Below are 54,483 nucleotides of genomic sequence, written 5' to 3' on the forward strand. Positions count from 1 at the left end.
CATCGTGCCCGTTGGCATCCTCCTCGCGGTCCGGCTGATTCCGCCCCCGGTGCTGGCCCGGCTGCGGGATGAGGCGACACGGATGCAAGCCCGGCCGGTGAGCCGGGCGGGACTTGTCGCCATCATCCTCATCTGGCTCGCGACCGCTGCCCTGCTCGTGAAGCTGCTGCTCGCCCGCGCTTGACCGGATCGCCCCGGCGGCGCTATCCCCCCACCCTGAAAGCGCGCCTCCGGCGCCAAGGCGGCCCGCCCTTCGGGCCGCTCCTCCCTTCCCCCGGCGCCCTGCCGTCCGCAGCGCGTGCCGCCAGATGGGACAGAGCCGGCCGCGCGCCTTGTTCGAGAGGCCGTTTCCTTCCCATGCACATCCTTCGATCGCTGGTCTTCGCAGCGGCGGCGGGCCTGTCGCTGTCCGTCGCCCCGGCCCTGGCCGAGACGCGAATCTTCATCATCGACAATTCGGACGGTTACGGGGTCGACGCCTGTCTGTCGTCCGGAGCTCCCTGCGGCGAGAAGATCGCCGCCGCCTGGTGCCACTCCCACGATTACGACCACGCCCTCGACTTCGGCCGGGTCACGGATACGCCGCTCACCCCGGCGAGCGCCCGCGCGCCGGAGCGCTTCTGCACCGGCGCCCTGTGCCCCGAGGCCGTCGCCATCACCTGCGCCCGTTGAGGCCGATGCGCCGCCTCCCGGCCCTCAGCGCAGGAAGTCGGCGCACTTCGGCACATCACCGCTCCCGCCCCATGGCATGATCGGAACGGTGGAGGTGGAGTTCTTCGGACTGCCGTCGATCAGCTTGTCGGAATAAACGAGGTAGACGAGCACGTTGCGCTTGGCATCGCAGCCCCGCACGATCTGCATCTTCTTGAAGAAGAAGGAACGGCTCTCGCGGAACACCACGTCGCCCTGATCGAACTTCGACTTGAACGAGATCGGCCCGACCTGGCGACAAGCGAGGGAGATGTCGGAGACTTCCTCCGCAACACCCACCATGCCCTTCAACCCACCCTTCTCCGGCGTCGTGTAGTGGCAGGCGACGCCCTCCACCACCGGGTCGTCGATGCCGTAGACGGCGAGCTTGTCGTCGGGGGTCAGGAACTTCCATACCGTCGACTTCTTGAAGATCAGGTTCGGCTCCTGCGCCGCGACGGAGCCCGTCCCGGCCATGGGCAGGAAAGCCAGGGCCGCGGCAAGAAGGGCGGCGGCACGCGTCATGGCTGCGGCAGGCGTCATCTCGATCCCCAAGGTTATGCTGCCCTGCATATGGGGTTTGCCGCGCCGCGCAACAGGGGGCGGAGCTGACGGGCGGCCCCGCGGCCAGCGAAATCGTGACCTCGCAACCCGCTGAACGGCGGCGCGATCATTGACGCGCGCCCTGCACCGTGACACCCCTGTCGCCCCATCCCGCACGACCATAAGAACAGGCCCGAGGAGTTTGGTCATGGACATCAAGCGCCGCCATTTCATTGGCGCCTCCGCTTCCGCGCTCGCGACCGGCGCGCTGGCCTCCACCGCCGTCGCCCAGCCGGCCGTGGTCTCGTCCCAGCCCGAGGTGAAGTGGCGCCTGACGTCCTCCTTCCCGCGCTCGCTGGACACCATTTTCGGCACGGCGCAGATGTTCGCGCGCTACGTCGCCGAGGCGACCGACGGCCGCTTCCAGATCCAGACCTTCCAGGCGGGCGAGCTGGTGCCGGGCCTCCAGGCGCTCGATGCGGTGTCCAAGGGCTCGGTGGAGTGCGCGCAGACCGCCACCTATTTCTACACCGGCAAGGATCCGGCGCTCGCCTTCGGCACCGGCGTGCCGTTCGGCTTCAACTCGCGCCAGCAGCATTCCTGGTGGTTCTTCGGCGGCGGTGCTGAGATCATCAACGGCGTGCTGGCAAAGTACAACGTCACCTCCATGCCCATGGGCAATTCCGGCTGCCAGATGGGCGGCTTCTTCCGCAAGGAGCTGACCGGCGTCGAGGATCTGAAGGGCCTGAAGTTCCGCATCGGCGGCATCGGCGGGCAGGTGCTGGCGAAGCTCGGCGTGGTGCCGCAGCAGATCGCCCCCGGCGACGTCTACCCGGCGCTGGAGCGCGGCTCCATCGACGCGGCGGAGTTCGTCGGCCCCTATGACGACGAGAAGCTCGGCCTGGTGAAGGTGGCCAAGCACTATTACTACCCCGGCTGGTGGGAAGGCGGCGCCATGATGCACCTGATCGTGAACAACGATCAGTGGAACGCCTTGCCGAAGCACTATCAGGCCATCGTCCGCAACGCGTCGGAAGCGGCCAACAACTGGATGCTCGCCAAGTATGATGCGGTGAACCCGCCAGCCCTGCGTCGCCTGGTTGAGCAGGGCGTGCAGCTGCATCCGTTCCCCGTGTCCATCATGGAAGCGGGCCACAAGGCGGCCTTCGAGCTTTACAACGAGCTCGCCGCCACCAACCCCGCCTTCAAGCAGGCCCTCGATTCCATGAACGCGATCCGTGCCGATCAGCTCGTGTGGTGGCAGATCGCCGAATATGCGTATGACGGCTTCAACATCCGCTCCCGCGGCAAGAGCTGAGGGTCTCGCCCCACGCCGGCCGTCCCCGGCTGGCGTGGGGCCGCAAGCCACAGTTTCGTCACCATTGACCGGCGCTGTCGGGCTATACAGATCAACGTGACGGTGCCCGCGGGCGCGTCTGCGGCCCCGATCCGGTTCCGGAAAGGACACCAGGGACGGCCCGCCGCAACAGGTTCGAGCGAGCGAGAAGGTTGAGGATGGGTCTTACGCGACGGATGGGCGCCTCGTTCCGCGCCTCGGCACGCAAGGTCGCGGTCGCGGCCGTGGTGCTGGCGACGGGCGTCGGCGTGGTGACCGAGGCCTTTGCCCAGGGCGCGAGCTGCCAGCAGCTGGAAGCCTCGCTCCAGGCGCTCGACCGCAACACCAATGGCGCCGCCCAGCAGGCGCAATCCAACAAGATGCGCGCCGACCTCGACCGGCTCTCCGGCCAGGCCCGCAGCATGGGCTGCGATGCGCCGCGCGGCTTCCTCATCTTTCAGGGCCCGCCCCGCCCGCCGGAATGCGACCAGATCAGCGACCAGATCTCCCGCCTGCGCTCGTCCCTCGCCGGCATCGAGCGCGGTGGCGCGGACCAGAGCGGCCAGCGCCGGGCGCTGATCATCGCGCTTGCCCAGAACAATTGCGGGCCGCAATACACCGCAGCCGTCCAGGCCTCCCGCCGGGCCGAGCCGCAGCGGCCCCGCAACTTCTTCGACGCCATCTTCGGCACGCCGCAGAATGAGCCGGACGAGACCGCCCCGGACCTTGCCACCATCCCGCTCGACCAGCCGAAGCAATATTCGTCGCGCACCGTCTGCGTGCGCACCTGCGACGGCTATTTCTTCCCCATGGCGAACTCCACCAATTCCAGCCGCTACGCGCAGGACGACCAGCTGTGCAAGCGCCTGTGCCCGGGCTCGGACGCGCAGCTGTTCACCTACAGCGGCGACATCAAGTCGGCGGTGAGCGTGTCCGGCCAGTCCTACATGTCGCTGCCCAACGCCCTGCGCTATCGCAAGGAGCTTGTGCCGTCCTGCACCTGCAAGCCGGTCGGCCAGTCCTGGGCGCAGGCGCTCGCTGGAATCGAGGATGAGACCACCCTGAAGAAGGGGGACATTCTCGTGACCGAGCAGCAGGCCCGCGAGATGTCGGCACCCAAGTTCAACGATCCCGCCCAGGGTGGGAAGGGCAAAGGGCAGGCCGGCAAGTCGCAGCCCGGCGCCGCCGAAGCCGCCGCCGGCGGCCCGGTGACCGCCACCGCCGATGCCCCGCTCGCCCCGGCCTCGGAACAGCCCGGCCAGCGGCAGGTGCGCATCATCCCGCTGCCCCGCTCGCAGAATCGCCCCCCGGCCACTCCAGCCACCACTCCCGCGGCTGGACAGGGCACCGCGCAGTAGTCCGTCGCGCCTGACGCGTCATCGGGCGTGTCGTGAACATCTCCTGCCATCCTCCGCGAGGGGTGGCAGGTTGACGTGCACCACGGGTTGATCCGCACCCCGACATTTCCGTCGCCGCGACCTCATCACCATACCATAGAACCACATCATTGATCCGCCGCGCCTTTCCTTGCGCCGCGGCGCCCGTCCCACGTCTCCTGCTACCTTCCCCGGCACCCGGCTCATCCATAAGTCTTAAGTCGCGCTGGTGCGGAAACAGTGCATGCTCTAAACGTTTCAGCCTTGTTCGGCCATGGCGCCGGGCGGAAACGAAAAGCCAGAAAAACAGGCATCCCTAGGGAGTAGAACATGCGACTGAGCGGAATGTTTGCGGCGGTTGCCGCAACCATCGCCATGGCCGGCGTAGCCGTGGCTGCGGACCCCATCAAGATCGGCCTCAGCGGCCCCTTCACCGGCGGCTCCTCCTCCATGGGCGTGAGCATGCGCGACGGCGTGAAGCTCGCGGTCACCGAGATCAACAAGAACGGTGGCGTGCTGGGCCGTCAGCTGGTGCTCGTCGAGCGCGACGACGAGGCCAAGAATGAGGTGGGCGTGCAGATCGCCCAGGAGCTCATCAACAAGGAAGGCGTGGTCGCCACCCTCGGCTACATCAACACCGGCGTGGCCCTGGCCTCCCAGCGCTTCTACCAGGAAGCCGAGATCCCGGTGCTCAACAACGTGGCCACCGGCACCGTCATCTCCAAGCAGTTCCTGCCGCCGGAGAACAAGGCGAACTACGTCTTCCGCACCTCGGCCAACGACGTCATCCAGAGCTCGATGATTGCGGACGAGGCGGTGAAGCGGCAGGGCTTCAAGAAGCCGGCCATCCTCGCCGACAGCACCAATTACGGCCAGCTCGGCCGCGCCGACCTGGAAAAGGCGCTCGCCGGCCTCGGCGTGAAGCCCGTGGCCACCGAGAAGTTCAATATCGGCGACACCGACATGACCGCGCAGCTGCTGCGGGCCAAGGAGGCGGGCGCCGACGTGATCCTCACCTACGCCATCGGCCCCGAGCTGGCGCAGATTGCCAACGGCATGGCGAAGCTCGGCTGGAAGGTGCCCATGATCGGCTCCTGGACCCTGTCCATGGCGAGCTTCATCGACACCGCTGGCCCCAACGGCAACGGCGCGATGATGCCGCAGACCTTCATCCAGCTGCCCGACACCCCGAAGCGCAAGGCGTTCATCGAGGCCTACCAGGCCGCCTACAAGATCGATCGCATGCCCTCTCCGGTCTCGGCCGCGCAGGGCTATGACTCGGTGCTGCTGCTCGCCGCCGCCATCCAGCAGGCCGGCTCCACCGACGGCCGCAAGGTCCGCGAGGCGCTCGAGAACCTCAACACGAAGGTCGAGGGCGTCGTCACCGTCTACGACAAGCCCTTCTCCGCCACAGACCACGAGGCCATCACCGCCAACATCCCGGTGTTCGGCCTCGTCAAGGACGGCCGCGTCGTCGCCGCCCATCCCGAAGACATCGCCGGCGACAAGGCGATCCGGGTGAAGCCCAAGAACTGACGCCTCAGGCACTGACGCTTCAGGCACTGACGCGACACTCAGAACCAGACGTTGCCGGATCGGCGCCCAGGGCGCGCCGATCCGGCAACTGACGGGCGGCGTCCCTTTTCACAGCCCCGAATGGCTTCCCCGTGCGCGGCGCGGGGCATGGCCCGGAGACTGCCATGAACATCCTGTTGCAGCTCATCGTGAGCGGCATCGCCGTAGGGATGATCTACGGCGTGATTGCTTTCAGCTACCAGCTCACCTTTGCCACGTCCAAGACGCTGAACTTCGGCCAGGGCGAGGCGCTGATGCTCGGCGCGCTGGTGGGCCTGACCACGGTCAATTTCCTCATCGGCCAGGCGCTCGGCACCCTCTGGGCCTACCTGATCATGCTGCCCGTCGTATTCGCCTTCGGCCTCGCGCAGGGCGCGGTGGTGGAATGGCTGGGCGTCCGTCAGGCGGTGAAGGCGAAGTCGGAAGCCGGCTGGATCATGGCGACCATCGCCCTCGGCATCATCTTCCGCAATCTCGCCGAGAACATCTGGGGCCGCGACGCCCTGCGCTTTCCCTCACCGCTGCCGGAAGCCGCCCTCACCATCGGCCCGGTGCGCATCCAGCCCATGGAAATCGCCATCGTGCTCGGCGCGCTCGCCATCATGCTGGCGGTGGAGATCTTCAACCGCCGCTCCATCTTCGGCAAGGCGGTGGTCGCCACCGCCAATGATCGCGACGCGGCTGGCCTCATGGGCATCGACACCCGTCGCGTGATCACCTTCTCCTACGCCCTGTCCTCCATGACCGCGGCGTTCGCCGGCGTGCTGATCGCCCCGGTCACCCTCACCGGCGCCACCATGGGCGCGGTGCTGGGGCTCAAGGCCTTCGCGGTGGCCATCATCGGCGGCCTCTCGAGCGGCATGGGCGTGATCGTCGGCGGCCTCATCCTCGGCATCACCGAGACGCTCACGGGCTACTACATCTCCACCGGCTACAAGGACGTGCCGGGCCTGGTCCTCCTCCTCCTCGTGCTGTCGCTGAAGCCGTCGGGTCTCTTCGGCCGCGCCACGATCAAGAAGGTCTGAGCCCATGCTGGCGCGCCGTCTCCTCTCTTCCTCGGGGTCGCTCCTTGGCCTTGCCGTGCTCGTCGTGCTGCCGTTCGCGGTGACGAGCCCCTATTACCTGCACCTGCTCGTCACCATCGCCATCTTCTCGATCCTGCTGCTCGGGCTCGACGTGGTGTTCGGCTACACGGGCGAGGTGTCCATCGGCCATGCCGCCCTGTTCGGCATCGGCGCCTACACGGCCGGCGGCCTCGCCATGCACTTCGGCATCGGCTTCTGGCCGGCGCTGCCGCTGGCGGTGATCGTCGCCGCCCTGTTCGGTATCGTGCTGGCGCTGCCGGCGCTGCGGGTGACGGGGCCCTACCTCGCCATGGTGACGCTCGCCTTCGGCACCATCGTGCAGATCCTCATCAACGAGATGACGGACCTCACCAATGGCCCGCTCGGCATCAAGCTGACCACCCCGCTGTTCCTGGACCTCAGGTGGCTCGGCGACACCATCCCGCTCTTCGACATGTCGCTCAAGCGCATGAAGGAGGTGGAGTATTTCTACATCGCCGCCATCGCGCTGGTGCTCACCCTGGTGGTGATCAACCGCATCCTCGCCTCGCACCTCGGCCGGGCGTTCGAGGCGCTGCGCGACAGCCCCATCGCCTCCGACTGCATGGGGGTCAGCGTCTACAAGCACAAGGTGCTGGCATTCGTCGTCTCCGCCGGCTTCGCCGGGCTCGCGGGGGCCCTGTTCGCCTATTCTGAGCAATATATCGCGCCGAACAATTTCGGCTTCGAGCTCTCCGTGCAGTTCCTGCTGGCGGTGACGGTGGGCGGGCGCAAGTCCCGCCTCGGGCCCATCCTCGGCGCCGTGATCATCGTGTTCCTGCCGAACCTGCTCTCGGACATCGAGCTGTTCCGCTACATCGCCGGCACCATCGCGGTCATCGCCCTGATCGCCGGGGCGCGCAGCTTCTTCCAGCATCCCGAGGAGCGGCTGAAGACGGCGATCCCGGTGGGGCTTTGCATCGCCTTCTTCGTCTTCTCGCTGCTGCTTCAGAAGATCACGGACTACAAGCTCGCCGTGTTCGGCGTGATGATCCTGTTCGTGGTCTACTATCTGCCGGAAGGCATCGTCGGTTTCCTGAAGAAGACCGCGGCCCAGCTCTGGCCGAACCTTGTGAAGACCCATGCGGTGATCCACGCGGAGGCGGCGAGCATGCCCGTCACCTCCGCCCGCGAGCAGGCGGCCGGCGTGCTGCTGCATGTGGACGGGGTGGTGATGCAGTTCGGAGGCCTGAAGGCCCTCGACACCGTGAGCATCGAGGTGAAGCGCGGCACGATCCACGGCCTCATCGGCCCCAACGGATCGGGCAAGAGCACCATGATGAACGTGCTGACCGGCATCTACGTGCCGACGGCCGGCGCCATCCGCTTCAAGGGACAGGACATCGCCGGGCGCACCTCGTCCGACATCGCCGGCGAGGGCATCGCCCGCACCTTCCAGAACGTGCAGCTCTTCGCCGAGCTCACCCTCATCGAGAACGTGCTGGTGGGCCTCCACCATACGTACCAAGCCACCTTCGTCGAGGTGGCGCTGGGCCTGCCGCGCATCCGGCGGGAGGAGAAGGCGGCGCGCGAGCGGGCCATGAGCCTTCTCGACTTCGTCGGCCTCGCGGATCTTGCCAACGAGGAGGCGCGCAACCTGCCCTATGGCAAGCAGCGCCTCCTGGAGATCGCCCGCGCACTGGCGCTCGACCCTGAGCTGCTGCTGCTCGACGAGCCCGCCGCCGGCCTTACCGCGCCGGACATCAAGCACCTGGTGGAGATCATCCGGAAGGTGCGGGACGCGGGCGTCACCCTCGTGCTCATCGAGCATCACATGGATGTGGTCATGGGCCTGTGCGACACCGTGACCGTGCTCGACTTCGGCCAGAAGATCGCGGAAGGACGGCCGGCCGCGGTGCAGGCGGACAAGCGCGTGATCGAGGCCTATCTCGGCGGCGCTGCCGCCGCTGCGGAATGAGGAGGACGGGATGCTCGAAGTGAACGATCTCGTCGCCGGCTACGGCAAGGTGAAAGTGCTGCACGGCCTCTCCCTGAAGGTGGAGGAAGGCCAGCTCGTCACCCTCATCGGCTCCAACGGCGCCGGCAAGACCACGACGCTGCGCGCGGTATCCGGCATGATCGCCCCCGAATCCGGCTCCGTGCGGCTGGGCGGGGAGGACATCACCGGCCTGCCCTCCTTCAAGATCACCAAGAAGGGGCTCGCCCACTCGCCCGAGGGCCGGCGGGTGTTCCCGACGCAGACCGTGCTCGACAACCTGCTGCTGGGCGCCTTCCCACGGCTCACCGGCGCCCGCCCGCGGGGAGACGTGGAAGCGGACCTGGAGCGCATGTTCGCCCTGTTCCCACGCCTCGCGGAACGCCGGGCGCAGCTTGCGGGCACGCTCTCCGGCGGCGAGCAACAGATGCTGGCCATGGCCCGCGCGCTGATGCTTGATCCGCGCGTGCTGCTGCTGGACGAGCCCTCCATGGGCCTCGCCCCGCGCCTGGTGGCGGAGGTGTTCGCCACCATCGCCCGGCTCAAGGAGGCGAAGATCACCATGCTGCTCGTGGAGCAGTTCGCCGCCGCCGCCCTCGATGTGGCGGACTTCGGCTATGTGATGGAGAATGGCCGGCTCGCCGCCCATGGTCCCGCGGAGACGCTGAAGAACGATCCCGCCGTGCGCGCCGCCTATCTGGGCCACGCCCACTGACATTTGCGCCGGGCGGCTCGCCAGGGGCGCCCGGTCCGCTGCACCGGAACGCGAGGAAGGCCAACGCCGGTCGGCCGCTTTCGTTCGCATCCCCGCTTGTTTCCGGCTCAGCCCGTCGGCACCCCCCAAGCGTCCGATCCGGGGACAGGCGCCGGGCGCCCTCCCCAGCCACCGCGGCGACCATCCAGGACCTCAGGATGCGCCCTCGCACAGCTCCAGAAGCGCGTCACGCGCCTCGGCGATGCGGCGGTATTGCTCGCTGCTGCCGCCGGCATCGGGATGGGCCACCTTGGCGAGCTTGCGGAAGGCGTTGTTGATTTCGGAGGAGGTGAGCGTGCCGTCCATGGGCAGGTTGAGCGCCTCACGATGCTCCTTGTCGTCGTCGTCGAGCCCGGCCTGGAACAGGAAGGCCCGGCGCTTCCTCATGGCCTCGACGCGCAGCTCGACCTGGTCCTCCTGCCACCTGAGGCGCGACATGACGAGGCACTCGCCGAAGGAAATCCGCCCCTTCTCCTCCAGCTCGTCCATGCTGAAGGGGCCGACCACGCCATAAGGCGGGGCAAGGAAGCCGCTCCTTCCGCCGTCCGCCTCCTCGATCCTGCCGATGGTCACCATGTCGAGGATCCCGAGGGAGCCGTTCCAGATGACCCATTCCTCTGTGTCCGCCATGGCGCGCTTCCATGCCTCGGCCGGCGCCCTTCCCGCGCTTTTGTAGGAAAGGCTTCACGACCCGGGGGCCATCGGCCCGCCCATGCAGGTTCGGCGCCAAATGCACCGCCGGCACGGCGCCCCCGCGTGCGGCGCAGTTGAACCCGTGGCGCGAATCGATATGAGTCCCGCCATGATCTCCTGCCTCCCCTGCCCCGCTTCGGCGCCGCAATGACGACGCCCGCCAAGGTGTCCATCGACCTCGGCACCCGCACCGGCGGGAGCGCGGCCGTGCTGGACCTCGAGGAACTCCTGGCCACGCGCCTGCTGGTGCAGGGCAATTCCGGCTCGGGCAAGTCGCACCTGCTGCGCCGCCTGCTGGAGCAGAGCGCACCCTGGGTGCAGCAGGCGGTGATTGATCCGGAAGGCGATTTCGTCACGCTCGCCGACCGCTACGGGCATGTGGTGGTGGACGCCCAGCGCGGCGAGGCAGACCTCCAGCGCATCGCCGCGCGGGTGCGCCAGCATCGTGTGTCGGTGGTGCTCAACCTCGAAGGGCTGGACAGCGAACAGCAGATGCGCGCGGCCGCCGCCTTCCTCGGCGGCCTGTTCGATGCCGACCGGGATGTCTGGTACCCCATCCTGGTGGTGGTGGACGAGGCCCAGCTATTCGCCCCTGCCGCGGCAGGCGAAGTGTCGGACGAGGCGCGCAAGGTGTCGCTCGGCGCCATGACCAACCTCATGTGCCGGGGCCGGAAGCGCGGTCTCGCCGGGGTCATCGCCACCCAGCGCCTCGCCAAGCTCGCCAAGAACGTGGCGGCGGAGGCCTCCAACTTCCTGATGGGCCGCACCTTCCTCGACATCGACATGGCCCGCGCCGCTGACCTGCTCGGCATGGAGCGGCGGCAGGCGGAAATGTTCCGGGATCTGGAGAGCGGCAATTTCGTCGCCCTCGGCCCGGCGCTGGCGCGGCGCCCCCTGCCGGTGCGCATCGGCCCGGTGGAGACCTCCGCCCGCTCCACCAGCCCCAAGCTGTTGCCGCTGCCCGGGCCCGCCGCCGCCGAGGACGCCCACGACTTGATCTTCACGCCCGGCGCGGACGAGGGAAAGCTCTTCGTGCCCCGTCGCCTGCCGGCGGTGGCGCCGACAGCTGACGTGCTGGCCCAGCTGGCCCGCGGCACGCCGCCCGCCCTACCCTCCATCACCGAGCCCCCGCCCGGCTTTTCGCCGAGCCCGGCGCCGGCTCCCGTGCCCAGCCTCTCGCCCGAGCAGCGGCAGGCCGCCATCGACGCGGCGCTGCGCGAGATCCTCGCCGAGAGCGACGCCGGCTTCCGCACCATCGCCGTGCTGTACCAGGACTTCCTGGTCCGCTGCCGCATCCGCCGCGTGGGCGGCGAGACGCTGAGTCTGGCCGCCTTCCGCCGTCGGCTGGCGGTGGCCCATGCGGGCATCGACATTGCCGAGGCCGAGGCGGAGGACTCGCCCTGGGCCGAGGTGCTGACCATGGCCGGCGCCCTGCCGGAGGACATGCAGGGCGTGTTCCTCTCCCTTGCCCGCGCCGCGTTCGACCATCGCCCCTGCCCGTCCGACGCGGAGGTGGCGCGCGCCTATGGCAGCCGCTCGCCCGGCCGCGCGCGGCGGCTGCTCGCCTACATGGAGGAGCGGCAGGTGATCGTCTGCCGGCTGGACGGCCGCGGCCGGCGCATCGTCGCCATCCCGGGTCTGGCCTGGGAGACCGAACCCGGCGATCCCAACGCCACCAGCGCGCCCCAGTCGGAGCCGACGCCCGCCGACTGAGGTCTCCCCCGCTCCCCCTCCGTGACCCTCATACCCGCGTGGCGAACCCCTTGAGGTCGCTTCGCTTATGGGCATGATGGGGCGCTTTCGGAGGGAGGGGTTGCCTTGGTATCTGCTGTGACTGTCCTGGTGGTGGGGGCCGGCCCCACCGGCCTCCTGCTCGCCGCGGAGCTGCAACGCCGTGGCGTGGGCTGCCTCCTGATCGACGCGCACGACAAGCCGCTGGCCTGGGACCGGGCGACGGTGGTGCATCCAAGATCCATCGAGGTCTTCGAATCCCTTGGCATCGCCGAGCCGCTGCTCGCGGCCGGGGTGAAGCAGCGGCGGGCCCGCATCCATTCCAACGGGAACCTCCTGGGTGACATCGACCTGTCCCTGTGCCGAAGCCGCTACCCCTTCAACCTGGGGGTCTCGGAGGAGGTCACGGAGGCGATCCTGACCGACTATCTCACCCGGCTCGGCGGCGCGGTCACGCGCGCCACCCGGCTCGTCGACCTCGCCGAACGCGAGGACGGGGTTCTGGCAACCGTGGAACAGGATGGGACGCAGACCCACATTCTCGCCCAGTGGGTGGTCGGTTGCGACGGCCACCGCAGCACCGTGCGCACGCTGGCGGGTATCGGCCAGGACGGACACGACATCGAGGAGCCCTGGGCCGTGTTCGACGCCGCGGTGCGCGCATGGCCCCATTCCTTCGAGGCCAATTACGCCTATCTCGACGATCTGCCGGTCATCCTCACGGCCTTGCCGGAGGAGCGCTGGCGCATCTATCTGCGGCCGAGCTCGGAGACCTCCGACCTCGTTGCGGATGCCGCAGGCACGCTGGAGCGCTACCTGCCCGGCGTCCAGTTCGAGGCGGTGGCCAATCCCACGCGCTTCCACTGCCATTCGAAGGTGGCGCAGAAGTTCCGCGCCGGTCGCCTGCTGCTGGCGGGCGATGCCGCCCACACCTGCAGTCCTGCGCAGGGGCATGGCATGAACACCGGTCTGCAGGATGCCTTCAACCTCGCCTGGAAGCTCGCGCTCGTCTGCCAGGGGCAGGCGGCCGACGACCTTCTCGACAGCTATGAGGCGGAGCGCCGCCCCGTGGCCCAGAAGGTGGCGGCTTCCGGCGACATGGCCGAAAGCGTGCAACTGGTGAAGGATCCGGACGAGCGCCGGGCACGGGATGCGGAAATTCGCGCGGTATTCGCCGACCCCGCCACGCGTCACCTGGAGGCGGTGGCCGAGGCGGAGTTCGATATCGATTATGGCAGCTCCCCCGTCGTCATGGGGCACCCCAGCGAGCGGCTCGGGCCGGGGCAGCGCCTGCCCGACCGGCTCGAAGTGCAATCCGCTGACGGTGGCGCCCTCTACCTTCATGAGCTGGCCCAACGCCAGGGCCACACGGCTTTGCTCATCGCCGGGGCCTCGACCTGCAAGGAGGCGCTTGCGGGCCTCCACGGCGCCGTCGAGTCGGGCGCGGACCTTCCTGTGCTCGAAGCCGCCTTCGCCCTCACCGCCCACCCCGAGGGCGCCGACGGGCATGGCCGGATCGCGCCAGCGGCGGCCGACCGGCTGGGCGTCGGCGAAATGACGCTTTTCGTCGTCCGCCCCGACGGGCACGTGGGCCTGCGCGCGGACGCCGGCCACCTGGAGGCCCTCGCCGCCTATGGCGCGCTCCTCGCGGGGCAGACGTCGTGACGCCGCGGGGAACACGCCGCCCGACGCGTGGACGGCGGACGTGAACGGCTTCGAGATCCTCGACCAGCGCTTCCAGAAGCTGATGCTTGGCACGGCGATGCTGGAGCAGTTATGGACCGGCGCGCGATGGCTGGAGGGCCCGGCCTATTTCCCCGCCGGACGGTTCCTCTTGTTCTCCGACATCCCCAACGACCGGCTCCTGCGCTACGACGAGACCGACGGCGGCGTCTCCGTGTTCCGTGCGCCGTCGGCGAACAGCAATGGCAATACCGTGGATCTGGAGGGCCGGCTCGTGACCTGCGAGCATCGGGCGCGGCGCATCAGCCGCACCGAGCACGACGGCAGCATCAGCGTCCTCGCGACCCATTTCGAGGGCCGGCGCCTCAACTCGCCCAACGACATCGTGGTGAAGTCGGATGGGACCATCTGGTTCAGCGATCCTACCTATGGGATCGACACGGACTATGAGGGCGATGCTGCGCCGTCCGAGATCGGGGCGCAGAACGTCTATCGCCTCGATCCCCGCACCGGCGCCCTCGATGCGGTGGTGACGGACCTTTTGCAACCCAACGGGCTCGCCTTCTCACCGGATGAGCGTACGCTTTATGTCAGCGACACCGGAGTGAGCCATGCGCCGGGCCATCCGCGCGTGATCATGGCCTATGACGTCGAGCCGGATGGCACCGTGGCCGCGCCACGCGTGTTCGCAGCCCTGGAGGATGGGCTCTTCGACGGCTTCCGTTGCGACACATCTGGCAATGTGTGGACCTCGGCCTTTCGCGCCGTCGAGTGCCACGCGCCCGATGGCACGCGCCTCGGCCGCCTGCCCTTACCGGAGCGCGTTTCCAACCTGTGCTTCGGCGGACCGAAGCGGAACCGGCTGTTCATCACCGCACAGGCCTCGCTCTATGCGATCTATGTGAATGCGCAGGGCGCCCTTCGCCCCGCAGCCACGCCAGGGTGGCGCTGAGCCGCATGTCGCGACCCCCTGCCATGCCCCCGCGAGCCTAGACGCGGGCTGCAAAAACAGTAAGTTCTCGCCCGCCCGCGGGTGTTCCGCCCAAAGGGGCAGGACCCGCCGTTTCAAGCCGGCCCGGTTCCGGCTTTCTGACATTTTTCGCCGAAGGACGTCGAGATCGTGCACGACAGCCATTCCCAATTGCCGCAGCTCTCGCTGGCCAAGGACAAGATCCGTGTGCTGCTGCTCGAAGGTGTGAACGACAGCGCGGTCGAGCTGATGACCGCCGCCGGCTACACCAATCTGGAGCGGCTGACGAAGGCCCTCGATGGTGACGCGCTGAAGGAGGCCATCAAGGGCGTCCATATCCTCGGCATCCGCTCGCGTACCCACATCACCGCCGACGTTCTCGAGGCGGCGGACCGGCTGATCGCCGTGGGCTGCTTCAGCGTCGGCACCAACCAGGTGGACCTCGACGCGTGCCGCACCCACGGCATTCCCGTCTTCAACGCGCCGTTCTCCAACACCCGCAGCGTCGCCGAGCTGGTGATCGGCGAGATCGTCATGCTGCTGCGGCGCATTCCCGACCGCTCGCGCGCCGCGCATGATGGCAAGTGGGACAAGTCGGCCACCAACAGCCACGAGGTGCGCGGCAAGACTCTGGGCATCGTCGGCTACGGCAACATCGGCTCCCAGCTCTCGATCCTGGCGGAAGCCATGGGCATGCGGGTCATCTTCTATGACCTGACCGACAAGCTGCGCCACGGCAACACCGAGCCGGTGGGCTCGCTCGAGGAGCTCCTGGCCCAGAGCGACGTGGTGACCCTGCACGTGCCCGAGACCCCGGCGACCCACGGCATGATCGGCCGCGCGGAGATCGCGGCCATCAAGCACGGCGCCTATTTCATCAACAACAGCCGCGGCACGGTGGTGGATCTCGACGCCGTCGCCGACGCCCTGCGCGAAGGCCGGCTGCGCGGCGCGGCGGTGGACGTGTTCCCGGTGGAGCCTGGCTCCAACAGCGAGCGCTTCGTCTCTCCCCTCCAGGGGCTGTCGAACGTGATCCTGACCCCGCACATCGGCGGCTCCACCGAGGAGGCGCAGGAGCGCATCGGCGCCGAGGTGGCCCGCAAGCTCGTGGACTACAGCGACACCGGCTCCACGGTGGGCGCGGTGAACTTCCCGCAGGTGCAGCTGCCGGCGCGCCCCATGGGCACCCGCTTCATCCAGGTGCAGCGCAACCTGCCGGGCATGCTCGGCCGCTTGAACGAGGTGCTTGCGCGGCACTCGGTCAACATCGCCGCGCAATATTACGAGACCTATGCGGACGTCGGCTACGTGGTGCTCGACGCGGACGCCTCCGCAGCGGACACCCATAACGTGCTCGAAGACATCCGCGCGCTGGAAGGCACCATCCGCGCCCGCCTGCTCTACGAATACAAGATCTGAACGGCCGGCACCGCCGCCCGCGCCTCTATACCGGGCGCGCGGCGGCGTCAGCGCCTCCGCGGCAGTTCATTCGGAATGAGTCGCCGGCCAGCCCGCACGGCGCGGACCGCAAACAGGGCCGGCGGCATCAGATGCCTTCGCCGAGATTGACGAATTCGGCGATGAGGCCTGCGTCGGGCCGATGCGAGCGGCCGGAGGGACGGGAGAGCTCCTCCACCAGCCGGTGCACCTGCGCCGACACTTCCGGCACCGCCGTCACCTCCCAGAAGGAGGGGCGGGTGAGCGGGCCCAGCGCGAACAGCCAATCCGATGCATGGCCGAAGCGGTCGAGCACCGCCGAGCCTCGGGTCTCGAGGCCGAGGCCCAAGGCGTCCGGAACGATGCGCCCGGCCGCCATGAGCCCGTCGAAGGGCGGCAGGGCCAGACTTGCGAAGTCCGACCGCGGGCCGGTGCAATTCACCACCCGCGACACCTCCAGCGCCAGGGTGCGGCCGGAATGGCGCCGCCGGACGGTGGCGGCAACGCCCCCCGGCACCCGCTCCAGGCCACTGAGGCGGCCAGCCAGCACCTTGAGCCGGCCGGAACCGGTCAGGGCTTCCAGTCCGGTGGCGATGCGCGGCGCCATGCGGTGCCGATGAATGTCCCAATAGGTGCGGCCGTGGCGCAGGAAGCGCTCCCGCGCGGCCTGCGACCAGCCGGCCCAGACCGCTGCCAACGCGGGCCGAGCCGCATCCATGACCCGCTGCCACGGCACGCCCTTCTCCCCCGCCCGGGCCACGGCGGCGCGTATCACCCGCAGGGTCCGCACCGGATCGCGCGCCTCCGCCGGATCGAGGAAGGGCTCGACCCCGCCGCCGAGGCCGGCGACATCGGCATGGGTATGGGGCAGGAGGCCGTGGCGAGACACACTCCAGAGGGGCCCGCGATGGCCGCGCCCGGCAAGCATCAGGGCCACGTCCACCATGGTGAGGCCGGAGCCGATGAGCAGCACCGGCGCATCGGCCGGCAAAGCTTCGAGGTCCTCCCAGCGCCATGGATCCGGCACGAACAGGGGACTGTCGTAGACCCCATTGTCGCGGCACCGGGGGGGCTTCGGCGGCAGGTTGCCGGTGGCGAGGACCACATGGGTCCCCTCCAGGCGCCGGCCATCGGCGAGCTGGACGCAGGGCACCGGGCGATCGGAAACGCGCACCACCTCGCCGCGCACGCGCCTCAGCCGTTCCCCTCGACTGGCCAGCGCCTCCTCAAGGCGCTCGGCGAGATAGGCGCCGAACAAGGCACGGGGCACAAATGCGCGAGAGAGATCCCCGCCCGCCTCGTCGATGGCGTCGGACAGGTCGGCGCCGCAGCTCACCAGCCAATGGGCGAAGGTCGGCTTCAGCCCCACCTCCATCCGCGCCACGGGGACGTTGAGCAGGTGGCAGGGGGCACACGCACCATAAGCAAGGCCCGGCCCGGCGTCCCGCGCGCGTTCCACCAGCACCACGTCGAAGCCCGGGGCCGCGGCGGCTGCGAGCGCGAACAGCGTGCCAGTGAAGCCGCCCCCCACGACGATGATGGACTTGCGGGTTTCCCACACGTTCAGCATGGCGGAGCTCCTCGCCTTCCGGCCGCGTTCAGGAGGCCGAGACGCGCCGTTCCTCCGGGACGATGGTGTTGCCGATAATCTCCCCGAAGGGACCGCGGTGGTTGGTGACCACCCCCGGCGCCCCGGTGCCGGCGGCACGCGGCAGCAGCGGCAGCACGCTTTCGCCGAAGCGATAGGCCTCCTCCAGGTGGGGATAGCCGGACAGAACGAAGGTATCGATGCCCAGGGCCATGTATTCCCTCATGCGTTCCGCCACCGTCTCGGGATCGCCCACGAGCGCCGTGCCCGCGCCGCCGCGCACGAGACCAACGCCGGCCCACAGATTCGGGCTCACCTCAAGCTTGTCCCTGCGGCCGCCGTGCAGCGCGCTCATCCGCCGCTGGCCTTCGGAATCCATGCGCGCGAACACTTTCTGCGCTTCGGCGATGGTGGCGTCGTCGATGTAGCGGATCAGGTCGTCCGCCGCCGCCCAGGCCTCCTGCGCCGTGTCGCGGACGATAACGTGCAGGCGAATGCCGAAGGTGACCTCGCGCCCCACCGCCGCCGCGCGGGCGCGGATGTCGCGGATCTTGCCGGCCACCAGCGCCGGCGGCTCGCCCCAGGTAAGGTATTTTTGCACCTGCCGCGCCGCCACGTCATGGGCGGGGGCGGAAGAGCCGCCGAAGTACAAAGGCGGATGGGGCTGCTGCACCGGCGGATAGAGCAGCTTGCCGCCCTCCACCTGCAGGTGCTTGCCGGAGACGGTCACCTCCTCCCCCTTCAGCAGCCGGGTGTAGATGTCGAGGAACTCGGCGGTGATCTCGTAACGCTCCGCATGGTCCGCGAAGAAGCCGTCGCCGCGATTTTCCACCGGGTCACCGCCCGTGACCACATTGATGAGCGCCCGCCCGCCGGAGATGCGATCGAGCGTTGCCGTCATGCGCGCGGCCACCGCCGGCGAGAGCAGGCCGGGACGCACCGCCACGAGGAACCGCAGCCGCTCCGTGAGCCCGGCCAGGGCCGAGGCGACCACCCAGCTGTCCTCGCAGCTTCTGCCGGTCGGAATGAGCACGCCGAAATAGCCGAGCTGGTCCGCTGCCTGCGCGATCTGCCTGAGATAGGCGAGGTTCACCTCCCGCGCCTTGTGCGACGTGCCGAGATAGTGACCGTCGCCATGCGTCGGCAGAAACCACAGCACGTTGGCTTCCTTGGCGGCGGGCAGGGTCGGATCGGCGACGATCGCGGACGTGGACGAACTCATGGACAAGCTCCGGCTGAGGCGGCCCGGCGACGCCTCGCATCGCCCGACTTAAATCTATAAATTTGATAGAATTTATTGACGTAGTTTGCCCCGCCTGTCTATCCTTTTCTCCGATCCACCGCCTCCGGAGTCTTCCGGAGGTGCCTCCGACCTGCCCGCGGCGCTGCGGCCTGATTCCGCTCCGACGCGTCGCCGTCCGCCCTAGAAGGCCATCCGATGAACGCGCACGTCTCTTCCGCTGCCGTCGCCCCCTCCCCCGCCGCGAATGAGCTGACCCCGGCCGCCCTCGCCTTCCGCGCCGCCATGCGCAAGCTTGCCGGCGCCGTCAGCGTCCTCACCGTCGGCCAGGGAGACGAGCGCACCGGGCTCACCGCGACCTCCGTGTCGTCCCTGTCGGTGGAGCCGCCGACCCTGCTCATCTGCGTGAACCGCGCGGCCTCGTCCGTCGCGCCGCTGCTGAAGGAGCGAGCCTTCGCCATCAACGTGCTGCGCCCGCACCAGGAGGCGGTTGCGGATCGCTTCGCCGGCAAGGGCGGCCTCAAGGGGCCAGCGCGCTACGAGGGCGCCGACTGGGCCCGCCTGGAAACCGGCGCGCCCGTGCTGGCCGATGCCCTCGCCGCCTTCGACTGCGTGCTGGAGGACGCCATCGAGCGGCATTCCCATCTCATCGTCATCGGCCGGGTGGTGGCCTCCCGCATCACCGAGAATGCGGATCCCCTCCTTTACTGGGCCGGCGGCTATCGCGGCCTCGCCCTCTGATCCCTTCTGGCAGCAAGGAACCCGTCTCATGTCCCACGGCATCAGCCGCCGCCGCTTCGCCCTGCTCGCCGCCGGTCTTGCCGGCACGCTCGCCGCCGCGCCCGCTCTGGCGCAGGAGAAGGTGGTGCGCATCGGCTACCAGAAGTACGGCACCCTCATCCTGCTCAAGAACAAGGGCCTGCTGGAGGGCAAGCTGAAGCCGCTCGGCTACAGCGTGAAATGGGCCGAGTTCCCGGCGGGGCCGCAACTGCTGGAGGCGCTCAACGCCGGCGCCATCGACTTCGGCAACACGGGCGAGGCCCCGCCCATCTTCGCCCAGGCCGCCGGCGCCCCGCTCGTCTACGTGGGTTATGAGCCTGCCGCGCCGCAGGGCGAGGCCATCCTGGTGCCCAAGGACAGCCCGCTGAAGACGGTGGCCGACCTGAAGGGCAAGACGGTGGCCCTCAACAAGGGCTCCAACGTCCATTACCTGCTGGTGAAGGCCCTGGAGAAGGCGGGCGTTCCCTACACCGACATCAAGACCGCCTACCTCACCCCTGCCGACGCCCGCGCCGCCTTCGAGCGCGGCTCGGTGGACGCCTGGGCGATCTGGGACCCCTTCCAGGCCGCAGCCGAGAAGACCATCGAGGCACGGCAGCTGGCGGATGGCACCGGCATCGTCTCCAACTACCAGTTCTATTTCTCCACCAAGGCGTTCGTGGACCAGGCGCCGCAGGTGGTGGACGCGGTGCTCGCCGGCGTCGCCGAGATCGGCGCCTGGGTGAAGGCCAATCCGAAGGCCGCCGCCGCCGAGTTCTCGCCCCTCATCGGCATTCCCGCCCCCATCCTCGAGGTGGCCCTGGCTCGCCAGCAGTATGACGTGAAGCCGATCACCCCCGAGGTGGCGGCGGCGCAGCAGAAGGTGGCGGATGCCTTCCTCGCCCTCGGCCTCATCCCCAAGCCGGTCCGCATCTCCGACGCCCTGCGGGCGCCGAAATCCTGAGGGGACAGGTCATGAGCCCTACCGCACAGACGCAGGCCGTCGCCTTCGCCCAGGGCGCGGTTCCGCCCGTCTCCGCTGAGGAGGCGTCCGGTGGCGGGGACGGCGCGGCGGTCGGCGTCTTCGCCGCCACGCAGGCGGCGGCCATCGGCCGGGCGCTCCTGCCGTGGGCCCTGCCGCTCGGCGTGCTCGCTTTCTGGCAGGCGGCGGCGAGCCTGGGGTTCCTGTCCTCCCGCGTGCTGCCGGCGCCGAGCGACGTCGCCCTCGCCTTCTGGCAGACGCTGAAGGACGGCACACTGCTGGCCAACATCTACGTCTCCACCGGACGGGCGCTGACGGGCCTCGCCATCGGCGGGGCCATCGGCTTTGCGCTGGGGGTGCTCAACGGGGTGTGGCGGCCGGCGGAGACGGCGTTCGATTCGACCCTGCAGATGCTGCGCAACGTGCCACACCTCGCCATCATCCCCCTCGTCATCCTGTGGTTCGGCATCGGCGAGGAGGCGAAGATCTTCCTGGTGGCGGTGGGGGTGGCGTTCCCCATCTATCTCAACACCTTCCACGGCATCCGCACGGTGGACCGGGGGCTGGTGGAGATGGCGCGGGTCTATGGCCTGTCCAATGCCGCCCTGTTCTGGCGCATCGTGCTGCCCGGGGCGCTGCCGTCGGTGCTGGTGGGCCTGCGCTATGCCCTCGGCATCATGTGGCTGACGCTGATCGTGGCAGAGACCATCTCCTCCACCGAGGGCATCGGCTACATGACCATGAACGCCCGCGAATTCCTCCAGACCGACGTGGTGGTGCTGGGTGTCCTCGCCTACGCGCTGCTCGGCAAGCTGGCCGACAGCCTCACGCGCGCCATCGAGCACCGGGCGCTGGCCTGGCATCCCGCCTATCAGGGCGATACGCAGGGAGCTGCGTGATGGAGATCTTCGCCGCCACCGATGCCGAGATCGCCACCCGGGCGCGGCTGTCCCACGCCGGCACGCCTCCCGGCGCCCAGGCTGTTCCCGCCGCGCCCCGGCGCTGGAAGGGCGAGCCCATCCGTCTCTCCGGCGTCACCAAGAGCTTCGGTGCCCGCCCGGTGCTGCGCCGGCTCGACCTCGACGTCCCCGCCGGGCAGTTCCTGGCGGTAGTCGGCCGCTCCGGCGGCGGCAAGACGACGCTCATGCGCCTCATCTGCGGCCTCGATTCCGCGAGTTCCGGCGACGTGCTCGTGGGAGACACGCGCGTCGCCGGCCTGATGCCGCAGGTGCGCCTGCTGTTCCAGGATGCCCGCCTCGCCCCGTGGCAGCGGGTGCTCGGCAATGTGGGTATCGCCCGCGGCCCCGCATGGCGCGAGGAGGCCTATGCGGCGCTGAAGGACGTGGGCCTCGCCGATCGCGGGCGCGACTGGCCCTCGGTGCTGTCCGGCGGGCAGAAGCAGCGCGTGGCGCTGGCGCGCGCCCTCGTCTCCCGGCCCGGCGTGCTGCTCCTCGACGAGCCATTCGGCGCCCTCGACGCGCTGACCCGGTCGGAAATGCATCGCCTGACCGAGCGGATCTGGACAGAGCACGGCTTCACCGTGGTCCTCATCACCCACGACGTCGCCGAGGCGGTGGCGCTGGCGGATCGCGTGGTGGTGCTGCGGCAAGGCGAGATCGCCCTCGACGTGGAGGTGGACCTCCCCCGTCCCCGAGCCGGGACCGACGGCGCCGCCACCGCGGACCTGCAACGCCGGATCCTTGCCGCAGTGTGAGGCCGGCGGCCTCGGCGATCCCCGCCCCTCGGAACGATGAAGCGCCCGGTCGCCCTGCACCAGCGGCCGGGCACTTTTCCTCGGCCGGCCGGACTTCCCGCCGGCCGCAACCGGCCCGACGGAGCGCCGTGGGCAATCATCGCGGTTGCGCAGCCAGCAAAAGAAACGGGAGCCGAGGCCGGTTTGGCCTTCAGGAATGGCGCCCTGCCAAGCCTTAAGGAATGTGGCAAGCCCTGCAAGGGGCCAGGGTGTTCCGGCCGCGACGGCGCGAGCACGGCCGGATCGTCCGCGGGCCGCGGATGGGGAGAGGCCTCGGCCTCGCCCGATGTCAGCGCTGGAGACCCCAGCGAACGACCGTGCGCTGCTCCACAAGGCGGAACAGCACCTCCACCAGCAAGCCGATGAGGATGACGGTCACGAGACCGGCGAACACCTTGTCGGTGAGCAGCTCGTTGCGGTTGCGATAGATGAACCAGCCGAGGCCGCCGGAGCGGGAGGAGACGCCGAACACCAGCTCCGCCGCGATCAGCGTGCGCCAGGCGAAGGCCCAGGCGATCTTCAACCCTGACAGCAGGGACGGCAAGGCGGCGGGGATGAGAATGAGCCCCACGTAGGAGACGCCCTTCAGGCCGTAGTTCCGGCCGACGAGGCGCTGGGTCTCCGGCACCTGCTCGAAGCCGGTCAGCGCCGCAAGCGCGAACGGCCAGAGAACCGCATGCACCATCACCAGCAGCAGGCTCGCCTCACCCAGGCCCAGCCACAGCATGGCCAGCGGCAGGAGGGCGATGGCCGGAAGCGGATTGAACATGGCGGTGAGCGTCAGCAGCACCTCCTTCAGGAAGGGCACCGCGATGGCCGCCGACACGACGGTGAGCGCCAGCGCGACCGCCAGCACGTAGCCCTTCAGCAGCACCGTCAGCGAAGCGACGGAGGCGGGGAAGAGGTCCTCGTGCCGCAACGCCTCCACCAGCGCCGACATGGTATCGGTGAAGGTGGGAAAGAGGAGCGGATTGTTCTGCCAGAGCGCGGCCACCTGCCAGAGGGCGGCGAGGCTTGCCAGTACCACCGCGCGCCGCACCAGCGTGACCTGCCAGAGCGCCGCGAGCGCCGCCGAAGGCTCGAAACGGCGCCCCGATGCGGCCGGCGCGCCGGCGACGAGCCGGTCGGCGCGGGCGAGATCGGCGTCAGACATGGTGGCCTCCATCGGCAAAGAGCAGGTTGTGCACGTCTCGCACCACCTGCTCGAAGGCCGGGGTGCCGCGCTCGGCGAGGCCGAGGCAGGCGGTCTCGAAGCTGGCGATGGTGCGGCCGGGATGGGCGGCGAGCAGGTGCAGGCGGGTGCCGACCAGCACCGCCTCGTCGATGGCATGGGTCACGAACACCAGGGTGAAGCCCTGTTCCTCGGCCAGGGCCAGCAGGTCCTCCTGCAGGGTGCGGCGGGTGAGCGCGTCGAGCGCGGCGAAGGGCTCGTCCATCAGCAGCACGTCCGGCTCGGCGGCAAGCGCCCGGGCGATGGCGGCGCGCTGCTTCATGCCGCCGGAAAGCGTGTGCGGATAGGCATGGAGGGCACGGGACAGGCCCACCTTCACCAGTGCCGCCTCAGCTCGCGCGCGGGCCTCCTTCAGCGGGATGCCGCGGGCGACCCGCAGCGGGAAGGCCACGTTGTCGGTGACGCTCTTCCAGGGCAGGAGCTGGTCGAACTCCTGGAACACCACGATGCGGTCCGGCCCGGGGCCGGTCACGGCGGCGCCGCGGATGCTCACCGCCCCCGACGCCGGCCGGATGAAGCCCGCCAGCGCCTTGAGGATGGAGGACTTGCCGCAGCCGGACGGCCCCAGCAACACCAGCCGCTCGCGTTCCGCCACGCCGAAGCTGACATCCTCCACCGCCCGGAGGCGGCCGGCGGGGCTGGCATAATCGAGGGTCAGGCCGCGCGCCTCCAGCACCGGAACGGCACCGCGGACCTCGGGAGGCGGAGGCATGGAGAGCGCCGTCATGGGTGCCTCCTCAGCTGCCGGATGCCGAATGCAGGTCCTCGAACGTGAAGTCCCTGAAGCTGGTGGGCGCCGCCTTGATGGCACCGATACGGTTCATGAACTCGGCGAACTTCAGCGTGCCGAGGGGCACCAGCGTGTACTGGGTGTCGGGGTCGGAAAGCACCTCGGTGATGAAGGCCGGATCGAGCTTGGACTGCTCCACCTTCACATAGATCTCAGCGGCCTCTTTCGTGTTCTGCGCCACCCATTTGGTCGCCTCCTCGAAGGCATCGAGGAACGCCTTGTAGGTCTTCGGATTTTCCTTGCGGAATTTCACCGTCGCATAGGCCACGGTGGGGGTCACCGGGCCGCCGAAGATCTCGTAGGAAGAGAAGACCTTGCGGACCTTCGGATCCTTCAATGCATGGTTCTGGAACGGCGCGTTGGAAAGGTAGCCGGTGATCTCCGTGGAACCGGAGATGAGGGCCGCGGTGGCATCGGGATGAGGCAGCGTCACCATCAGTGAATCGAGCTTCTTCGCATTGCCGGGCCCGAAGGCCTGCTCCGCCGCCAGCTGCAGGATGCGCGCCTGCACCGAGACGCCGGCCACCGGCATGGCGATGCGGTCCTTCTCGGTGAAGTCCTTGATGGTCTTCACATTGGGATTGTTGGTGAGCAGGAAGTTGGGCTGCGCCCCGAACGCCCCGACGATCTTCACCTCGTTGGCGGTACCGCGCGTCTTGTCCCACAAGGTCAGGAACGGGCCGATGCCGGCCGAGGCGATGTCGATGTTGCCGGCAAGCAGGGCATCGTTCACCGCCGAGCCGCCGGACAGGCGCGTCCAGTCCACGGTGATGTCGATGCCCAGGGCCTTGCCGTGCTTCTCGATCAGCCCCTTCTCCTTCATCACATGGAAGGGCGTGTAGAGGGTGCCGAACTGCTGGGCGATGCGCAGCGTGCCCTCGGCGCGGGCCGGCCCGGCCGCAAGCGGACCGAAGGCGAGCACGGCCCCCAGCATCGCGCCCATCGCGGCGCGGCGGGTGGTGGTGGAGAGGCGTGCGGCGGGACGGCGGGTCATGGATCTGTCCTCTCGATCGAGATCAGGAAACGGCGGCAAGACGCCGTTCCGCGCTGTGGGAGCCCACAGCGAACTCGTTGACGATGTTGTCTGAAACCTTGCGGCGGCGGCCGTCGATGCCGAGCTCGGGGAACAGCAGCTCGGCGACGCGGTAGGCCTCTTCCAGATGCGGGTAGCCCGAGCCGATGAAGGTCTCGATGCCAATCTCCTGATATTCGCGAATGCGGGCCGCCACGCTCCTGGGGTCACCCACGAGCGCGGTCCCGGCGCCGCGGCGCACAAGGCCGATCCCGGCCCAAAGGTTCGGGGCGATCTCCAGCCGGTTGCGGTCTCCGGGCTGCAAGGCCGCCATGCGCGCCTGGCCGACGGAATCCATCTCGTCCTTGAAGCGCTTCTGGGCAGCGGCGATCTGCTCGTCGGAGATGCGCGAGATAAGCCGGTCCGCCGCCGCCCAGGCTTCCGCCTCGGTCTCGCGGACGATGAAGTGGATACGCAGGCCAAACTTCAGCTTGCGCCCGCGCTTGGCCGCGCGGGCCTGCACGTCGGCCAGCTTATCCTTCAGGATGTGGGGCGGCTCGCCCCAGGACAGATAGGTGGAGACGTGCTCGGCCGCGACCTCGTGGCCGGCGTCGGACGAGCCGCCGAACCAGAGCGGCGGATGGGGCTGCTGCACCACCGGGAAATCGAGGCGGCCGTGCTCCACCTGGTAGTACTGGCCATTGAAGTCCACGGTCTTGCCCGCCACCAGGTCGCGCCAGATGGCGAGGAATTCGTCGGCCTGCCGGTAGCGCGCGTCATGATCGAGGAAGATGCCGTCGGCCGCGAGCTCGGCCGGATGGCCGCCCACCACCACGTTGAGGAGAAGCCGACCGTCGCTCAATCGATCCAGCGCCGCCGCCTGCCGCGCCGCGAAGGCGGGCGAGGTGACCCCGGGGCGCAGCGCCACCAGGAATCGCAGCCGCTCGGTGGCCGTGGCAAGACCCGCGGCGGTGATCCAGCTGTCCTCGCAGCTCTGCCCCGTGGGCAGCAGCACGCCCTTGAAGCCGAGCCGGTCCACCGCCTGCGCCACCTCGCGGAAATAGGCGAATTCCGGCGGGCGCTGCCGCGTCTCCGAGCCCAGATATGCGCCATCGCCATGGGTCGGGATGAACCAGAAGAAGTCGGGGCTGGCGGCGGGGGACTGGAACGCACTCATCGGGGTCTCCGTCATTCCCCATAAAAATGACGGACATTATTATATAAAGTCAATGGATTTGATGTGATTAATTTTTCACACATGTTTTCAATGTGATGACATGGATAGCCACACACACCGGCAGGCAGGCTCCGAGCGGAGGGGAGTCGCTCGGCCCTGATGCACGGCGCCAGCCTGCGGGCAGGCCGGCGGGTGGCGGGACACGGATGAACGCGGCCACCGCACCGAGCCCTCAGGGAGAGAAGCCGGGCCATGACGCGGCGAAAGGGAGCGGCCGCTCCGGGCGGAGGATCATTCAAAGCAACCGCATGGCGGCGGCCGGCAGCCGTCACGACGGTGGCCCCGGGCGGTTTAGACGGCGCCCGCCACGACTTCCCGACGGATCGACGGGAGAACGGGCCGTCCAGCCGTATCCCTATCGCGGCTCGAAGCCCTGGCGCAGCAGGCGCACGACGGATGTGGCGAGCGCCCGGCGGTCGTCCACGGTCTCGCCCTCCTTCGGGCGATACCAGACGGACATCCAGTTGATCGCGCCGAGCGCCGCCTTGATGGCCACGGACGGGTTGCTCACCGTGGCGCTGCCGTCTTCCATGCCGGCTTCCAGCATCCGCCGGAACAGGCCCTCATAGCGACGGCGCATGTCCATCACCGCATCGAGGGTGCGCCTCTGGGCAGGGGTGGTGGCGGCCATGCGGTGCATGTGGACGCCCTGCACCACCACGGCAATGTAAGTGTGGTTCTCCATGGAGGCCAAAGCATGGGCCTCCAGCATGCGGCCGAGGCGCACGCCCGCAGGCCCCGGTGCGACGGCCGCGGCCTCCACCGCCGTGAACAGGCGGTCCATCCCCTCGCGATGGACGTCGAAGAACAGGTCCGTCTTCGAGGAATAATAATGGTAGATGCGGCCCTTGGTGGCCCCGAGCCGCCGCGCCACGTCGTCGATGCTGGTGGCGGAAAAGCCCTGCTCCATGAAGCACGCGGCGGCGGCTTCCAGAATATCCGCATTGCCGTTGCCGTCGCTTCGGATCTCCCGTTTCCGTCCGTCCACCATCGCCCCCCGGACCTTTCGCCATCCGTGACCTTCTTGCGGTCGCCGCCGGACACGCCGTGCGAGATAAGATGCGAACCACCCGCCGCGCAAGCAAACCGCAATGGCCAGCCACCGTCTCCCCTTCCCGGGAAGGCTGGACACTGGGCCCGCCAGATGCATACTACTGAGTATGTTGTAGCACGCACCTGCCAAGTGTGACTCCGGCGCCTTTCGGCGCCAGACCGAAGCGGCCGACGGAAGCGACGCCGGCTGCATTCATACAGGAAACGCCGCGAGACCACCCATGCCTTCACCCATCCCCGCGCCGGGCGCACCGCCTCTGGCGAGCCCTTGGCTCGACGTGACTCAGCCCCTCGTCAACCGCTTCGCCGACGCCATCTCTGACCACCAGTTCATCCATGTGGACCCGGAGCGGGCCGCGCGCGAAAGCGTGTTCGGCGGCACCATCGCCCATGGCTTCCTGGTGCTCTCCCTGCTGTCGAAGCTCGGCAGCGAGGTGCTGGCCCTGCCGGGACCCGGCGAGGTGGCCATCAACTACGGCTTCGACAAGGTGCGCTTCCTTGCGCCCGTGCCGGTGGGCCGGCGCATCCGTGGCGTCTTCAAGGTGGCCGCGCAGGAGCCGAGGAGCGGCGGCCTCCTCACCCGTTTCGACGTGACCGTGGAGCTGGAGGGCTCGGCCAAGCCCGCGCTCGCGGCCGAATGGCTGGTTCTGATTCTCAAGGGAGACAAGGCATGAGCATTTCGTTCGACGGCCGGGTAGCCATCGTGACCGGCGCAGGCGGAGGGCTCGGCCGGTCGCACGCCCTGGAGCTCGCCCGTCGCGGCGCCAAGGTGGTGGTGAACGACTTCGGCGGCGCCCGCGACGGCACCGGCGGCTCCAGCACCGCTGCCGAAGCCGTGGTGGAGGAGATCCGCGCCCTCGGCGGCACGGCCATCGCCGACGGGGGCAACGTCACCTCCGTCGCCGACATGGACGCCATGGCCGAGGCGGCCCTGAAGGCGTTCGGGCGCATCGACATCCTCATCAACAACGCCGGCATCCTGCGCGACCGCACCTTCACCAAGATGGACATGGCGGATTTCGCCGCCGTCGTCGCCGTGCACCTCATCGGCTCCGCCCACGCGACCAAGGCGGTGTGGGAGACCATGCGCGCGCAGAAATACGGCCGCGTGCTGATGACCTCCTCCACCTCCGGCGTCTACGGCAATTTCGGCCAGTCCAATTACGGGGCGGCGAAGGCCGGCCTCATCGGCCTCATGAACGTGCTGCACTTCGAGGGCGAGAAATACGGCGTGCGCGTCAACGCCATCCTGCCCACGGCGGCCACCCGCATGACGGGCGACATGATGGACGCGGAAACCCTCGCCCACCTCGCCCCGGAGAACGTGACCCCCGCCGCCCTTTACCTCGTGAGCGAGAAGGCCCCGAGCCGCACCGCGCTGCTCGCCGGCGCGGGCACGGTGGCCCGCATGGCCATCGTGGAGACGGAAGGCGTGTTCCTGCCGCCCGGCCAGCGCACCCCGGAGGCGGTGGCCGCGGCCTTCGACGACCTCGCGCGGCTCGACAGCCCCATCGAGACCGAGGCGGGCCTCTCCCACGTGGACCGTATCATCGCCCGTGCCAAGGCCGCCGCTGCGGCGATGGCCTGAGGGAGCGCACATGAGCGAGCCTCGTCCCGCCCCCGAGGGGCGGACGGCGTTCCGACGCTTCTACGGCATGGAGACGCGCTGGAACGACGTGGACCGGTACGGCCACATGAACAACGTGATCTATCTCGAATATTTCGATTCCGCCCTCAACCGGGCTCTCATCGGCGCCGGCGCGCTTGATTTCGCGGGCACGGGGCCCATCGGCATCGTCGCCAGCGTGGGTGCCAGCTATTTCTCGGAAGTGGCCTATCCGGACCGGCTGAAGGTGGGCGTGCGCGTGGAGCGCATCGGCACCTCCAGCCTCACCTGGGGCTTCGGCCTGTTCCGCGAAGGCGCCGCCCTCTCCGCTGCCGTGGGCCGCACCGTGCACGTCTATGTGGACCGCACCAGCCGCCGCCCGCAGCCGCTGACACCAGAACTCGGGGCGCTCGCCGAAGCGCTTTTCGCGCGCCCGCAGGAGATCGCATCATGAGGGAAGCCGTCGTCGTTTCAACCGCCCGCACGCCCATCGGCAAGGCCTTTCGCGGGGCGTTCAACGACACCAGCGCGCCGGAACTCGCCGGCCACGCCATCGCCAGCGCGCTGGCCCGCGCCGGCATCGAGGGCGGCGCGGTGGAGGACGTGATCATGGGGGCTGCCCTGCAGCAGGGCACAACGCACATGAACATCGGCCGCACCGCCGCCCTCCGCGCCGGCCTGCCGGCCCATGTGCCGGGCCAGAGCGTGGACCGGCAGTGCGCCTCCGGCCTCATGGCTCTGTCCATCGCCGCCCGGCAGATCATCGGCGAGGGCATGGAGGTCGCGGTGGGCGGCGGTGTCGAGCAGGTGTCGCTGGTGCAGAATGCGCGCATGAACATCGATCGCTGGCACGACGCCTGGCTCGATGCCCATGTGCCCGCCACCTACATGAGCATGATCGAGACGGCGGAGATCGTCGCCGAGCGCTACGGCGTTTCCCGCGATGCGCAGGACGCCTATGCCCTGCGCTCCCAGCACCTGACAGCGGAAGCCCAGGCCCGTGGCGCCTTCGATGACGAGATCGTGCCCCTCGACACGGTGAAGCTCGTCACCGACAAGGCCACCGGCGACACCCGCCGCGAGGCCGTCCGCCTCAGCCGGGACGAGGGCAACCGCGCCGACACCACGGCGGAGGGCCTCGCCGCGCTGAAGCCCGTGTTCAAGGGCGGACTTGAGGTGACGGAAGGCCGTTTCGTCACCGCCGGCAACGCCTCCCAGCTCTCGGACGGCGCCTCGGCCGCCGTGCTCATGGAGGCGAAGGCGGCGGAACGGCGGGGCCTGTCGCCCCTCGGCATCTACCGCGGCATGGCCGTGGCCGGCTGCGGGCCGGAGGAAATGGGCATCGGGCCCGTGTTCGCCGTGCCGAAGCTGCTGGAGCGGCACGGCCTGAGAATGGACGACATTGGCCTGTGGGAGCTGAACGAGGCGTTCGCCGCCCAGCTCCTCCATTGCCGCGACCGCCTCGGCATTCCCGACGAGCGGCTGAATGTGAACGGCGGCGCCATTGCCATCGGCCATCCCTACGGCATGTCCGGTGCCCGCATGGCGGGGCACGCCCTCATCGAGGGCAAAAGGCGCGGGGTGCGCTACGTGGTGGTCACCATGTGCGTGGGCGGTGGCATGGGTGCGGCCGGGCTGTTCGAGGTCGCCTGAAGGCAGCCCCCGCCGGGCGGGGGCCTGTGCCCGAGCCTCAGCGCCGCGGCAAGCCGATGCGGCGCTCCAGCCACTGGGGCCGCACCCAGCCGGAATGGGCCGCCGCATCGGCCGTGAGGCGCGCCTGGACCTCGGGCGGAAAGGGGGCCGCGCGCGGCGTGCCGGAGGCGCGCGCCACGTGCATCAGCACCTGCTCGCACAGGGCCAACTCCGCCCCCTGCGCATTGCGCAGGCACATGAAGATGTGCATGCGCTTGGCATCCGCCTCAAGCACCACCAGCTCCACCGCAAGAGCCGCGCCCTCGTGGCACTCCTTCAGATACCCGATGCGGCTGTCGAGCGTGTAAAGCGTGGCGGAAGACGCCTCGCGATAGGCCGCGCCGAGGCCGATCCGGTCCATATAGGCGGTGGCCGCATCCGAGAAGACGATGCCATAGGCGAAGTCGCCCATGTGGCCGTTATAGTCCACCCAGGCGCGCGCCACCTTGGTCTCGAGAATGGGGATGCCTGCCACCGCAGGCGGGCTCTGCTCGGGATTGCTCATCATCAGTCTTTCGGCGTCGGACCACTCTTCGGACACGGCAAGGGAGCCGGGGGCCTCAGGCGCCCCGGCTCCGTCTGGCATGCCGCTCAGCTCTTCGCCAGCGGGCAGGCGCTTTCCTCGATGGGCCGAAAGGCCTCCTTGCCGGGAATGGTGCGCAGGACCTTGTAATAATCCCACGGCCCCTTCGATTCCCTCGGCGCCTTCACCTCCACCAGATACATGTCGTGCACCAGCCGCCCGTCCTTGCGCAGCGTGGCGTTGCGGGCGAAGAAGTCGTTGATGGGAGCCTCCCGCAGCTTGGTCATCACCGCCGCGCCGCTCACCGTCCCAGCCGCCTGCGCCGCCTTCAGGAAGTTGGCGACCGCGGAATAGACGCCGGCATGCACCATGGTGGGCATCTTGCCGCCCATCCGCTCGGCATAACGCTTCGACCAGGCACGGGTCTGGTCATCATAGTCCCAGTAGAAGCCGGTGGTCAGGGTCAGCCCCTTGGCGATGTCGAGGCCGACCGCATGCACGTCCGTGAGGAACAGCAGCATGCCCGCGATGCGCTGGCCGCCCTGGGTGATGCCGAACTCGTTGGCCTGCTTCAGCGCCGTCATGGTGTCGCCGGAGGAATTGGCCAGCGCCACCACCTTGGCCCCGGAAGCCTGCGCCTTCAGCAGGTAGGAGGAGAAGTCCGAGGTCTCGCGCGGGTGGCGCACGGCGCCCACCACCGTGCCGCCGGCGGCTTTGACCGCCTCGCTCGTGTCCTTCTCCAGCGCGTGGCCGAAGGTGTAGTCCACGGTGATGAAGAACCAGCTGTTGCCGCCCTCCTGGGTGATGGCGCGGCCGGTGCCGTTGGCCAGCGCGTAGGTGTCCCAGGTCCAGTGGGCGGTGGTGGGCGAACACATCTTGCCCGTCAGCTCGGACGAGCCGGCGGTGGAGACCAGGAAGGCGGTGTCCGTGTTGCGCGTCACCTCCTGCACCGCCATGGCGACGGAGGAGGTGGGCACGTCGATGATGGCCTTCACGCCCTTCTCGTCGATCCAGCTGCGGGCGAGCGAGGCGCCCACGTCCGGCTTGTTCTGGTGGTCGCCGACGATGACCTCCAGGTCGCGACCCAGGAGCTTGCCGCCGAAATCCTCCACCGCCATCTTCGCCGCCGTGACAGAGCCGGGACCGGCAAGGTCCGCATTCATGCCCGACATGTCGGTGAGCACGCCAAGCCTGTAGGTCTCGGCCGAGGCCGGCGTGCCGGCGATGGCGAGCGCCGCCAGCGCGACGCAGCCGGAAAATCCGCGCATCATGAGGTATCCTCCCGTTTCAGCTTCCTGGTTTGCGTGGCCGGTTCATCCGGCCTTCTCGGACATCATGCGGGACAGAAGGAACTGGTCCGCCTCGTAGGATGCGGCCCAGTTGTCCCGGCTTTCGGCATCGACGGCGCGCTTGGTCATGGCCAGCGGCAGGGCCGGGCACCGGGCCATCTCAAGGGCCCACGCCTTCGCCATCTCCACCGCACCGCCCTGGGGTGCCAGCCGGTCGGCAAGGCCCATCTCCACGGCGGCTGCGGCGGGCACGGTCTCGTCGGCGAACAGGAGGCGCTTGGCGCGCGTCGGCCCCACGAGGGCCACCAGCAGCGAGAGCCCGCCCCAGCCCAGCGTCATGCCAAGCCGCACCTCGGGAAAGCGAAAGAAGGCGCCCTCCCCCGCCACGCGGAAGTCCGCCGCCATGGCGAGAATGCCGCCGCCGCCGATGGCCGGCCCCTCCACCGCCGCGATCACCACTTGCGGCAGGCGCCGCCAGCGCTCGATCAGGCGCCCGCCCGCCGCCATGGCGCGGTGGCGGGCGGCGAGGTCCGCGTCGGGCCGCCAGAGGTCCGCGTCCGCAAGGTCCACGCCGGCGGAGAAGCGGGTGGGCGTGCCCGTGAGCACCACGGCCTTCAGCGTGGTATCCGCCTCCAGCCCCGCCGCCACCGTGGTGAGTTCCTCGATGGCCGCGAAGCTTAGGGCATTGGCCTTTCCGCCACGGTCGTAGCGCACCACGCAGAGCGCGCCATCCCGTTCGATTTCCACCATTTTCATGGGGCCTGCGGCTCCTCCCAGAGCATGTTTCCCTTTACATACTACTGAGTATGTTGCATAAGGACCAAGTCTTTGCAACAGGCGCCAACGGCATCGAAAAGCATGCCGGAGAAGACCGGGAGGATGAGGATGGGAGAGCGGGAAGCCGCGCTTTCAGGCGCGCATGCGGTGCTGCGCACCATGCTGGAGCGCCACGCGGCGGAACGGCCCGAAGCACCTTTCGTGCAGTTCTGGCCCGGCCCTGCAGACGCCTCCACCTGGACCTATGCCGCCACCCTTGCCCATGTACGCCGGCGCGCCGCCACCCTCGCCCGCCATGGCGTGACGCGCGGCCAGCACGTGCTCTGCTTCATGGGCAACGGGCCGGACCTGCTCGCCACCTGGTTCGCCATCAATTACCTCGGCGCAGTCTATGTGCCCCTCAACACCGCCGTCCGCGGCCGGCCGCTGGAGCACATCCTCAACGATGCCGACGCGCCCCTGATGATCGCCGAGGCGGCCCTGCTGGACCGCCTGAAAGGCCTCTCCCCCGGCAGGCTGAAGACGGTTCTGACCGTGGCCGGCGCGCCCGCTGCGGTGGACGGCCTCGAGGTGCTGGCGCTGGAGGACCGGGACGATTACGACCCCGCGGTGCTGGAGCTGGACCGGCCCATCGCGCCGTGGGACACGCAGGCCATCATGTACACCTCGGGCACCACGGGGAACCCGAAGGGGGTGATATCCTCCTACACCCAGCTCTACACCATGGGGCCGGATGCCTTCGACGTCGCGGCGGATGACCGCTGTCTCATCTGCGGCCCCATCTTCCATTGCGGCTCGACGCTCTATGTCTATGCCCAGCTCGCCCGCGGCCTCTCCATCGGCATGATGCGGGAGTTCCGCACCCAGGAGTTCTGGCCGGCCGTGCGCGAGACCGGCTCCACCTATGTGCTGCTGCTCGGCGTCATGGCCAGCTTCCTGCTGAAGGCGCCCCCGTCCGCGGACGACCGCGCCCATCCGCTGCGCCGGGCCTTCATCACCCCCTTCGGCGAGGACGGCCCCGCCTTCGCCGAGCGCTTCGGGGTGGAGGCATGGACCATCTACAACATGACCGAGATCGCCAGCCCCCTGCATGCCGGCCCCGGCATCACCCGCAAGGGCATCGCCGGCGCCCCGCGGCCCTGGTTCGAGCTGCGCATCGTGGATGCCGACGACCTGGAGGTGCCGGACGGCGAGACGGGCGAGCTCATCATCCGCGCGCACCGGCCCTGGGCGCTGATGAAGGGCTATTACAACAATCCCGGCGCAACCGCCGAGGCGCTGCGCAACGGCTGGTTCCACACCGGCGACGGCTTCCGGCGCGACGCGGACGGCACCTATTTCTTCGTGGATCGGTTGAAGGATGTCATCCGCCGTCGCGGCGAGAACATCTCCTCCTTCGCTTTGGAAGCGGAGGTGCGCATCCATCCGGCGGTGAAGGAATGCGCGGCGGTGGCGGTGCCCAGCGCCTTTACGGAAGACGAGGTGCTGGTGGTGGTGACCCCGGTCGAGGGAGCAACCCTCGATGCGGCGGAGCTGATCTCCTTCCTCGCCGCCAGCGTGCCGCACTACATGGTGCCGCGTTATGTGCGGCAGGTGGAGGCCTTGCCCAAGACCTCCAGCGGCAAGGTGCAGAAACACGAGCTGCGTGCCGAGGGCGTCACGCCCGATACCTTCGACCGCGACGCTGCGGGCATCCGCATCAACCGCGCATCCTGAGGCACGCGGATAATTGCGCGCGCCCATCGCGAGGCCCCGCCCCACTTCTCTCCAGCGCCGATGGCGATGGGCGAACGCCGGGCGCGGTAGCGAAGGGCCATGGTACGGTAAAGGCGTTCCAGGCCCGCCGCTCAGGCCTTCGCGTCGAACGAAGGCGTCACCAGACCGTTCGTGGTGAGGCGCGGCTCGACCGCGGCGTGATGCGCTCCGTCCGTTGCCCGGCATAGGCACGCTCGACCGCGAAGGCGCGAGCCGTAGTGTGGCCGCATCGGACATGTGGTGCCAGGTCAGCTGCGGCGCGACCGCGGCTCCCCCGTCAACACTCCGGCTGATCCACCGCTTCCCTTTCCGCACAGTTTGCGAGCGCCTGGGGCAGCATGGCGGCGATGCGTGCGCCCCATTCCGCCTGCCCCTGCGGATGGGCGAGGAGGTCCTGCCGGATCTCGATGCCCACGTGAAGAAGGCCGCGCCGCTCCCCATGCTCGGGGATCGTCCAGTCGGTCGCGTCGCTCACGCTGTAGGGCTCATTGTCGCCGACGACGAGGTCCCGGTCCCGCCGGAGCGTGGCCAGCAGCGCGCCCGCAAACCGGGCATCGCGGTGATAGAGCACGCCCACATGCCAGGGGCGCCGCACGCCGCTGAAGACAGGCGTGAAGCTGTGCATGGCGACCAGCACGGTGGGCCGTCGCGCCGCCTGCCGGCGGTCGAGCTCGGCGGCGATGCGGGCATGGTAGGGCTGGAAGATCTCCCCTGTTCGCGCGGACCGTGCGGCAGCATCGAGGCCGCGATTGCCGGGCACCGGCGTGCCGTCGCTGGCCTCGGGGATGGAATCCGGCACGCCGGGCGGCCGATTGCAGTCGATCACCAGGCGGGAATAATTCTGTTGTATGAGGGTGGCATGAAGGATATCTGCCAGCCTGTGGCAGGCCCCGGCGATGCCGATATCCCACGCGATGTGACGTGCGCGATCCACGGCCGTGAGGCCGAGCGTGTCCAGCGCGCGTGGAAAGGCATTGCCCGCATGATCCGCGACGATGAGGAACGCGGATCCCCCATCGGCATTGATAACCGAGACCGGCGGCATGTCGCCCGCCGCCAGCAAGGGAAAAGTCCGGTCCACGGGAGATCCTCTCCGGCCGGCCGCGCCGTCGCGCGACGTTTCGATTTGCACGCACCATAGCCGACATAGCGGGCCCTGCCCGCACATCCCAGAGGTTCCAGATGCAAATCCACGCCGGCTACGAGATTTCCTACGCGTGCGCCCAGTCGACGCCCATGATCCTCACCCTGAGCGTGTATCCCTCGCGGATCGCCGACCTGGCGAGCTTCGACCGCATCCTGTTCGACCCGCCGCTGGTGGCCAATACCTACCACGACAGCTTCGGCAATTTCTGCCACGTCATCGAGGCTCCGGCCGGCCAGCTGACCATGCGCACCGATTTCGTGATCCGCGACAGCGGCAAGCCCGACGAAGTGGCCCACGACGCGGCCCAGCACGCGCTGGGCGACCTGCCCGTGGGCGTGCTGCAGTTCCTGCTCGGCAGCCGCTATTGCGAGACGGACCGGCTGACCGGCATCGCCTGGTCCATGTTCGGCCACTTGCCCAAGGGGTGGACGCTGGTGCAGGCCATCTGCGATTTCGTGCACAACCACATCGCCTTCGATTACGCCCATGCCAGCCCGCTGAAGACGGCCTTCGACGCCTACACGCAGAAGCAGGGCGTGTGCCGCGACTTCGCCCACCTCGCCATCACCCTGTGCCGCTGCATGAACATACCGGCGCGCTACTGCACCGGCTATCTCGGCGACATCGGCGTTCCGCCGGATCCGGCCCCGATGGATTTCAGCGCCTGGTTCGAGGTCTACCTGGGCGATCGCTGGTACACGTTCGATGCTAGGCACAACAGGCCCCGCATCGGCCGCATCCTCATGGCGCGCGGACGGGACGCCACCGACGTGGCCATCGTGACGTCCTTCGGACCCTCGACACTCTCGAGCTTCAAGGTCATGACCGTGGAAATGAGGGAAGCAGCGTAACCCATCGCCTTGGGCGGCCATTTCCCCTATACCATGACGTCAACCGGCTTCGGCCGGCCCATCCGAGCGAGCGGCCACAGGGTGGCCAGGGATTCGGGACGACCTTCGGATTGGAAATCTTTTGCAGGTTCTCGTCAGAGACAACAATATCGAGCAGGCACTCAAGGTTCTGAAGAAGCGGATGCAGCGGGAAGGTGTTTTCCGCGAAATGAAGCAGCGCCGCGCTTACGAAAAGCCCTCCGAAAAGCGTGCCCGCGAGCATGACGAAGCCATTCGTCGTCATCGCAAGGCAACCCGCAAGAAGGCACAGTGGGAAGGCCTGATCGCCGCCCCCAAGCGCCGGGTGAAGAAGCCGGCGACATCCGCGCCGCCCCGCTGAGAGGCCCATGCTGGGACGTGGGTTGAGAGGCCCTGTCCCAGCGTGCCCGAGGCCCTCACGCCCCCGTCAATAGAACGGCCTTGTGAGCTTCGCCGTCGCCAGGAGCCGGCCTTCGGCGTCGAGGGCATCCACATTCCAAGTATACATCCCCCCGACGCACGGGGGTCGGAACGACACGGCGCCACGCGGAACGGTTCCGCGCACCGGCAGCGGCACATCCGCCCCGCCGAGCTCGCGGCCGGCCTGGTTGACCAGCGCGAACCGGAGCTTCGTCGTTCCGGCCGGTACATTCTCCAGCAGAAATTCAGGGCTGCTTGGCTTCGGCGTGCACAGCTTCGTGCCGATCCAGGTAAAGTCGAGCGTCATGTCAGGGGAAAGCGCAAAGGCGCTTGAGGCAGTGCCGCAGAGAAGACACATCAATATACATAGTTTTTTCATGAGAACGCCTCTGGCTTCGATACAGAAGCCTCCGGCAAGCTACCACAGCGAAAACCGCAGCGTTGTCGCGGAATTGACATTTGATAAAAAAACGGCTCAGTCCACCAATATTAAAGCACCATCGACCGCAATGCGTGTTAGAAGAGCTTGATGAAAGCTAAATTCAAGCCTGACAATTGGGTCGAATTCGCCGAGGGCTTCCGCGCGCCGCCCGGGCGGTTCCGCATTCTGCGCGAGCTCCCGCCGGACAGGGGCGAGCCGAGCTACCGCATCAAGGGCGAACGCGAAGAGTTTGAGCGTGTCGCACGCGAGTCCGAATTGCGCCGCGCCTGAACAAAAAAGACAACGCGACTGATTAACGTATTTTGGGTCTTGCAATAAACACAATCCACCCCTAACTTCCATTTGTCTGATTTTGGCGGCTGATTTTTCTCTGATGCATTTCGGTGCATCTGGCGACGACTCCCTTCAATATCTAACTACCGTCCAACCTGATCCTACGGGTGGGACACTCTATGCACGATTGAAAGGAAATCGTCATGAATATCGGCACCGTGAAGTGGTTCAACGCCACCAAGGGTTTTGGCTTCATTCAGCCTGATGATGGCGGTGTGGACGTGTTCGTTCACATCTCGGCCGTCGAGCGGGCGGGGATGCAGACCCTTGCTGAAGGGCAGAAGCTCCAGTTCGACATTGTCCGCGACAACAAGTCCGGAAAGAATTCTGCAGGAAATCTTCAGGCCGCGTGATTATCCTGAACCATTGGCCACGGATGTACTGGCAATGGCTTGAGGCGATCTGAAGGTTGCAGTAGAAGGCCCCACCTCTTCGAGGCGGGGCTTTTTTGCTTTCGGCTTTCGGGCGACGTCCTACATGAAATATTTTGCAACCGCATGCATGTATTCGTGGTAGTACGTCCTATGACTCTTATCACGACACATCAGAACAACCTCTCCAGCGCCGAACGCCGACGCCAGCTAGAGGAATCCACCGCCCGCGCCATGGAGCGCTACAGGAGCGAATTCGAAGCCACCCGTGCCAAGACGTCCCGGCTGCGCGCCGAGCGCGAGGCCCGCCAGGAGGAAATCCCGGCAAAGCCCCGCAGCCGGATGCCCGCAAAGGGCCTTTGACGTCCAGGATCGTCCCGCCCCACCGCGCCGGAGGGGCACGATGGCACGGCCGAGGCGGACGGAGAAACATCAGGCTATCGCCTCACTCCACGGCCAGTCGCTCGGCCAATTCCGTCACATCATCCCAACCCAAATGGTGGCTTCCACCCGCCGTTTCCACATGAAGCCCGTCTTGCCTGACCGCCGCGGAGAATTCATCGTCGCTTCCGACCGGGCTCAAATAGATGAAGTCGGTACGCCGCCAGTCATAGGCCACGGCGGTGAATGCGCGCGACAATGTCCGCCCCTCTTCCAGGGTCAGGTCGAAATACACCTGCTCGCTCAACATCATCCGCAGCATTTCGCCGAGCATCCGATGCGGCACGCGTTTGACGAGGGGATAGCTCATGTATTGTCGCTCAATATCGCTTCTGGACAGGCCTTCGAGCGCCGGGCGTTTCCGGATGATGGGGCCATCGCCGGAGGCCAGACGGCTTCAGCTCCCTGCGATGGAGCCCGCATCCTGAAGAGCCGCGTTCCTGCCCCCAGCGCCCGGCCCCATCGTCGGACCTGTTCGCATCGGACCTGCCGGCTCCCTGCCTAAACAGCGCGAACCTCTTCCGGCTTCGCGATGAACTCCAATCGGTCAACCTGATCGAAGTCCGCGATCGGCACCTCGAATACGAAGCGGTTCGGATACCAGAAACTGGCATAGGGCAGGAACAGGCTGCCCGATGACAGGCTCGCCAATTGCCGCGGGCCCGCAAACAGATCCGCTTCGAAGCCGCCCCCGTTTGTCGGCGCCGCCGTGTTGTCGCCGAACACCTCGAACTGGACGAACAGCTTCGCCGAAGGAACGCCCGCCTCGACGGTCTTGATCGCGATGACGCGAAGATCCTGGAAGCGACGACCGATCTTGCCATCCGGCAGAAGTTGCAGGAACTCGTGCACGCGCCCCTTCTTGACCACGGTGGCTTCGACCAGAGGCACACCCAGATCAGCCAATCCGGCAGGCTTAGCGGGTGCCAATGTCACGACAGTGCGGGTTTCCTGCAACGCGGGCAAGATGAGCTCCTGTTAGGATTCAACGTCGCAAACCCGACCAAAAATCCGGGTCCGCCCCACCCCAAGCACATTGCGCGCCAAATCGGTGAGCCAACCCTAGGTGCGTCGGCGGCGGCAGAACCCTGACCCCGCCCCGCCTCGGATCACCGGAAGCGACCGGCCTATCCTGCACTCTCCGGAGTGCAGAAACCTACCTATGTCTTTGATTTTTCATAAAATCTAAATCAGCCGGCAGCAGCCGAGCCATGAATGGCGCCAGGGGCGGAATGAAATAACTATCAAGTTGATATCACTGCACCCGACAACCGTGCCGAATAAGGGTCGAATCCTGGTGCTGCCCGTCGAGATGGCGCAGGATGTCTCGGGCCGCGGCGAAGGCGATGTCCCGCCGCACGCTGTCCACCGCTGAGCCGATGTGCGGAGTGAGCACCGTGCGCGGGTGGGCGAGGAGGCGTGGCTCGATACCGGCCGGGCGATCGGCGCGGGCCCAGTCCTCGGTCTCGAACACATCGGCCGCATAGCCACCGAGCCGGCCAGCCTCCAGTGCATCGGCCACCGCCGCTTCGTCCACCAGAGAGCCGCGGGCGGGATTGATCAGCAGCGCACCGGGTTTCATGGCCGCGAGCGCGGCGGCATCGATCAGGTGGCGCGAGGCCTCCGTGAGCGGCAGAGCGAGCACCAGATAGTCGCTGCGCGCGATGATGTCGGCGAGGTCGCGCCGCAGCAGCCCCTGGGCATCCTCGGCGGCGGGCGAGAGGGGCTGCGCGTCGCAATAGGACAGGCGGCAGCGGAACGGCCGCAGCCGGTGGGCGATGGCCTGCCCCACCGCGCCCATGCCGACGATGCCGACCTCCGCCCCGTCGAGGCCCATGCCGTAGAGCACCGGCCGCCAGCCGGCGAAGGGCCGGTCGCGCACCAGCCGGTCGCCGGCGAGCAGGTTGCGCCCCAGCGTGATCATCAGCCCCACCGCCAGCTCCGCGGTGGGCGCGGTGAGCAGGTCCGGCACGATGGTCACCGCCACGCCGCGGGCGCGGCAGGCTTCTCTGTCGAAATTGTCGGCACCCTTCAGGGCGCAGGCGACAATCTCGAGGTCCGGGCAGGCGTCGAGGAAAGCCGCGTCCACATGGTCCGTCATGAAGGCGAGCATGGCATCCGCGTCACGGGCGCGGCGCAGGAGCTCGTCGCGCGGCCACGGTTCGCGGGTGGTATTGGCCTCCACCGGACCGCGTGTGGAAAGCAGGTCCAGCACCTCGGGATGCACCCAGTTGGTAACGAGGGTCTTGCGGGCCATGGCAGGTCTCTTCGTTGGTCTCTTGGCAGAGGTCTCTTGGCAGGTGTCTTGGCAGGTGTCTTGGCAGCTCTCTTGCGAGAACCGGGAAGGCTCAGACGGAGGCGGAGCAGAAGGCGGCGAAGCGCCGGGCCAGGGAGGATTGGGGGCTCTCCCGGCCGAGGCCGATGAACAGCGTCTTGAAGATGTCCGCCTCCTCCAGCTCCAGCATGGCGAGGATGCCGGCCTTCACCTCCTCGGCCACGGCGTAGGCGAACACCACTGAGAGGCCGAGCCCGGCCTTCACCGCCTCCTTCACCGCGGCGGTGCTGCCGAGCTGGCGAGCGACGCGCAGGCGCGCCGCATCGGGCCCGAACACGCCGGCAAGGGCCCGACCGGTGCCGGTGCCCGGCTCGCCGCCGATGACGGGATGGTCGAGCAGCACCTGGCGGGGAATGCAGCGCGCCTGCGCCAGCGGATGATCCGGGGCGGCGATGACCACCAGCTTCTCGCGGCGCCAGCCCTGCCATTCCACGGCGGGGTGCTCCTCGCTCCATTCGGTCAGGGCAACGTCGGCCTCGCCGCAGGCCAGCGCATCCACCGCATGGCGGTTGGTGGTGATGGCAAGGTCCACCGCCCCCGGCCGGCCGAGATCGCGCTCGAAGGCGGCGACGAGGCGGGGGGCGAGATAGACGCCCACATTGCCCGAGGCGTGCACCACCAGCCGGCGATCGGCGACGAGGGCGCGGGCGCGCTCGGCGGCGGCGACGAGGGAACGCGCCCTGGGCAGGAACAGCTCGCCGTCGCGGGTGGGCACCGCCCGGCTGCGGTTGCGCACCACCAGGGGCACGCCAACGAACTCCTCCAGCTTGCGCAACTGCTGGGACACCGCCGGCTGCGAGCAGGCAAGCCGCTCGGCCGCCGACTGGATGCCCCCCTCGTCGATGACCGCGAGAAAGGTCTGAACCTGCGACAGATTCAGCATGCCTGTGCGTCTCCCCTCACGCCGCCGCAGCGGCGGCCCGTTACCCACCCACCATATGCAATAAGTGAATAGTTATAGCAATTAGATAGTGAATTGGAATTTTTCTCTGTGCCACCCTGACGGGATCGATCCGCCGTGATCTGGTGTGAAAAGCGGCCTATCCCGGCGATCTTCCGGTGCATCAGGCGACCGCAGCGGCTCCATTGTCATCAGAGTGAAATATAATCGTTGTTTGAGTTTCATTGAGATTTGGAATTTTCACGACGCCGAGGCGGGAGTTGCCGCCGCAAGGCGGGCATCCCCGCCGGCGCGGCCATCGCGCCGCGCACCACCAACCCATGAGGTCGACATGATCACCCGTCGTCGGTTCGGGGCGCTCGCCGCCTCCGCGCTCTCGCTTCCGCTCGTCGCCCGGGCCGCGCACGGCCAGCAGATGCGCGACGGCAAGCTGCACCTGCGCTTCGCCATCGCCCCCGTGCGGCCGACCCCCGCCATCACCATCAAGGAGTTCGAGCCGGTGTTCCGCTATCTCGCGGGCGAGCTCGGCGCCACCTACGAGCTGGTGAGCCCGGAGAGCTGGGCCGCGGTGTCGGTGGCCATGAGCAATGGACACGTGGATGTGGGCTGGCTCGGCCCGTGGGGCTATGTGCTCGCCAACCAGCGCGTGGGCACCGAGGTGATCGCCACCGCCAAGTATCGCGGCAAGCCCTTCTACCACGCCATCATCGAGGGCCGGCCGGGCCTGCCGATCAAGACCTTCCCGCAGGACGCCAAGGGCATGAAGCTGTCCCTGAGCGACCAGGGCAACACCTCCGGCTGGCTCATCCCCTACGCCTTCCTGGTGAAGAGCGGCGTCGACCCGCGGGAGTATTTCCAGCTGCGCGAGGGCGCCACCTTCGGCAACAACGTGTCCATGATCCAGCAGGGGCTCATCGACCTCGGCTCCAACATGGACCGCGGCCGCTACGGCATGATCGAGGCCGGCGAGATGGATCCCGCCAAGGTGGTGGTCTACTGGACCTCCCAGGAACTGCCGAACGACGCCATCTGCGTGCCCAAGGGCTTCGACCCGGCGCTGAAGGCGAAGATCCGCGACATCCTCGTCTCCCTGCCGGAGGACAAGGCGCAGGTCCTTATGGGCAGCGGCTACAACGGCTTCGTGCCCGCCACCCATGCCGACTACGGCATCATCGAGGAGGCCGGCCGCGTCACCGGCAAGCTGAAGTCCTGATCCGCGCCGCCGGTGCCTGCGGGCACCGGCTTCCCGCGCCCGGCGCGCCCGGGCATCCCGCGGGAGACTGCCAGGAAACCGCCAGGAAACTGCCATGACCATCGCAAGCTTCGACGACACCCGCTACGCCGAGCCGGCACGGCCCTGGCTGACCTGGAGCAACCTGCGGCGCGCGCTGGTCTTCCTCGCCGTCGCCGGCTTCCTCGGCGCCTGCGTCTCGGCGGCCCGGGTGGACCCGGCCAAGCTGGTGGACGGCCTGCCGAAAATCGCCTCCTGGTTCACCCAGATGTTCCCGCCAGACCTGCGCGACTTCGACCGGGTGCTGCGCGACGCCTTCCAGACCCTGGCCATGGCGACGGTGGGCACCATCGGCGCCCTCGTGGTGTGCATCCCACTGGTGCCGCTGGCGGCGCGCAACACCACGCCCAACCTGCTGCTTTACCGCGCGGTGCGGGCGCTGCTGGGGGTTCTGCGCGGCACCGAGATTCTGGTGTTCGCGCTCATCTTCGTGGCCGCGGTGGGGTTCGGCCCGTTCACCGGCGTGCTGGCCATCCTATTCAACATGGTGGGGGCGCTGGGCAAGCTGCTCACCGAGGTGATCGAGCCCGCCGATCCCGGCCCTGTGGAGGCGGTGGAGCTCACCGGCGCCGGCCCGGTGCGCGCCTTCCGCTATGCCCTGCTGCCGGACGTGTGGCCGAACATCGTCGCCGTCACCCTCTACATCTGGGAGTTCAACGTGCGGGCCTCCACGGTGCTGGGCATCGTCGGGGCCGGCGGCATCGGCCAGACGCTGAAGGATTCCATCGACCTCCTGGACTTCCCCAAGATGGCCACCGTGCTCGGCGTCATCCTCGCCATGGTGATCGCCATCGACACCCTCAGCGCCTATCTGCGCCGCCTCGTGCTGAGCCCGGAGGCCGCCGCCACCCGCGCCGGAACGCCGGCGCGCCTCTCCGATGGCGAAGGCCGCGCCTGACCGGCCCGACGGGAGCCTGCCATGAACATCGTCACCTCCGGGCACCTTCCGCCCTACCGCTCGCTCGCCGCCGAGGACGGCGCCGCCATCGTGGTGCGCGACCTCAGCAAGGCGTTCCATGGCCGCACGGTGCTGGACCGCGTTTCCTGCACCGTGCCGGCCGGACAGTTCGTGGTGCTGCTCGGCCCCTCGGGCTGCGGCAAGTCCACCCTGTTCCGCTGCCTCACGCGGCTGGTGGAGCCGGACGCGGGAAGCGTCGCCATCCGCGGCACCGAGGTCACCGCGCTGAAGCCCGCCGCCCTCAAGGCGCTGCGGCGCGAGGTGGGCTTCGTGTTCCAGCAGTTCAATCTGGTGAAGCGCTTCAGCGCCATCGACAACGTGCTGGCGGCACGGCTCGCCGGCACCCCGCTGTGGCGCGTGCTGCTGCGCCGGTTCCACGCCCGGGACCGCCAGCTGGCGCTGGCCTGCCTCGACAGCGTGGGGCTGCTCGACCTCGCCTATCAGAGGGCGGAGCGGCTCTCCGGCGGGCAGCAGCAGCGGGTGGCCATCGCCCGCGCCTTCGCCCAGCAGGCGGAGCTGATCCTCGCCGACGAGCCCATCTCCAGCCTGGACCCCGACTCCTCCGAAAACGTGCTGCAGATCCTGCAGCGGGCAGCGCGGGAGCGCGGCTTCTCGGTGCTGTGCAGCCTGCACCAGGTGGATCTCGCGGTGCGCTATGCCGACCGCATCATCGCCCTGCGCGGCGGCCGGCTGTTCTTCGACGGGCCGGCCTCGGCCTTCACCCCGGAGCTGCGGGAGGAGCTGTATCGTGCCCCCCGCCCCTGAGGCCGCCCGGCCGCCGGCCGCCCCCGACGACCCCGTGGAGCGCGCCGCCATCGCCGCGGCGCTGGCGCGCGGTGCCACCCGCGGGCGGCTTCTGGAAATCCTCCTCGAGGTGCGCGACGCCAAAGGGGGATCCGGCATCTCCGAGCCGGGGCTCCGCGCCGTGGCCGACCGGCTCGGCCTGTTCCCCTCCGAGGCCTACGAGGTGGCCACCGCCTTTCCGGCGGTCAACTATGCCACTGCCCGGCCCTATGCCACCGGGGAGCGCTGCGGCGACCTCGTCTGTGCCCTGCTCCACGGGGCGGGCGGCACCGGCGTGTGCCGCAACCGCTGCGACGGCGAGCGGCCGCAGCCGGCCCCGCGCGGCTTCGCGGCCTACCGGGCAGCGGGCGGCTACGCCATGGCGGGGCGGCTCATGGCCGATCCGGCCGCGGCGGCGGAAGTGCTGGGCCGCATCGATGCCCACCAGGCGGTGGGGCGCGCCGGCGTCGGCTTCCCGGTGGCGGAGAAGTGGCGGCAGGTGATGGCGGCCGAGGGCACGCCGGTGGTGATCGTGAACGGCGACGAGGGCGAGCTCGCCATCTTCAAGGACCGTTTCATCCTGGAGAACGAACCCCACGGCGTCATCGAGGCGGCGCTGGTGGCGGCCCGCACGGTGGGGGCGGACCGGGTGTTCCTCTATGTGCGGGACGACTACGCCCCCATCCACGCCATCCTGCGCCGCGCCCTGGAGGAGGTGGCGGCGGCCGGCCTCGCCGAGGGCCTCGCGCTGGAGCTGCGGCGCAGCGGCGGCGCCTTCATCTGCGGCGAGGAAACGGCGCTCATCGCCAGCCTGGAGGGCCGCCCGGCGCGCCCTGCCGAGCGCCCGCCCTTTCCCACCGCGCGCGGCTATCTGGGCCGGCCGACCCTGCTGCACAACGTGGAGACCTTCTACCGCATCACCGCGGCATGGGGCGGCGCGCCCGGCGCGCCGGCCGCCGCTTTGCTCCATCCCGAAACGCGGCTCCACAGCGTCTCCGGCCGGGTGCGCGCGCCGGGGCCGAAGCCGGTGCGCCGTCTCGCCCGCCTCGCCGACCTGGTGGAGATCGCCGGTGGCATGGCGGAGGGGCACGCCCTCGGCGGCATGGTGATCGGCGGCTCGTCGGGCACGCTGGTGACGGCCGACGACTGCCGCCGGCCTCTGGCGGAGCTCCTGGCCGCCGGCCTGCGGCTCGGCACCGGCGGCGCCATCGTGCTCGGCGCGGCGGATGATCCGCGGGCCGTCGCGGCGCGCATGGCCGCCTATCTGGCGCGGGAGAGCTGCGGCCAGTGCGGGCCCTGCCGGGTGGGCACGGCGAAGGCCGCGCAGGCGCTGGCCGGAGCCGGGGCGCTCGACCGGCCGCTGCTCGACGACCTCGCCACCGTCATGGGCGAGGCCTCCCTGTGCGCCCTGGGGCGCAATGCCGGCCGCTTCCTCGGCCGCCTCTCCACCCTCGCCGATCCGACCCCGTGACGTGCCGCCCATGACAAGCTTCTCCATCACCATCGACGGGCGCGCCATCGCGGCCCGTCCGGGCCAGAGCCTGCTTGCGGCGGCCACCGCCGCCGGGCTCGACTTGCCCCATCTGTGCGCCACCCCGCGGGAGGGCTTCGCTCCCATCGGCAGCTGCCGCACCTGCCTCGTGGAGGTGGAGGGCGAAGCGGACCTCGTGCCCGCCTGCCGCCATGCCGCCACCACCGGCCTCGTCGCGCGCACCGACACGCCCCGCGCCACGCGGGTGCGCCGCCTCGCCACCGAGCTGCTCGCCGCCGACATGAGCGCGGAGGCGGCCGCGCGCCATCCCGCCTCGCCCTTCCGCGATCTCGTGACGCGCACCGGCGCCGACCCCGACCGCTTCGGCCACCGCGCGGGCGGGCACCCGGCGGATGCCAGCCACCCCGCCATCGCCCTCGATCCCGATGCCTGCATCCGCTGCGGCAAATGCCGGGCGGGATGCCGCGACGTGCAGGTGAACGGCGTCATCGCCCTCGCCGGGCGCGGCGAGGGTCTCCACGTCGCCTTCGACGACGGCAGCCCCATGGGGACGAGCCATTGCGCCTCCTGCGGCGAGTGCGCCCAGCTCTGCCCCACCGGAGCGTTGGCGCCGAAGGCGCTTCAAGCCGCCGGCGGACCGGCCTCGGTGACGGCCAGCGGGGAGACGGTGTGCCCGTTCTGCAGCGTCGGCTGTCGCGTCACCCTGCACCTCGCCGGTGATCAGGTGGTGGTGTGGGCGGAGGGCGCCGACGGCCCGGCCAATCACGGCCGGCTGTGCGTGAAGGGCCGCTTCGGCTTCCCCTATCTGCGCCACCCGGACCGCCTGACGACCCCGCTGGTGCGCCGGGCCGACGCGCCGAAGGATGCCGGCCTCTCCCTGCGGGGCGCGGACGTGCTGGCGCTGTTCCGCCCGGCGGGCTGGGACGAGGCGCTGGACATGGCCGCCCGCGGCTTCGCCCGGGCGCGGCAGGCCCACGGCCCGCAGGCGCTCGCCGTGCTCGGCTCGGCCAAGGGCTCCAACGAGGACGCCTATTTGCTGCAGCGGCTTGCCCGCGAGGGCTTCAGCACGCCCCACGTGGACCATTGCACGCGGCTGTGCGCCTCGGTGCCGCCGCTGGCGGAAGCCACCGGCTTTTCCGCCGTCACCGCGCCCATCGAGGAGATCGCCGCCGCCGACGTGGTGCTGATGGTGGGCTCCAACCCGGACAGCAACCATCCCGTAGCTGCCTCCTTCATGAAGAACGCCTTCCGCCGCGGGGTGAAGCTCATCCTGGTGGATCCGGGCATGCAGGCTCTGTCGCGCTTCGCCACCCACCACCTGCGCACCGCGCCGGGCACGGATGTGGCCCTGCTCTCGGCCATGACCCGGCTGGTGATCGCGGAAGGCCGCCACGACCAGGCCTTCGTCGCCGACCGGCTGGAGGGGTTCGAGGCGCTGAAGGCACGGGTGGCGCCCTACACGCTCGATGTGGCGGAGCGGCTGACCGGGGTTCCCGCGGCCGAGATCGCGGCGGCGGCGCGGCTGTTCGCCGGGGCGGGCGCAGCCATGACCTTCTGGGGCATGGGCGCCTCCCAGCACGCCTTCGGCGCCGACAACATCCGCGCCGTCATCGCCCTCGCCTTGGCGTGCGGGCAGGTGGGCCGGCCCGGCGCCGGGCTCCACCCCCTGCGCGGACAGAACAACGTGCAGGGCTCCTGCGACGCCGGCCTGCTGCCCGCCTATCTGCCAGGCTACCGCCCCCTCGCCGCGCCGGGCCACACGGTGGTGGAGATGTTCGATGCCGCCCGCATGGGCGAGGTGCGCGCGCTCTACGTGGTGGGCGGCAACCCGGCCATGGCCAACCCCGACCTCGCCGCCACCCGCGCCGGCCTCGCCCGGCTGGAGCATCTGGTGGTGCAGGACATCTTCCCCACCGAGACGGCGGCCTTCGCCGACGTGATCCTGCCGGCCGCGGCGCTGGCGGAGCGCGCCGGCACCGTCACCAACACCGACCGGCTGGTGCAGCGCATCGCGCCCGCCGTGCCCCCGCCGGGGGAGGCGCGGGCCGACTGGCGCATCATCCGCGATCTGGGCGTGCGCCTCGGCCTGCCCTGGGCCGAGCTGACGGTGGAGCGCCTGTTCGACGAGATGGCGCGGGAGGTGCCCGCCCTCGCCGGCTTCGACTGGCCGCTGATGGAGCGCGCCGGCCACGCCCGCTATCCGCTGCGCCCGGCGCCGGAAGGCGACAGCCTGTTCGCCGACGGATTCGCCCGCGGGCCGCGGGCCGCGGTGGTGCCCCTCGACGCCACCGGCGCCGACGAGGCGCCCGACCCCGCCTTCCCCTTCATCCTGATGACCGGGCGCCTGCGCGAGCATTGGCACACCGGCAGCATGACGCGCCGCTCCCCGGTGCTGGAAGCGCTGAGCCCCGAGCCGCGCGCCCACATGCATCCGGACGACATGGCACGGCTGGGCATCGCCGCTCGCGGAACGGTGGAGGTGCGCACCCGCCGCGGCACAGTGCGCCTCGCCGCCTGGCCCGACGCCGCACTGCGGCCGGGGGTGGTGTGGATGGCCATGTCCTTCTTCGAGGCCGCCGCCAACGAGCTCACCGTGAACCGCCTCGACCCCACCACCCGGGTGCCAGAGTTCAAGTGCTGCGCTGCGGCGGTGAGTCTCGCGTAATGGCTGCGGCCGTCAGGCGCGAGGCGGGGCCTCTTGCGCAACGTCGACCTCACGATGCTCGCCGTCCACGTTGGTCGTGATCCGACAGGCCTTCAGATCGCCTGTGGCCTCGCACCTGAGCACCTTCTCGCGCGCTGTTCTCACCGCGATATCAAGCGATGTCCGGATGTGGCTCGTGACCATGGCGCCAATCCCCTCATTAGGGAGCGGTAGCCATGCATCCGCCCGGTCCGTGGGCCGCAAGGATAAGGTGGCGCCTTTGCAGGGCACGCGCACGGAGGCGGCACGGTCGAAGGCATCCTTCCCCCATCGTCCTGATGAAATTTAGCGGGGCGCCCGGTAGATATCGGCGGGCGCATCACCTCGCCCGCGGCACCTCTGGGGATGCCAAGGTCCGGTCATCACGTCGCGGCACAGGAACAGCCGTATCGCCCTCATCGCTCGTAGAGGCCAACCACCAGCGCTTCCGCAAGGAGGTGCTTGCGCGCGACTCGCTCCACCTCGGTGCAGGACGCGCCTTGCAGGATCGGCAGGTGCTCGACATCGACCGCCAGCGCGTGGAAGCGGTAGCGATGCGCCTTGTGCCCGTGCGGGGGACAGGCGCCGCCATAACCGATGCGACTGAAGTCGTTGATGCCGTGCCGGAATCCGAGCTGCTCCGCATGGCGGGCGGCATCCGGCCCCAAGGCCGTCACTTGAGGTGGGATGTCATAGGCCGCCCAGTGGTGCCAGGTGCCGGAAGGGGCGTCGGGATCCTCGCACAGGACCACGTAGCTTTTCGTGCTCGACGGCGCGCCGGTCCAGGCCAGAGGCGGCGAGATACCCTCCCCATCGCAGGTGAAGCTGCGCGGAAGGGGGGTTCCGTCGATGAATGCGGAAGACATGAGGCGCATGTCAGGGCTCTCCGTATTGCCCGCCCCCGTTCACAGCCTCCTTATTGGAGACACCGGAGGACGCCAAAGGCAAATGAACAGGTCCTGAGCCGCAGCCCGCACATCACGGCGCAGGCTTCGCGCTGCCGCCGGAGGCCTTCGCCGCATGGCTGGACGGCGCAACCGGCAAGGAAACGCTGCTGGAGTAGGCGCCGCCCAAGCTGCAGGAATGGGTCGTCTCGCAGCGCGTGAACAAAGCCGGTGTGGGTGATGACGATCCCGCGACCGTAGCACCGGCCGGTTGCCGATCTGGCCGCTGAAGCGCACGCTAGCGGCTCCAAGGGTGGCCATCCGAACAGGAGATACCTCACAAGGAGGAATTTTCGATGGAAACGCCGCTTAGAATCAGAAACGTCCTGTTCAAGGCCTTCGTCATCAATCTGGTGGTTATCACGTTGACGTGGCTGCTGTCGCTGGGCGGCGCCACGACAAACTTGATGACGGCGTTTTTCGGTTTCAGTGCCGATCAAACGCACATGTACATGGCCAACATCATCGGGTTCTGGAAGGTCCTGAATGTCGTCCTTTTCCTGGTCCCGGCACTCGCCATTCATTGGGAATATCGGACGAAGAGATAGCGCCTAAATCACTCCCCCATTGCCCCGATGAAGTGCTGTGGGGCGGCGTTACTTCCTTGCGCTTTTTTTTGCAAAGAAGTCGGCCACCTCTCCGGCCGCACCACCACCTTGCCCCCCACCGCCAAACGCCAATCGATCTCTTTTGCCTGTCCCAAGCCGGCAGAATCGTTGTGGGTCCGCCAATTGTAAAGAGCCCGAAACTGCACCCCGGTCACGGCTGCTTCCTGAGCCTCACGCCCGGCCCCTCGCCATTCTCCGCCACGAAGATCACGCCGGCAGTTTCAGAAGCAGCACGGAGGGGGCAATCAAGCTCGAACACCGCCCGCCTCATTCGCCGTGCGGATGGCGGCCTAAAATCGGCAACGATCAGCAAGCGGGCGGCCGCAGGCATCGCACAACATGCATACGAAAATTAGGAAGCGCGGCCCCATCGGTTCGTGCCGGACAACGGTGTTCTGGGGGCAGGTCGGCGGCCGATCACATGAAGCCGGGATTTCGCGGCAGATACTGCGTCCAGTCACCGTAGCCGTGCGACGCCATCAACAGCATCGGAAAGCTCATTCGCATGCCGCGATCGACCGCCAGGCTCAAGGCGCCGTCGCATGTGCCCGGCAGGAACGCCGATATCTTCTCGGCGGAGCCATCGGCCGCCAGCTTCAAGGCCGTCGCGAAGGCATCGCGCAGCATATCGGGCCGCGTGACCGCGAGGGGGCCGATGCGCCCGTTGGAGCCGACATAAGCGTAGCCGATGCAGGCGCCGCTGGCATGGAGCAAGGCCCCAGTGGTCGACGGGTCGTCGAGCAAGTAGCGGTGGTGCTTTCCCCGCGAGGTGCCGATGGCGCGAAGATCGATCTCGGCCAGCTTTTCCATGGTGGCGGGGCTGGCATCGATGGCGACAGCTTGCAACGACGGTTCGGGTAATCCCTGCGCTATCTGTTCGCGCGCGGCATGGAAAATGTAGATCGGCATCTTGGGAAAGAGGCCGTGCCGGATGTAAAGGCTCTGTGATACGCAGTTGAAGGTGAAGGTAATCAGCACCTTGTGAGCTGATCCCGACTGCCGGGCGTGCACCATGGCCCGCTCCAGCAGCTTGCCGCCGATGCCCTCGCCCTGCCGGGCCGGATCGACGAACAGCTGGGCGAGGAACCAGACATCCCCGCAAGCCCAGCTCCAGGCAAAGCCGAGAATCTCTCCCCCCTCCTCGGCGACCCACAGGCCGCCGGGATCGTCCCTGAGCGAGAACAGCTGAAAGTTGGGAGGGCCCGCCGTCACCATCGGGCCGAAGCCGTGCCGAACGGTAAGATCGTTAATGCTGGCGACCACCAGCGCATCAGCCGCAGCTAGATCGTCCGCCCGAGCCGGTCTGCAGACAAGCGACATTGGCCACCTCCGGCACCAGCTTCCCGCTCCGGGTATGAATTATAATTATAGCAGGTCCCGCAATCGCGGTCTCGGACCCAACGCCAGGGTAGGCGCCCAGCGCAAGCTGCTTCTGCTTTCCATCGAACCGGTAGACGAGGCGCCAGAGCTTTCCAGCGGCCGGAGTGACGAGCAGCTGAAGGCCCCCGCCATCGGATAATTTCTCAGCTTCGCAGCACGGACGGCAACGTCCGAAAGGGGCATCGTATTGGCATGATTATTGGCACCTGACGATGCCAACGGACACCCGATGACGCCTACCGACAGATAGCGCCCCGCCTTCGTTGATTTTTTTGATTCTTCGACGTGGATCGACGTCTTAAAGATGGGCAAATGGTGCCAGGGGCGGAATCACATAGACACAATATATGCATGAATTGAAAAGGAAATTTTTATTGTGGAAATTTTTCATGCCTACGAACGTGCCTACATATTCGGTTGCAGATGTGGTTCGATTCCCTTTTTGAAATATTATTGCGCGTTTTTGGCCTCGCGCGCACGAGGCGGAAGGAGGCCAGCCCCCTATTCGCCTTTGGCCTTCCGGGTGGCCTCCCTCTCGCCCTGGATGCGCAGGATGACTTCCACCTGCAGCACGGCGATCTCCAGCTCGTAGTCGCCCAGATTGTTCACCGCCGACACCATGCGGTCGATCAGCTGCGAGCGCGCTGTCGGCTCGGAGAGGTCTTCAGGCTCGCGCTTCACGCCGAGCAGCGCGTCGGGCGTGGTGCCCAGCGCCTTCGCAATCTTCACCAGCGTCGCCAAGTCCGGCTCCCTCGCCCCGCTCACATAGTGAAAGTAGCGACGCTCGTTCAGGCCGGCCCGGCGGGCGGCTTCGGCGTTGGACAGATTGAGCGCCGCGGCACGCGCTCGAAGATTGGCTGCAAAGAGATCCATAAGAACAAAATGTTCATGGCACCCCTTGTGCCGTATACGAACAAAATGTATATTAATATATGTCCATTATGTACGCAATCGCAACCATGACGAAATCAAACGCCTTCCATAATGCGACACTCGCCGCGCTCTTTCTCGCCACCCTCGCCCCCGTCCCCGCCTTGGCTCAGCACAGCGTCGAGTACGGCTACAAGGACCGCATCTTCGAGCAGAAGTATCTCCTCCCCGACAGCATCAACGCGTTCGAAGCGCGGAACTACCTGCTGATGTCCGGCATTCGCGCTCTGGCCACGGGCAGCGGGGACGTGCTCGATCGCCGCGTAATCGAGGCTGCCGGCGGCACATGCGCTGCGATTTTCATCAGAATGCAAGCGCCCCCCCCAAGCCGACGCCGGCTCAGGCCGCCATCGACAAAATGCCAAAGACAAGAGCGCCGGAGAGCGACGACGCCCTCATGCAGCAGCCTGCTTCGGAGAGCGAAAAGTGCATGGTTCAGATGCAGCTGTTCCAGGAGGCCTTCTCGGACAGCTTGTCCATGGACCATCAGCTCGCCGTACTGGCGCAGGTGATGCGCACGCGGTTCGCGGGCGAATGGCTGTCCCCATCCGAGCTAGCCGATCCACGGATGCAACGCGCGGCTGCGGGGCTTTACGCGATCGCCCAGCGCCTCTCCCGGCTCAAGGATCATGGCATCGACATCTCCTCCGAGGTCGACGGAAGTGCATCAGGGGAGAAGCAAGAAACGAAGCAGTCGTACAGGCGCCTTTTGCTCGAAAGCCATGACGCAGCCTTCCCTATGTACGATGCGGCGCTGACCGCTGCCGAGGAAGGCGCAGTCCGCGCCGTCGAGGAAGCACGTGAGCGGGAGGAAGCCGCCCGAAAGGAGGAAGTGCGCCACAGGTGGGAGCGGGAGCGTCAGGCGGCAGCCGCTTATGCACAGGAGGCGCGCAACCTTGAGATCGAGCGCTCCCGGCGCGAGAAGGAGGAACAGAACAAGCGGCAACGGGACGAACGCGACCGCCAGCCGCCTCCCGACACGGCGGAACGGCAGTCGCAGGTGGTCGCGGCCCTTCGCCGAACTCGTGCCGGGCACCCTCG

At 68.4% G+C, this 54,483-nt stretch carries 57 protein-coding genes and 1 pseudogene (2 of these 58 cut by a window edge); 33 read left to right on the forward strand and 25 right to left on the reverse strand.

What is annotated here, in order from left to right; translation table 11 throughout:
* Both V5F59_RS13600 and V5F59_RS13605 read left to right on the forward strand, forming a co-directional pair.
* Positions 1-184, forward strand: the final stretch of a protein-coding gene (locus V5F59_RS13600; RefSeq protein ID WP_393978225.1) for a YkvA family protein. The gene continues 206 nt to the left of window position 1, outside the view; the window shows 184 of its 390 coding nt (coding positions 207-390); the start codon falls outside the window, past its left edge; it ends in the stop codon at positions 182-184.
* Positions 185-357: 173 nt separating this feature from the next.
* Positions 358-672 (forward strand): hypothetical protein, encoded by a 315-nt coding sequence (locus V5F59_RS13605; protein ID WP_393978227.1) that lies wholly within the window; start codon positions 358-360, stop codon positions 670-672.
* 24 nt (positions 673-696) lie between these two features.
* Here the strand turns inward: V5F59_RS13605 and V5F59_RS13610 are convergent, their stop codons facing one another.
* Positions 697-1,233, reverse strand: a complete 537-nt coding sequence (locus V5F59_RS13610) for a CreA family protein (RefSeq protein ID WP_393978229.1) — start codon at positions 1,231-1,233, stop codon at positions 697-699.
* Positions 1,234-1,447: 214 nt separating this feature from the next.
* Between V5F59_RS13610 and V5F59_RS13615 the strand changes: the two genes are divergently transcribed.
* The 6 genes from V5F59_RS13615 to V5F59_RS13640 all read left to right on the forward strand — a co-directional run bounded on the left by V5F59_RS13615 (position 1,448) and on the right by V5F59_RS13640 (position 9,274).
* Positions 1,448-2,551 carry a TRAP transporter substrate-binding protein gene (locus V5F59_RS13615; protein WP_393978614.1) on the forward strand — a complete coding sequence of 368 codons (1,104 nt, stop codon included), beginning with the start codon at positions 1,448-1,450 and terminating at the stop codon, positions 2,549-2,551.
* Positions 2,552-2,748: 197 nt separating this feature from the next.
* Complete coding sequence (locus V5F59_RS13620; RefSeq protein ID WP_393978231.1) at positions 2,749-3,927, forward strand: DUF2865 domain-containing protein; 1,179 nt, start codon at positions 2,749-2,751, stop codon at positions 3,925-3,927.
* Positions 3,928-4,275: 348 nt separating this feature from the next.
* Positions 4,276-5,481, forward strand: coding sequence for an ABC transporter substrate-binding protein (locus V5F59_RS13625; RefSeq protein ID WP_393978233.1), 1,206 nt, complete (start codon positions 4,276-4,278; stop codon positions 5,479-5,481).
* Between the two features lie 164 nt (positions 5,482-5,645).
* Positions 5,646-6,545: a branched-chain amino acid ABC transporter permease gene (locus V5F59_RS13630; RefSeq protein ID WP_393978234.1), complete on the forward strand. Its 900-nt coding sequence runs from the start codon at positions 5,646-5,648 to the stop codon at positions 6,543-6,545.
* Between the two features lie 4 nt (positions 6,546-6,549).
* The gene (locus tag V5F59_RS13635) at positions 6,550-8,541 is read left to right on the forward strand and encodes a branched-chain amino acid ABC transporter ATP-binding protein/permease (RefSeq protein WP_393978235.1); all 1,992 of its coding nucleotides are present in this window, start codon (positions 6,550-6,552) and stop codon (positions 8,539-8,541) included.
* A gap of 10 nt (positions 8,542-8,551) precedes the next feature.
* Entirely contained in the window at positions 8,552-9,274 is a 723-nt protein-coding gene (locus V5F59_RS13640; protein WP_393978237.1) for an ABC transporter ATP-binding protein, read from the forward strand.
* A gap of 192 nt (positions 9,275-9,466) precedes the next feature.
* Here V5F59_RS13640 and V5F59_RS13645 read toward each other — a convergent pair whose 3' ends face one another.
* Positions 9,467-9,943, reverse strand: coding sequence for a J domain-containing protein (locus V5F59_RS13645; protein WP_393978239.1), 477 nt, complete (start codon positions 9,941-9,943; stop codon positions 9,467-9,469).
* Positions 9,944-10,153: 210 nt separating this feature from the next.
* On the opposite strand from V5F59_RS13645, the gene V5F59_RS13650 reads away from it, so the two are divergent.
* The 4 genes from V5F59_RS13650 (at position 10,154) to serA (ending at position 15,809) form a co-directional block, all read left to right on the forward strand.
* Positions 10,154-11,719 carry an ATP-binding protein gene (locus V5F59_RS13650; RefSeq protein WP_393978241.1) on the forward strand — a complete coding sequence of 522 codons (1,566 nt, stop codon included), beginning with the start codon at positions 10,154-10,156 and terminating at the stop codon, positions 11,717-11,719.
* A gap of 105 nt (positions 11,720-11,824) precedes the next feature.
* The gene (locus V5F59_RS13655) at positions 11,825-13,402 is read left to right on the forward strand and encodes an FAD-dependent monooxygenase (RefSeq protein ID WP_393978243.1); all 1,578 of its coding nucleotides are present in this window, start codon (positions 11,825-11,827) and stop codon (positions 13,400-13,402) included.
* An 82-nt stretch (positions 13,403-13,484) separates the two neighbouring features.
* Positions 13,485-14,372, forward strand: a complete 888-nt coding sequence (locus V5F59_RS13660) for an SMP-30/gluconolactonase/LRE family protein (RefSeq protein WP_393978616.1) — start codon at positions 13,485-13,487, stop codon at positions 14,370-14,372.
* Between the two features lie 168 nt (positions 14,373-14,540).
* Positions 14,541-15,809 (forward strand): phosphoglycerate dehydrogenase, encoded by a 1,269-nt coding sequence (serA, locus tag V5F59_RS13665; RefSeq protein WP_393978245.1) that lies wholly within the window; start codon positions 14,541-14,543, stop codon positions 15,807-15,809.
* 127 nt (positions 15,810-15,936) lie between these two features.
* On the opposite strand, the gene V5F59_RS13670 is transcribed toward serA, so the two are convergent.
* Together V5F59_RS13670 and ssuD (V5F59_RS13675) are read right to left on the reverse strand one after the other, a co-directional pair.
* Positions 15,937-17,397, reverse strand: coding sequence for an FAD/NAD(P)-binding protein (locus V5F59_RS13670; protein ID WP_393978247.1), 1,461 nt, complete (start codon positions 17,395-17,397; stop codon positions 15,937-15,939).
* 28 nt (positions 17,398-17,425) lie between these two features.
* Positions 17,426-18,637 carry an FMNH2-dependent alkanesulfonate monooxygenase gene (gene ssuD / locus V5F59_RS13675; protein WP_393978249.1) on the reverse strand — a complete coding sequence of 404 codons (1,212 nt, stop codon included), beginning with the start codon at positions 18,635-18,637 and terminating at the stop codon, positions 17,426-17,428.
* Between the two features lie 216 nt (positions 18,638-18,853).
* Here ssuD (V5F59_RS13675) and V5F59_RS13680 point away from each other — a divergent pair, with 216 nt between their 5' ends.
* From V5F59_RS13680 to V5F59_RS13695, 4 genes are read left to right on the forward strand one after another with little or no spacing between them, the layout of a single operon-like run.
* Complete coding sequence (locus tag V5F59_RS13680) at positions 18,854-19,396, forward strand: flavin reductase family protein (RefSeq protein WP_393978251.1); 543 nt, start codon at positions 18,854-18,856, stop codon at positions 19,394-19,396.
* A 28-nt stretch (positions 19,397-19,424) separates the two neighbouring features.
* Positions 19,425-20,378 (forward strand): sulfonate ABC transporter substrate-binding protein, encoded by a 954-nt coding sequence (locus tag V5F59_RS13685; RefSeq protein ID WP_393978253.1) that lies wholly within the window; start codon positions 19,425-19,427, stop codon positions 20,376-20,378.
* An 11-nt stretch (positions 20,379-20,389) separates the two neighbouring features.
* Positions 20,390-21,295 (forward strand): ABC transporter permease subunit, encoded by a 906-nt coding sequence (locus tag V5F59_RS13690; RefSeq protein WP_393978255.1) that lies wholly within the window; start codon positions 20,390-20,392, stop codon positions 21,293-21,295.
* Entirely contained in the window at positions 21,295-22,110 is an 816-nt protein-coding gene (locus tag V5F59_RS13695) for an ATP-binding cassette domain-containing protein (protein WP_393978257.1), read from the forward strand. The genes V5F59_RS13690 and V5F59_RS13695 overlap by 1 nt, the downstream gene beginning before the upstream one ends.
* Positions 22,111-22,438: 328 nt before the next feature.
* Here the strand turns inward: V5F59_RS13695 and V5F59_RS13700 are convergent, their stop codons facing one another.
* The 5 genes from V5F59_RS13700 to V5F59_RS13720 all read right to left on the reverse strand — a co-directional run bounded on the left by V5F59_RS13700 (position 22,439) and on the right by V5F59_RS13720 (position 27,407).
* Positions 22,439-23,302 (reverse strand): ABC transporter permease, encoded by an 864-nt coding sequence (locus tag V5F59_RS13700; protein WP_393978259.1) that lies wholly within the window; start codon positions 23,300-23,302, stop codon positions 22,439-22,441.
* The gene (locus V5F59_RS13705; protein ID WP_393978261.1) at positions 23,295-24,107 is read right to left on the reverse strand and encodes an ABC transporter ATP-binding protein; all 813 of its coding nucleotides are present in this window, start codon (positions 24,105-24,107) and stop codon (positions 23,295-23,297) included. The genes V5F59_RS13700 and V5F59_RS13705 overlap by 8 nt, the downstream gene beginning before the upstream one ends.
* A gap of 10 nt (positions 24,108-24,117) precedes the next feature.
* Positions 24,118-25,164 carry an ABC transporter substrate-binding protein gene (locus tag V5F59_RS13710; protein ID WP_393978263.1) on the reverse strand — a complete coding sequence of 349 codons (1,047 nt, stop codon included), beginning with the start codon at positions 25,162-25,164 and terminating at the stop codon, positions 24,118-24,120.
* Positions 25,165-25,186: 22 nt separating this feature from the next.
* The gene (ssuD, locus tag V5F59_RS13715) at positions 25,187-26,359 is read right to left on the reverse strand and encodes an FMNH2-dependent alkanesulfonate monooxygenase (RefSeq protein ID WP_393978265.1); all 1,173 of its coding nucleotides are present in this window, start codon (positions 26,357-26,359) and stop codon (positions 25,187-25,189) included.
* A gap of 415 nt (positions 26,360-26,774) precedes the next feature.
* Complete coding sequence (locus V5F59_RS13720) at positions 26,775-27,407, reverse strand: TetR/AcrR family transcriptional regulator (protein WP_393978267.1); 633 nt, start codon at positions 27,405-27,407, stop codon at positions 26,775-26,777.
* A gap of 286 nt (positions 27,408-27,693) precedes the next feature.
* Between V5F59_RS13720 and V5F59_RS13725 the strand changes: the two genes are divergently transcribed.
* The 4 genes from V5F59_RS13725 to V5F59_RS13740 are packed head-to-tail and all read left to right on the forward strand — an operon-like array spanning position 27,694 to position 30,731.
* On the forward strand, positions 27,694-28,146 hold the full coding sequence (locus tag V5F59_RS13725; RefSeq protein WP_393978269.1) for a MaoC family dehydratase: 453 nt from the start codon (positions 27,694-27,696) through the stop codon (positions 28,144-28,146).
* A complete protein-coding gene (locus V5F59_RS13730; RefSeq protein WP_393978271.1) occupies positions 28,143-29,060 on the forward strand; it encodes an SDR family NAD(P)-dependent oxidoreductase in 918 nt (305 codons plus the stop codon). Before V5F59_RS13725 ends, V5F59_RS13730 begins: the two co-directional genes overlap by 4 nt.
* A 10-nt stretch (positions 29,061-29,070) precedes the next feature.
* Positions 29,071-29,532 carry an acyl-CoA thioesterase gene (locus V5F59_RS13735; RefSeq protein WP_393978273.1) on the forward strand — a complete coding sequence of 154 codons (462 nt, stop codon included), beginning with the start codon at positions 29,071-29,073 and terminating at the stop codon, positions 29,530-29,532.
* Positions 29,529-30,731, forward strand: coding sequence for an acetyl-CoA C-acyltransferase (locus V5F59_RS13740; protein WP_393978275.1), 1,203 nt, complete (start codon positions 29,529-29,531; stop codon positions 30,729-30,731). The genes V5F59_RS13735 and V5F59_RS13740 overlap by 4 nt, the downstream gene beginning before the upstream one ends.
* 37 nt (positions 30,732-30,768) lie before the next feature.
* Here the strand turns inward: V5F59_RS13740 and V5F59_RS13745 are convergent, their stop codons facing one another.
* The 3 genes from V5F59_RS13745 to V5F59_RS13755 all read right to left on the reverse strand — a co-directional run bounded on the left by V5F59_RS13745 (position 30,769) and on the right by V5F59_RS13755 (position 33,338).
* Complete coding sequence (locus V5F59_RS13745) at positions 30,769-31,278, reverse strand: thioesterase family protein (protein ID WP_509211097.1); 510 nt, start codon at positions 31,276-31,278, stop codon at positions 30,769-30,771.
* 83 nt (positions 31,279-31,361) lie between these two features.
* Positions 31,362-32,561, reverse strand: coding sequence for an ABC transporter substrate-binding protein (locus V5F59_RS13750; protein WP_393978618.1), 1,200 nt, complete (start codon positions 32,559-32,561; stop codon positions 31,362-31,364).
* Positions 32,562-32,606: 45 nt separating this feature from the next.
* Entirely contained in the window at positions 32,607-33,338 is a 732-nt protein-coding gene (locus tag V5F59_RS13755; RefSeq protein ID WP_393978279.1) for an enoyl-CoA hydratase/isomerase family protein, read from the reverse strand.
* A gap of 129 nt (positions 33,339-33,467) precedes the next feature.
* Here V5F59_RS13755 and V5F59_RS13760 point away from each other — a divergent pair, with 129 nt between their 5' ends.
* Entirely contained in the window at positions 33,468-35,075 is a 1,608-nt protein-coding gene (locus V5F59_RS13760; protein ID WP_393978281.1) for an AMP-binding protein, read from the forward strand.
* Positions 35,076-35,391: 316 nt separating this feature from the next.
* Here the strand turns inward: V5F59_RS13760 and V5F59_RS13765 are convergent, their stop codons facing one another.
* A complete protein-coding gene (locus V5F59_RS13765; RefSeq protein WP_393978283.1) occupies positions 35,392-36,195 on the reverse strand; it encodes an N-formylglutamate amidohydrolase in 804 nt (267 codons plus the stop codon).
* A 101-nt stretch (positions 36,196-36,296) separates the two neighbouring features.
* On the opposite strand from V5F59_RS13765, the gene V5F59_RS13770 reads away from it, so the two are divergent.
* Both V5F59_RS13770 and rpsU read left to right on the forward strand, forming a co-directional pair.
* Positions 36,297-37,112: a transglutaminase-like domain-containing protein gene (locus V5F59_RS13770; RefSeq protein ID WP_393978285.1), complete on the forward strand. Its 816-nt coding sequence runs from the start codon at positions 36,297-36,299 to the stop codon at positions 37,110-37,112.
* A 121-nt stretch (positions 37,113-37,233) separates the two neighbouring features.
* Entirely contained in the window at positions 37,234-37,491 is a 258-nt protein-coding gene (rpsU, locus tag V5F59_RS13775; RefSeq protein ID WP_393978287.1) for a 30S ribosomal protein S21, read from the forward strand.
* 66 nt (positions 37,492-37,557) lie between these two features.
* On the opposite strand, the gene V5F59_RS13780 is transcribed toward rpsU, so the two are convergent.
* Positions 37,558-37,857, reverse strand: coding sequence for a hypothetical protein (locus tag V5F59_RS13780; protein ID WP_393978289.1), 300 nt, complete (start codon positions 37,855-37,857; stop codon positions 37,558-37,560).
* A gap of 222 nt (positions 37,858-38,079) precedes the next feature.
* On the opposite strand from V5F59_RS13780, the gene V5F59_RS13785 reads away from it, so the two are divergent.
* The 3 genes from V5F59_RS13785 to V5F59_RS13795 all read left to right on the forward strand — a co-directional run bounded on the left by V5F59_RS13785 (position 38,080) and on the right by V5F59_RS13795 (position 39,059).
* On the forward strand, positions 38,080-38,262 hold the full coding sequence (locus V5F59_RS13785; protein ID WP_393978291.1) for a hypothetical protein: 183 nt from the start codon (positions 38,080-38,082) through the stop codon (positions 38,260-38,262).
* A gap of 206 nt (positions 38,263-38,468) precedes the next feature.
* Positions 38,469-38,678, forward strand: a complete 210-nt coding sequence (locus tag V5F59_RS13790; protein ID WP_393978293.1) for a cold-shock protein — start codon at positions 38,469-38,471, stop codon at positions 38,676-38,678.
* A gap of 171 nt (positions 38,679-38,849) precedes the next feature.
* The gene (locus V5F59_RS13795; protein ID WP_393978295.1) at positions 38,850-39,059 is read left to right on the forward strand and encodes a hypothetical protein; all 210 of its coding nucleotides are present in this window, start codon (positions 38,850-38,852) and stop codon (positions 39,057-39,059) included.
* A gap of 82 nt (positions 39,060-39,141) precedes the next feature.
* Here the strand turns inward: V5F59_RS13795 and V5F59_RS13800 are convergent, their stop codons facing one another.
* The 4 genes from V5F59_RS13800 to V5F59_RS13815 all read right to left on the reverse strand — a co-directional run bounded on the left by V5F59_RS13800 (position 39,142) and on the right by V5F59_RS13815 (position 42,355).
* Positions 39,142-39,447, reverse strand: coding sequence for a hypothetical protein (locus tag V5F59_RS13800; RefSeq protein ID WP_393978297.1), 306 nt, complete (start codon positions 39,445-39,447; stop codon positions 39,142-39,144).
* A gap of 191 nt (positions 39,448-39,638) precedes the next feature.
* Positions 39,639-40,103: a hypothetical protein gene (locus tag V5F59_RS13805; protein WP_393978299.1), complete on the reverse strand. Its 465-nt coding sequence runs from the start codon at positions 40,101-40,103 to the stop codon at positions 39,639-39,641.
* 289 nt (positions 40,104-40,392) lie between these two features.
* Positions 40,393-41,394 carry a phosphonate dehydrogenase gene (locus tag V5F59_RS13810; RefSeq protein ID WP_393978301.1) on the reverse strand — a complete coding sequence of 334 codons (1,002 nt, stop codon included), beginning with the start codon at positions 41,392-41,394 and terminating at the stop codon, positions 40,393-40,395.
* Positions 41,395-41,485: 91 nt separating this feature from the next.
* Complete coding sequence (locus V5F59_RS13815; protein WP_393978303.1) at positions 41,486-42,355, reverse strand: LysR family transcriptional regulator; 870 nt, start codon at positions 42,353-42,355, stop codon at positions 41,486-41,488.
* A 349-nt stretch (positions 42,356-42,704) separates the two neighbouring features.
* Between V5F59_RS13815 and V5F59_RS13820 the strand changes: the two genes are divergently transcribed.
* The 5 genes from V5F59_RS13820 (at position 42,705) to V5F59_RS13840 (ending at position 49,562) form a co-directional block, all read left to right on the forward strand.
* On the forward strand, positions 42,705-43,586 hold the full coding sequence (locus V5F59_RS13820; RefSeq protein ID WP_393978305.1) for a phosphate/phosphite/phosphonate ABC transporter substrate-binding protein: 882 nt from the start codon (positions 42,705-42,707) through the stop codon (positions 43,584-43,586).
* A 94-nt stretch (positions 43,587-43,680) separates the two neighbouring features.
* Complete coding sequence (gene phnE, locus V5F59_RS13825) at positions 43,681-44,562, forward strand: phosphonate ABC transporter, permease protein PhnE (protein WP_393978307.1); 882 nt, start codon at positions 43,681-43,683, stop codon at positions 44,560-44,562.
* A 21-nt stretch (positions 44,563-44,583) separates the two neighbouring features.
* Entirely contained in the window at positions 44,584-45,387 is an 804-nt protein-coding gene (gene phnC, locus V5F59_RS13830) for a phosphonate ABC transporter ATP-binding protein (protein ID WP_393978309.1), read from the forward strand.
* The gene (locus V5F59_RS13835; protein ID WP_393978311.1) at positions 45,371-46,876 is read left to right on the forward strand and encodes an NADH-ubiquinone oxidoreductase-F iron-sulfur binding region domain-containing protein; all 1,506 of its coding nucleotides are present in this window, start codon (positions 45,371-45,373) and stop codon (positions 46,874-46,876) included. The genes phnC and V5F59_RS13835 overlap by 17 nt, the downstream gene beginning before the upstream one ends.
* Positions 46,877-46,886: 10 nt before the next feature.
* A complete protein-coding gene (locus V5F59_RS13840; RefSeq protein ID WP_393978313.1) occupies positions 46,887-49,562 on the forward strand; it encodes a molybdopterin-dependent oxidoreductase in 2,676 nt (891 codons plus the stop codon).
* Between the two features lie 434 nt (positions 49,563-49,996).
* Here the strand turns inward: V5F59_RS13840 and V5F59_RS13845 are convergent, their stop codons facing one another.
* Entirely contained in the window at positions 49,997-50,455 is a 459-nt protein-coding gene (locus tag V5F59_RS13845; protein WP_393978315.1) for a YbhB/YbcL family Raf kinase inhibitor-like protein, read from the reverse strand.
* 365 nt (positions 50,456-50,820) lie between these two features.
* Between V5F59_RS13845 and V5F59_RS13850 the strand changes: the two genes are divergently transcribed.
* The gene (locus V5F59_RS13850) at positions 50,821-51,072 is read left to right on the forward strand and encodes a hypothetical protein (protein ID WP_393978317.1); all 252 of its coding nucleotides are present in this window, start codon (positions 50,821-50,823) and stop codon (positions 51,070-51,072) included.
* An 8-nt stretch (positions 51,073-51,080) separates the two neighbouring features.
* Here the strand turns inward: V5F59_RS13850 and V5F59_RS13855 are convergent, their stop codons facing one another.
* The 6 genes and pseudogenes from V5F59_RS13855 to V5F59_RS13880 form a co-directional block, all read right to left on the reverse strand.
* The gene (locus V5F59_RS13855; protein WP_393978319.1) at positions 51,081-51,287 is read right to left on the reverse strand and encodes a hypothetical protein; all 207 of its coding nucleotides are present in this window, start codon (positions 51,285-51,287) and stop codon (positions 51,081-51,083) included.
* Positions 51,284-51,370 (reverse strand): annotated as a pseudogene (locus tag V5F59_RS13860) (transcriptional regulator); the annotation flags it as partial. The gene V5F59_RS13855 and the pseudogene V5F59_RS13860, both read right to left, overlap by 4 nt.
* A 179-nt stretch (positions 51,371-51,549) precedes the next feature.
* On the reverse strand, positions 51,550-52,452 hold the full coding sequence (locus tag V5F59_RS13865; protein ID WP_393978321.1) for a GNAT family N-acetyltransferase: 903 nt from the start codon (positions 52,450-52,452) through the stop codon (positions 51,550-51,552).
* Positions 52,403-52,627, reverse strand: coding sequence for an Arm DNA-binding domain-containing protein (locus tag V5F59_RS13870; protein WP_393978620.1), 225 nt, complete (start codon positions 52,625-52,627; stop codon positions 52,403-52,405). Before V5F59_RS13870 ends, V5F59_RS13865 begins: the two co-directional genes overlap by 50 nt.
* Positions 52,628-53,013: 386 nt before the next feature.
* A complete protein-coding gene (locus V5F59_RS13875; protein ID WP_393978323.1) occupies positions 53,014-53,385 on the reverse strand; it encodes a helix-turn-helix domain-containing protein in 372 nt (123 codons plus the stop codon).
* 95 nt (positions 53,386-53,480) lie between these two features.
* Positions 53,481-53,756 carry a hypothetical protein gene (locus V5F59_RS13880; protein ID WP_393978325.1) on the reverse strand — a complete coding sequence of 92 codons (276 nt, stop codon included), beginning with the start codon at positions 53,754-53,756 and terminating at the stop codon, positions 53,481-53,483.
* A gap of 83 nt (positions 53,757-53,839) precedes the next feature.
* On the opposite strand from V5F59_RS13880, the gene V5F59_RS13885 reads away from it, so the two are divergent.
* Positions 53,840-54,483, forward strand: partial view of a hypothetical protein gene (locus V5F59_RS13885; protein WP_393978327.1) — the 5' portion only. Its footprint extends 106 nt past the window's final position; 644 of the gene's 750 nt are visible here — the first part of the coding sequence; it begins with the start codon at positions 53,840-53,842; its stop codon lies beyond the right edge, outside the window.

Source organism: Xanthobacter nonsaccharivorans (assembly GCF_043194755.2).
Classification (GTDB): domain Bacteria; phylum Pseudomonadota; class Alphaproteobacteria; order Rhizobiales; family Xanthobacteraceae; genus Xanthobacter; species Xanthobacter autotrophicus_G.

What these genes read in the sequence shown, in the direction of transcription:
- V5F59_RS13745 (WP_509211097.1), bottom strand. Translation starts at nt 31,278, where the DNA reads ATGATGAGCAATCCCGAGCAGAGCCCGCCTGCGGTGGCAGGCATCCCC.
- V5F59_RS13840 (WP_393978313.1), top strand. Translation starts at nt 46,887, where the DNA reads ATGACAAGCTTCTCCATCACCATCGACGGGCGCGCCATCGCGGCCCGT.
- V5F59_RS13660 (WP_393978616.1), top strand. Translation starts at nt 13,485, where the DNA reads ATGCTTGGCACGGCGATGCTGGAGCAGTTATGGACCGGCGCGCGATGG.
- V5F59_RS13770 (WP_393978285.1), top strand. Translation starts at nt 36,297, where the DNA reads ATGCAAATCCACGCCGGCTACGAGATTTCCTACGCGTGCGCCCAGTCG.
- V5F59_RS13750 (WP_393978618.1), bottom strand. Translation starts at nt 32,561, where the DNA reads ATGCGCGGATTTTCCGGCTGCGTCGCGCTGGCGGCGCTCGCCATCGCC.
- V5F59_RS13780 (WP_393978289.1), bottom strand. Translation starts at nt 37,857, where the DNA reads ATGACGCTCGACTTTACCTGGATCGGCACGAAGCTGTGCACGCCGAAG.
- V5F59_RS13625 (WP_393978233.1), top strand. Translation starts at nt 4,276, where the DNA reads ATGCGACTGAGCGGAATGTTTGCGGCGGTTGCCGCAACCATCGCCATG.
- V5F59_RS13810 (WP_393978301.1), bottom strand. Translation starts at nt 41,394, where the DNA reads ATGGCCCGCAAGACCCTCGTTACCAACTGGGTGCATCCCGAGGTGCTG.
- V5F59_RS13685 (WP_393978253.1), top strand. Translation starts at nt 19,425, where the DNA reads ATGTCCCACGGCATCAGCCGCCGCCGCTTCGCCCTGCTCGCCGCCGGT.
- V5F59_RS13610 (WP_393978229.1), bottom strand. Translation starts at nt 1,233, where the DNA reads ATGACGCCTGCCGCAGCCATGACGCGTGCCGCCGCCCTTCTTGCCGCG.
- V5F59_RS13755 (WP_393978279.1), bottom strand. Translation starts at nt 33,338, where the DNA reads ATGAAAATGGTGGAAATCGAACGGGATGGCGCGCTCTGCGTGGTGCGC.
- V5F59_RS13795 (WP_393978295.1), top strand. Translation starts at nt 38,850, where the DNA reads ATGACTCTTATCACGACACATCAGAACAACCTCTCCAGCGCCGAACGC.
- V5F59_RS13820 (WP_393978305.1), top strand. Translation starts at nt 42,705, where the DNA reads ATGATCACCCGTCGTCGGTTCGGGGCGCTCGCCGCCTCCGCGCTCTCG.
- V5F59_RS13680 (WP_393978251.1), top strand. Translation starts at nt 18,854, where the DNA reads ATGAACGCGCACGTCTCTTCCGCTGCCGTCGCCCCCTCCCCCGCCGCG.
- phnE (WP_393978307.1), top strand. Translation starts at nt 43,681, where the DNA reads ATGACCATCGCAAGCTTCGACGACACCCGCTACGCCGAGCCGGCACGG.
- ssuD (WP_393978265.1), bottom strand. Translation starts at nt 26,359, where the DNA reads ATGAGTGCGTTCCAGTCCCCCGCCGCCAGCCCCGACTTCTTCTGGTTC.
- ssuD (WP_393978249.1), bottom strand. Translation starts at nt 18,637, where the DNA reads ATGAGTTCGTCCACGTCCGCGATCGTCGCCGATCCGACCCTGCCCGCC.
- V5F59_RS13645 (WP_393978239.1), bottom strand. Translation starts at nt 9,943, where the DNA reads ATGGCGGACACAGAGGAATGGGTCATCTGGAACGGCTCCCTCGGGATC.
- V5F59_RS13630 (WP_393978234.1), top strand. Translation starts at nt 5,646, where the DNA reads ATGAACATCCTGTTGCAGCTCATCGTGAGCGGCATCGCCGTAGGGATG.
- V5F59_RS13735 (WP_393978273.1), top strand. Translation starts at nt 29,071, where the DNA reads ATGAGCGAGCCTCGTCCCGCCCCCGAGGGGCGGACGGCGTTCCGACGC.
- V5F59_RS13845 (WP_393978315.1), bottom strand. Translation starts at nt 50,455, where the DNA reads ATGCGCCTCATGTCTTCCGCATTCATCGACGGAACCCCCCTTCCGCGC.
- V5F59_RS13605 (WP_393978227.1), top strand. Translation starts at nt 358, where the DNA reads ATGCACATCCTTCGATCGCTGGTCTTCGCAGCGGCGGCGGGCCTGTCG.
- V5F59_RS13670 (WP_393978247.1), bottom strand. Translation starts at nt 17,397, where the DNA reads ATGCTGAACGTGTGGGAAACCCGCAAGTCCATCATCGTCGTGGGGGGC.
- V5F59_RS13790 (WP_393978293.1), top strand. Translation starts at nt 38,469, where the DNA reads ATGAATATCGGCACCGTGAAGTGGTTCAACGCCACCAAGGGTTTTGGC.
- V5F59_RS13700 (WP_393978259.1), bottom strand. Translation starts at nt 23,302, where the DNA reads ATGTCTGACGCCGATCTCGCCCGCGCCGACCGGCTCGTCGCCGGCGCG.
- V5F59_RS13800 (WP_393978297.1), bottom strand. Translation starts at nt 39,447, where the DNA reads ATGAGCTATCCCCTCGTCAAACGCGTGCCGCATCGGATGCTCGGCGAA.
- V5F59_RS13785 (WP_393978291.1), top strand. Translation starts at nt 38,080, where the DNA reads ATGAAAGCTAAATTCAAGCCTGACAATTGGGTCGAATTCGCCGAGGGC.
- V5F59_RS13690 (WP_393978255.1), top strand. Translation starts at nt 20,390, where the DNA reads ATGAGCCCTACCGCACAGACGCAGGCCGTCGCCTTCGCCCAGGGCGCG.
- V5F59_RS13635 (WP_393978235.1), top strand. Translation starts at nt 6,550, where the DNA reads ATGCTGGCGCGCCGTCTCCTCTCTTCCTCGGGGTCGCTCCTTGGCCTT.
- V5F59_RS13730 (WP_393978271.1), top strand. Translation starts at nt 28,143, where the DNA reads ATGAGCATTTCGTTCGACGGCCGGGTAGCCATCGTGACCGGCGCAGGC.
- V5F59_RS13865 (WP_393978321.1), bottom strand. Translation starts at nt 52,452, where the DNA reads ATGTCGCTTGTCTGCAGACCGGCTCGGGCGGACGATCTAGCTGCGGCT.
- V5F59_RS13815 (WP_393978303.1), bottom strand. Translation starts at nt 42,355, where the DNA reads ATGCTGAATCTGTCGCAGGTTCAGACCTTTCTCGCGGTCATCGACGAG.
- V5F59_RS13850 (WP_393978317.1), top strand. Translation starts at nt 50,821, where the DNA reads ATGGAAACGCCGCTTAGAATCAGAAACGTCCTGTTCAAGGCCTTCGTC.
- V5F59_RS13740 (WP_393978275.1), top strand. Translation starts at nt 29,529, where the DNA reads ATGAGGGAAGCCGTCGTCGTTTCAACCGCCCGCACGCCCATCGGCAAG.
- V5F59_RS13620 (WP_393978231.1), top strand. Translation starts at nt 2,749, where the DNA reads ATGGGTCTTACGCGACGGATGGGCGCCTCGTTCCGCGCCTCGGCACGC.
- V5F59_RS13640 (WP_393978237.1), top strand. Translation starts at nt 8,552, where the DNA reads ATGCTCGAAGTGAACGATCTCGTCGCCGGCTACGGCAAGGTGAAAGTG.
- V5F59_RS13650 (WP_393978241.1), top strand. Translation starts at nt 10,154, where the DNA reads ATGACGACGCCCGCCAAGGTGTCCATCGACCTCGGCACCCGCACCGGC.
- phnC (WP_393978309.1), top strand. Translation starts at nt 44,584, where the DNA reads ATGAACATCGTCACCTCCGGGCACCTTCCGCCCTACCGCTCGCTCGCC.
- V5F59_RS13760 (WP_393978281.1), top strand. Translation starts at nt 33,468, where the DNA reads ATGGGAGAGCGGGAAGCCGCGCTTTCAGGCGCGCATGCGGTGCTGCGC.
- V5F59_RS13705 (WP_393978261.1), bottom strand. Translation starts at nt 24,107, where the DNA reads ATGACGGCGCTCTCCATGCCTCCGCCTCCCGAGGTCCGCGGTGCCGTT.
- V5F59_RS13875 (WP_393978323.1), bottom strand. Translation starts at nt 53,385, where the DNA reads ATGGATCTCTTTGCAGCCAATCTTCGAGCGCGTGCCGCGGCGCTCAAT.
- V5F59_RS13695 (WP_393978257.1), top strand. Translation starts at nt 21,295, where the DNA reads ATGGAGATCTTCGCCGCCACCGATGCCGAGATCGCCACCCGGGCGCGG.
- V5F59_RS13710 (WP_393978263.1), bottom strand. Translation starts at nt 25,164, where the DNA reads ATGACCCGCCGTCCCGCCGCACGCCTCTCCACCACCACCCGCCGCGCC.
- V5F59_RS13725 (WP_393978269.1), top strand. Translation starts at nt 27,694, where the DNA reads ATGCCTTCACCCATCCCCGCGCCGGGCGCACCGCCTCTGGCGAGCCCT.